Consider the following 56,538-nt stretch of genomic DNA (forward strand, 5'->3'; position numbering starts at 1 on the left):
GCCGACGACACCGACACCCAGGGCGTGAAGATCGCCGCGCTGCTGTGCAATCTCGGCACCGACATCGCCGATCCGCTGGCGCGGTTGCAGACGGTGAGCGAGTCGACGCGGCGCAACAAGGAGGTCTACCGCTCACTGACGCCCGCGCAGACCCTGGCCGTGGCCGGGCTGATGCTGAGCCCGATGGCGGCGATGCTGCTGCCGGGCTTCGCGTCGATGGGCACGCCGCCGTTCAACATCGTCATCTCTAATGTGCCCGGCGCGCGGGAGCCGCTGTACTGGAACGGCTCGCGGCTGGACGCGAGCTACCCGCTGTCGATCCCCCTGGACGGGCAGGCCGTGAACATCACCCTCACCTCCAACGGCGACAACCTCGACTTCGGCCTGGTCGGCTGCCGCCGCACCCTGCCGGACCTGCATCGACTGCTCGATCACCTGGAGGATTCGCTGACGGCGATGGAGGACGCCGCCACCTGAAATTGCCCCTTTCCAGGAAACTAGAACGTGTTACAGTTCGGTATGCGTACCGATTTCTGCGAACAACTCGGCATCGAGTTCCCCATCTTCGCCTTCACCCATTGCCGCGATGTCGTCGCAGCGGTGAGCAACGCGGGCGGACTCGGCGTGCTCGGCGCCGTCGGCTTCACCGCCGAACAGCTCGAAGTGGAGCTGGCCTGGCTCGACGAGCACGTGAACGGCATCTATGGCGTCGACCTGGTGATCCCGTCGAAGTACGAGGGCAAGGGCGTCGAAGGCCTGAGCCCCGAACAGCTGGAAAAGCAGCTGGCGCAGATGGTTCCCCAGGGCCATCGCGACTTCGCTCAGCAGATCCTCACCGATCACAACGTGCCCGCGCTGCCCGACGGCGAGCACCACAACGAGCTGCTCGGCTGGACCGCGACCACCGCGGGCCCGCAGGTCGACGTGATCCTGAACCACCCGAAGGCCAAGCTGGTCGCCAACGCGCTCGGCACCCCGCCCGAGGACGTCGTCAAGAAGATCCAGGACTCCGGCCGGGTGATCGGCGCGCTCTGCGGTTCGGTCAAGCACGCGATGAACCACAAGGCGGCCGGACTCGACTTCGTGGTGTGCCAGGGCACCGAGGGCGGCGGGCACTGCGGCGAGGTGTCCTCGCTGGTGCTGTGGCCGCAGGTCATCGAGGCGATCGGGGACACCCCGGTGCTCGCGGCAGGCGGCATCGGCAACGGCGCGCAGGTCGCCTCCGCGCTGGCCATGGGCGCCCAGGGCGCGTGGACCGGTTCGCTCTGGCTGACCGTCGAGGAGGCCAACGTGCCGCCCGCGCAGATGGACACCTACCTCGAGGCCACCAGCCACGACACCGTCCGCTCGCGGTCCTGGACCGGCAAGCCGTGCCGCATGCTGAAGAACGACTGGACCGACGCCTGGGAGTCGACCGACACCCCCGACCCGCTGCCGATGCCGCTGCAGATGATGGTCGCCCTCGACGGCGTCAAGCGTGGCCACCGCTACCCCGAGGCCGCCAAGGACGTGAACTTCAATCCGGTCGGCCAGGTGGTCGGCATGATGAACAAGATCGAGCGCAGTGCCGACGTCGTCAACCGGCTGGTCGAGGAGTACGTCACCGCCTGCGATCGGCTGAGCAAGCTCAACAGCTGACGCGATCGGGTGCCGGCCGGTAACCACCGGCCGCACCCGGCATCGGGCGCGAACCCGCCACACCTGCCCTACACTCGCGGTATCTCACCCGGATGCCGGGTGGAGCTTCATTGCCCCACGGTTGCGGACGGCGGTGACATGGCTGCGGATCGGATGAGCAGTGCCTGGGCGGCGACGAGCCGCCGGGTGGCCGCGGCCATCGCCAAGGCCCGCGCCGAGTACGCGGCCGCGCCGCCGCCGCGCCCGGTGGACCCGCCGGTACCCGCCGATCTGCTGAACCTGCTGTGCCGCATCGGCGTCGCGCTGGTCGGCGCGAGCGAAACCTCGGCGCGGGTGCAGGAGATCCTGGACCGGCTGTCCCGGCGCTACGGCACCGACAACATCCACTTCATGGTGCTGCCGACCGCGGTGTTCGTCCGCACCCGCACCGAGGACGGCCCGACCGTCGACATGCTCGACACCACCGTCGACACGCTGCCGCTGGACCAGATCGCCGGGCTCTACCGCCTCATCGACAAGATCGACAGGGACGCCCCGCCGCCGGCGCAGGCGTCGAAGGAGCTCGACGCGATCCTGTCGGCGAAACCCGGCAGCCCGCCGTGGCTGATCCTGCTCGGGCAAGTGGTGCTGACCGTCGGCCTCGGGATGATGCTGAACCCGGGAGCGCGGGCCCTGGTCGGATACGTGGTGCTCGGGCTGGTCGTCGGCACGCTCACCCAGCTCGCCGCGAAGATCCGGCTGGTCTCGCTGGCCCTGCCGGTGGTGGCCGCGGCGGTGGTCGCGGTGCTGGCCTTCGGTTTTCCCGGCACGCTCGCGGGCGGTCAGCCCAACCAGCTGCTGATTCCGGCCATCGCCACCCTGCTGCCGGGAGCGATGCTCACCAACGGCACCATCGAGCTGGCGAACGGCTCGCTGGTCGCCGGGGCCAGCCGGGTGGTCTACGGGATCAACATGCTGTTCCTGCTCGCGTTCGGCCTCTACGTGGGGATCAGCCTGCTCGGGCCGCTCAGCGACGCGCCGGTGAGCAGCGCGCAACTGGGCTGGTGGGCGCCGCTGGTCGGTGTGCTGCTGATCGGGTACGGCCATTCCTGGCGCTCCAGCGCGCCGCAGAACTCGGTGGGCTGGCTGCTGCTGGTCCTCTACGTCACCTACGCGGCGCAGTTCCTCGGCAAGACGATCTCGGGCCCGCTGACCGGCACGTTCCTCGGTGGGCTCGTCGCGGTGCCCGCCGCCTACCTGATCCAGAGCCGCACCAACGCCCCGCCGCGCCAGGTGGCGTTCCTGCCCGCGTTCTGGATGCTGGTGCCCGGCGGCATCAGCCTCACCGGGGTCTCCGAAATGGTCCTGCACACCACCGGCACCACGGCCGCGAGCGGGCTGGAAGTGGTGGTGTCGGCGCTGCTTTCGGTGATGTCGATCGCGCTGGGCGTGATGGTCGGCTCCGGGCTCTCCTCCACCCGGCCACTACCGGTGAGCACCCTCATCGGCTCGATGCTGCCGCACGGACATCACCACAAGCCCGACCCAGACAGCTGAGCGCCGCTCAGGCGGTCGCGGCCGTGGTTTCGGCGGGCTCGACGCCGACGAGTTCGTCGAAGCGGGCGATGACCTTCTCGTGGTACAGCGCGAACAGGTCCTCGAACAGAGCGAGCTGAGCCTCCGTCGGCGCCGAGCCCGCGTCCCACACCGCGAGCAGCGCGCGCCAGACGAGCACGTGCAGATCGGGGGCCACCGCGAAGTAGGCGGCCACCGCCTCCGGCACCTCGACGACCATGTCGGCCACCGAATTCAGCACGGCGCGTTGCATGCTCATCCCCAGCACGCCGAGCAGCCTGCGCACGAGGGCGATCTCGGCCTCGATGATGCGCACGTGATCGGGCACGGTCTGGCGCGCCAGCGCCTCCAGCTCGTCGACGGCGGCGGCCAGCCCGGCCGGGTCGAGCACCTTCTCCGCCTCGGTGTAGCCGAGCAGCGCCTCGAGCACGATGCCGCGCTCCACCTCGACGATGTCGGTGAACATCTCGGCCGCGACGGCAGGCGCGGTGACGGAGAACCGGAACAGATGCCGGTAGGCGTCCATGCCGCCCTCTTCCCTGACATCGCGGATCGTGAAGCCCTTGCCGCGGCGCGCCTCGACGAAACCGTAGGACTCGAGCCTGCCGAGGGTGAGTTGCGCGGTGGCCCGGTTCATCCCGAACTCGTCGGCGACCTGGCGGACCGATGGCATGAGTTCGCCGGGCCGGTATTCACCGGTGGCCACCCGGCGCGCCAACTCGTCGGCGACGTCGGCGACCACCGTCCGGGATCCCATCGAAACAACACCTCTCGGTCATCATCCGGTCACGTCCCAGACAGTTTATGCGCTGAAACGACACCCTGCACGCAGCTGACCGCGCTGTGGGATGGTTCACGTCGAGCCCCCGATCACCCCGAGGAACCAACCGACCAGCCCCTCGGCAACCACACGGCAACAACACCGCCAACCGTGAATCGACGGCAAACTTCCCACACCAACACCCAGCGTGGATCAGACACCCTTGTGCGCCACCATGATTGAATGCGAACGGCAACTGGACAGCTATACAACTCCTGGAGGTTCTGTGCAGACCATTCGGTTCGCGGCCGGTTCTGTCGCCGCGCTCGCGGTGCTCGTCGGTGTGTCCGGTTGCGGGGACGACAAGAAGGAGGACCACTCCGCGCATGCGACCAGCACCGGCAACCCTGCCGCGACGACGACCAGGGCGAACCTCACGGGGACCGCTCCCCTGCCCTCGCCGAGTCCGACCCATCCGCCCGCGCCTGAGCCGCCGCCGCTCGCTGATGTGAACTGTGGGCCGGTCACCGGTGGCAACGGTGGCACCGCCGATGTGATCGCGTTCGTCTCCGCGGCGGGTCGGCCGGGCTGCACCGAGGCGTTCACCGTGGTCGCCGACTATCTGGGCACGCCGCGCGACGGCCAGGCGGTACCCGTCGACGGCTGGACTTGCGAGGCGCAGCCCGACACCACGGTTCCGCACGTGTGTTTCAAGGACGGCCTGACCATCGGCCTGCGGGGCGACGCGGCGCCCGCCACTCCGCGACCACCGGTGACGACCCCGATCCGCACCGTCGACCCGACCAAGCCGCCGGTCACCACCACCAGCGACGTGCCGCCCGTGCCGCCGCCGTACCCGGAGGACGTCAACTGCGGACCGGTCACCGACGCGGGCGGCGGTTCACGGACCGTCATCGCGGTCGGCAACGCGGCGGGACGGCCGGGCTGCACCGAGGCGATCACGGTGGCGACCACCTACGTCACCACGATCAGCCCCTCGGACGCGATGACCGTCGACGGGTGGCAGTGCCACGCGCAGCAGTCGGCCGCGACGCCGTCGGTCTGTGAGAAGGACGGGCTGCTGATCGCGTTGCGCGCCGGCTGATCCCGGCCTCAGATCATGTTCTTCTCGCCCATCCAGCGCATCACCGGCCAGCCGAGCAGGACCGGAATCCAGCAGGTCAGCACGCGATAGAGCAGGACGGCGGGCACCGCGATCTCGGCGGGAACGCCGAAGGCGGCGAGACCACCGATCAGGGCCGCCTCGACCGCGCCGACGCCACCGGGTGTCGGCGCGGCCGAGGCCAGCGTGCCGCCGATCATGGTGACGATGGTGACGGCGACGAAATCCGTTCCGCCGCCGAACGCTTCGACGCTCACCCACAGCGTCAGCGCCTGGCCGAGGGTGATGGCGCCGCAGCCGCCGATGATCATCGAGAACCGGACCGGGTCGCGCACCAGGCCCGCCAGTTCGCCGAGCACCTCGCGCAACTGCGGCCGCACCGAATGATTCACCCACTTGCGCAGTTTCGGCACGAACATGAACGCGCCGATCAGCCCGACACCGACGCCGCCCGCCAGATAGAGCACGGTCGCGTCCGGCACGATGTGCGCGAGATTGGTGGAGGTGCCTGCCACCACGCTGAAGATCACCAGCAGCACCAGGTGGGTGATCACCTGCGAGGACTGCTGCAGCGCCACCGCCGCGGTCGCGCCGATCGTCGTCATCCCGCCCGCCTGGGTCAGGAAGCGCACGCTCAGCGCGAGTCCGCCCACCCCGGCCGGCGTGGTGGTCGCGACGAAGGTGTTGGCCAGCTGTTCCAGGAACAGATCGCGGAACCGCACCACCCAGCCCGCGCACGCCCCGAGCGCGGCGGCGGCGCCGACGTAGGTGATCGCCGAGATCACCAGTCCGAGCAATGCCCACCACCAGTTCAGCGTGCGCAGCTGACTGAAGAAGGTGGGCACCTGGCTGAAGAACGGGTAGGCCACATACACCAGCGCGAACAGCAGTACCAGCTGGATGATCTGGTTGCGGGTGAACCGGGTGAGCTGGGCGGCCTGGATGCGGTCGTGCCCGGTCTGCTCGCGGATCTCCTCGCGGGCGGTGGCCACCACCTTGGTCCACTGCGGCACGGTCTTGCGGATGCCGTTCGGCATGGCGGATTTGGTGAGGCGCCGCGCCGCGGTGACGACGGCGGTCTCGCCGAGCGCGTCGATCGCCGCCGAGACGGCCTCGTGCTTGCCGTACAGCGAGGTCGTGGTGACGAGCAACTGGGCGATGTCGGTCTGGCGTTGCGCGTCGGTGGCGCCGAACTCGGCGGCCGCGAAACCGCCGAACAGCGTGTCGCCCTGGCAGACTCGCAGGTAGCCGGGCTGCAGGTCGCCGAGGCTGATCTGGTTCTCGTGCAGCCGCAGCAGCGACCGCCACACCCCGGGCAGCACCTGCGCCGACAGCGTCTTGATCGGGGTGCCGCGGGGCAGGGTGTGCGCGTAGAGGGTCCAGCCGCGATCCAGGCTCGCCACCGCGATCTGGTGCGAGTCGGCCATGCCGAGGTCGCCGATCGCGATGCCGAGCAGCGCGCGGTGTTCGACGGCCCGGTGCATCGAGCCGTGCAGCGGCGCGGTTTCGCTGGAGCGGAAGGTGATCCAGCGCCACACCTGCTTGATCGCGCCGAAGCTGCGCTGGTTCTTGCCGTACATCTCGACGATCAATTCGGCTTCGGGCCCGTCGACCTCGGTCGCCAGCAGCAGCGGGCCACGGCCGGCGGGCCGGTCGACCCGGAAGGTCTTGACGGTGTAGCCGCGCCGGGCCAGCACCCGTACGGCCGCGTCCAGCGGCACCTCGAGCGCGGGCGTGCCGACGAGCCAGACGATCACCGCGCCGACCAGCCAGCCGACCACCAGCCCGAGCATGGCCCGCGCCGGAACCACCGAGCTCACCACCAGGTGGATCGGCGCGAACATCAACAGCAGGAACCACATCCAGCGCCGCGGCCGCACCGGCAGCCACGGGCTCGACACCGTGAGCATGGCCGCCAGCATCGCGATCCAGCGCGGATCGTCGAGGAACTGCGACAGGAAGGAGTCGAACCGGTCCGGCACCGGCATGTGCCATTTCGGTGTCGAGATGCCGGAGCCGGTGATCGAGAGTGCCAGCACCGCGAGCAGCCCGGCCGCCGCGTACCCGGCGAGCAGTTTCCACTGCCTGCGCAGCACCAGCTCGATCAGGATCGCGAACGGCAGTGCCAGGATCAGCATTCCGTAGATCAGGTACACCAGGTTCGACTGGTCCGGGCTGAGGAAGCCGATGATCTCGGACACCGACTGCTCCAGCGCCAGCCACTCCGGCCGGGTGATCAGCGAACCCGCGACCACCACCCCGACGCCGATCGCCGCCAGCACCACCCGGACGATGTCGCTGGTACGCCGGATCAGCGGCTGCAGGAGACTTCCCGTGACCGGAATCTCCCGACCGTCGACTCGCATGAGCCGCACGATACACACCGATACGCCGCCGAACCGCCGTGACATCGGACAACGGCGAGACCGTGTCGGACCTGGTGAAGCCGGTCACAGGCCGTCACATCGGCGTGGCCGCGCACGTCCAGGAAGCAGGGAAACACCCCACCTCGCCGAAAGGAACTCTCATGCAGGTTCTGCTCGCCGGCGCCACCGGCGCCATCGGTCGCCCCCTGATCCGCGCGCTGACCGCCAACGGTCACCACGTGTCGGCCCTCGTCCGCAGGCCGGAATCGCATCCCCTGGTCCGCGAACTCGGCGCCGAACCGATCACCGCCGACGTGCTCGATCGCGACGGGCTGCTGCGCGCGCTCGACGGTGTCGCGGCCGACGCGGTCGTCCACGAGGCGACCGCGCTGCGCGACGCCAAGGTGCAGCGCCGGATCCCCGCCGACGATCCGACCGGGCTGCTGCGCACCGTCGGTACGGCCAATCTGCTCGCCGCGGCCGACGCGGTCGGCGCGCGCCGCTTCATCGCCCAATCGCTGGTCCTCGGTTACGGCTACCACGACCACGGCGCGCGGCCGGTGACCGAACGCGACGAGTTCGGCGTCTGCAACGGCGGCGTGGCCGACGAGGTGGTGCGCGCCTGCGTCGCCGGGGAACAGCAGGTGTTCGAGGCGCCGGGCGTCGACGGAATCGCGTTGCGGTACGGGCTGTTCTACGGGCCCAGCGCGTTCAGCGACCTGTTCGCCGACATGATGCGCAAGCACGCCCCGGTCGGCCCGCTCGGCTCCGGCGGGGTGAACACGTGGATCCACGTGGAGGACGCGGCCGCCGCGACGGTCGCCGCGCTCGATCGCGGAGTCGCCGGGCGCGCCTACAACATCGCCGACGACAACCCGATCACCTGGCGCGAGTTCTTCGCCGAGGTGCACCGGCGCCTCGACACGCCACGTCCGATCAAGCTGCCCGCGTGGATGATCCGGCTCGCCGTGCCCTACATCGGGGCGCTCATGTCCGAGACGTCGATGCGGATCTCGAGCGAGCTGGCGCACGAGGAGCTGGGCTGGCGGCCGCGCTACGCGAGCGTGTCGGCGGGGCTCGCCGCGCACTGAGCTCGACGCGGCGGTGACGCCTGGCGTCGGTCAGTGCGGCGCACCGTGGAACGCGGCAGGTCAATACCGAGGCGGTGCCGCGGGCCGTGACCGTCGATGTGGTGCGCGGGCGATGACGGTCAGTGCGGAGCGCGGGCGACGACGGTCAGCGGGGCGCGCGGGCGGTGACGGCGGCGCGGTCGTGGCCGGGGATGAGTTCGATGTCGGCGGGCAGGGCGTGCAGGCGGTGGACCACCTCGAAGGCGGCGTCGCGGTCGGTGTCGACGAGCTGGCCCGGCAGCGGCGCCTTCTCCCGCAGCAGTTCCACCTGGAGCCTGCTCCACACCGCGTCGCCGACCAGCAGCACGCGCGTTCCGTCATCGACGGCGAGCAGCACGCCGACGCTGCCGGGCGTGTGTCCGGCCAGGTCGACCAGCACGACCGAGCCGTCGCCGAACAGGTCGTGGCTGCGGGCGAAGGTGAGCACCGGCGGACCGTCGAGTTCGTAGAGGTCGAAGACCCGGCCGCGCAGGGGGCCGCGGGCGACACCCATCGGCGCGTGCGAGCCGCCCATCGCCCACCGGTATTCGATGCCGGGCACCCGGATCGGCACCCATCCCGGCAGTTCGTACAGGCCCGACACGTGGTCCCAGTGCAGGTGGGTCGGCAGGACGAAGTCGATGTCGGCGCCGGTCAGGTCGTGCGCGGCGAGCAGCTCGCTCAGCCCGTGCACCGGCCCGTCCGGCGCGACGAACACCGGGACCGGGAACGGCAGCTCGGGCAGCACCCGATCGTGCACGCCCGTGCAGACCGCGGCGTCGACGAGGAAGGTGGCCGACGGGTGGCGCACCAGGAAGCTCGACATGGTCAGCGGCGTGCTGCGCAGCGTCCGCACGCCCTCGGCGACGAGTGCCGTCGGCGCGGACAGTTCGGCCTGCATGAGCGCGACCAGTTCGACGGTCGCGCCCGCCGTCGGCGCGGGTGCGGGCTCCAGCCCGGCCAGGAACGCGGTATCGGCCGGGCGCGGCCGCAGCAGGCGCGGGACCGCCGCGGCGGTGGCGACACAGCAGGCGAGAAGCGTCGATAACATCGGCCCGCACTCACCCATGTCTGCCACCGTAGGCGATCCGCGCCCACGGCGACCACCGTGATTCTCCGGCCCGGCCCGCGCATACCGATCGCGCAAACAATCGACAACATCCAGCGACCGGCCCGCTAACGCCACGCGCACGGCGGATGATGAGCCGATGGCAGAGCAAATCATCCAGGTGCAGTGGAAGAACACGCCGGAGGAACACGACTATCCGGCCGCCGCCGACTACCTCGATCTGCTCGGCGACGCGCAGGTCGTCGACGCGATCGTGGCCCAGCTCCGCAGCGCGCCGGTGGTCGTGAAGAAGGCGAAGGACATCCTGCGCGCCTCACAACTGGCCGCGCTCACCCCCGACAACCCGCATGTGCGCAAGGACCTGCTCAAGATCAACGAGGGCAAGAAGCTCTCCCCGATCCTGCTCGTGCGCGGTGACTGCCGCCGGAACGTGCCGATGCTGATCGCCGACGGCTACCACCGGGTGTGCGCGCTGTACTTCGCCGACGAGAACGCCGAGATCCCGGCCAAGATCGCCACGATGCCGTGACCTTCACGACCCTGGCGCTGGTGGTCGCGCTCGGGCTGCTCGGTCCGCTGCTGGCCCTGCCGAAACGGTGGCATCTGCCGGTCATCCTCGGCGAGCTGCTGGCCGGAATCGTCTTCGGCACCACGGGTTTCGGGATCCTCGATGCCGAGGACCCGATCTTCGTCTTCCTCGCCGACATGGGTTTCGCGCTGGTGATGTTCGCCGCGGGCACCCACGTGCCGGTCCGCGATCCGGCGGTGCGTGGCGCGCTCGGCGCCGGCGTGGTGCGGGCCGCGCTGGTCGGCGTTGTCGCCGCGGTCGCGGGCTGGGCGGTGGCGCAGGCGTTCGGCACCGGGCACGCGGCGATCTACGCGGTGCTGCTCGCCTCGTCCTCGGCGGCGATGGCCTTGCCGATCATCGATTCGCTTGGCCTGAGCGGACCACCCGTGCTCGCGCTGACGGCCCAGGTCGCCATCGCCGACACGGCCTGCATCGTGGCGCTGCCGCTGGTCATCGACCCGGGCAACGCGCTGCGGGCGGCGGTCGGCGCACTGGTGATCGCGGTCTGCGCCGGGGTGATGTTCCTGATCCTGCGGTATCTGCGGGAGACCGGCGCGCAGCGTCAGGTGCACGAGGTGTCGGAGGAACGGAAGTTCACCCTCGAGCTGCGGGTGAGCCTGGTGCTGGTGTTCGCGCTGTGCGGAGTGGCGAGCGCGCTGCACGTCTCGATCATGCTCGGTGGATTCGCGGCCGGGCTGGCGGTGGCCGGGGTGGGCGAACCGCGGCGGGTGGCCAAGCAGGTGTTCGCCATCAGTGACGGGCTGCTGGCGCCGCTGTTCTTCGTCTGGCTCGGCGCCCGCCTCGATCTGCGTGAACTCGGCGAGCATCCGCGGCTGATCCTGCTCGGGCTCGCACTCGGCTTCGGCGCCGTCGCGGTGCACTGCGCGGCGCGGGTGCTCGGACAGCCGGTGGCGTACGGCGCGCTGGCGGCGGCACAGATCGGGGTGCCGGTCGCGGCGGTGACGGTGGGTAGTCAGCTGGGCGTCCTGGTGCCCGGCGAGGGTTCGGCGATCATGCTGGCCACGCTGTGCACGATCGCTGTCGCGACGGCGGCGGCGAGCAGGCTCGCGGCGCGGACGACGACCTAGTCGGCGCGGCCCATCAGCCGATCCGTTTCGCGCCGTTCACGTTTGGTCGGCCTGCCCGCACCACGATCACGTTGCGGAATGGAGGCCAGGACTTCCTTCGGCGGCGGGGGCGGGCTGCGGTCGATCAGGCACTGCGCGGCGATCGGTGGTCCGACGCGCTTGTGGATGATCCGCTCGACGACGACGATGCGTTCGATGCCCGCGTGCCGGATCCTGACCTCGTCACCGAGTTTCAGCTGGTGCGCCGGTTTCACGGTGACACCGTTGACACGCACGTGCCCGCCGCGACAGGCTTCCGCCGCGGCCGAGCGCGTTTTGAACAACCGCACCGCCCAGATCCACGAATCGACGCGGGCCTGGGTGAGGGAACGTTGTTCGGCGGGGCTCACCCCTTAGACGATACGGCGAGCCGTCACGACGTCGTCGGCGCTGAGCTGGGTGTAGGACACCGGGGTGCCCGACTGCACAGCGTTGAGCAGCTGACCGTTGCCCGCGTAGATGCCGACGTGGCCGCCGCCGTTGGTGATGACGATGTCACCGGCCTGCAGGTTGTCGAACGAGACCGGCGCGCCGACGTGCGACTGCTCGAAGCTGGTGCGCGGCAGTTCGATGCCGGCCTGACGGTAGGCCCACTGCACGAGGCCGGAGCAGTCGAAGCTCGAGGGGCCTGCGGCACCCCAGCTGTAGACGGCGCCGAGCTTGGTCCGCGCGGCGTCCAGGGCGATGTTGCCCGCGGACTGCTGCTGCTGGAACGGGTTGTCGAAGTTCACGCTGGGCAGCTGCGGAGCAGCCTGGCCCTGCGGAGCGACCATGGCCTGGAGCTGCTTCTCCACCTGCTGCGCCGGCTGCTCGAGCTCGGGCGGCAGATCGAAGTTACCGAGGCCGGGAATGTTGATCGTGGCAGCCTGCGAAATCGCGGGCATCGCACCGGTCGTGGCGGCCACCGCACCCATGACGAGTGCACCCTTGACGGAATTCGGCAGTCGAGAATCCCGCTGCAAGCTGTGTTTACCCACCGAGACGAGTCTCCGATCTTGCTACTCCACCACCGGTGTCGGGATCGCTTGGCGACTACGACGATTCGGCGGTGACTCAATGGCGCCGCTCCTCTGACGAAGCGACAGACTCCACTAAGTCACGAGAAGATTACGGCCTGTGATGCATGGTGTCCAGCCAACCGCGCAAGTCTTTTTCCCGCGTCGGCGAAAGCCCTGAACACGGGCGCGCGCCCGGCGTGTCGGCGCGCGTAACGACTACATCTCCCGCGCCACCCCGTGCGTTATCAATGGCGGTTGTTGCGCGGCTGGACCGCCTGCTCCAGCTCGGCGATGCGGGTGCGCGCGTCGGCCAGATCGACCTCTAGCCTGCCGAGCGCCATGACCAGCGGTCCGAGCGCGACGGCGGCGATCGCCTCCGGGTCGTCGTAACCGGAGGCGATGAGGGCCAGCACGTCCCGGCGGATCGTGTCGGCCAGATACGCGTTCTCCGGCAGCGCCCAGCCCGCCACGATCTGGGCGAAGGAAGGGGGCGTCGCGTCGTGACCGCCGTTGCGGGATTCGTCGAACATGCCGCTCCGTTCTCGTTCCACTCGCTCGTCTGCGCTTCGCTAGCAGTATCTAGGACACAACGCAGACTTACCGAGATTCTGCCGTGCGAACGCGCTACGGTTGTCCGGCATGGACCCCGTGCGCAATCCATACGCTCCCGGCGCCGGCCAACGTCCGCCCGAACTGGCCGGGCGCGACAAGCAACTCGCCGCCTTCGACATCGTGCTGGAACGGATCGCGCGCGGCCGCCCGGAACGCAGCGTGATGCTCACCGGCCTGCGCGGCGTCGGAAAGACTGTGCTGCTCAACCAGCTTCGCTCGGCCGCCATCTCGCGCGGCTGGGGCACCGGCAAGATCGAGGCGCGGCCGGACCAGGATCTGCGCCGCCCGATGGCCTCGGCGCTGCACATGGCGGTGCGTGCGATCGCGATGGCGCACCGCAATCCCGAGCGCGTCGACGATTTCCTCGGCATCCTCAAGGCCTTCGCCCTGCGCGCCACCGCCGACAAGGGCATGCGCGAACGCTGGCAGCCCGGCATCGACGTGCCCGCGGTGACCGGCCGCGCGGATTCGGGTGACATCGAGATCGACCTGATCGAGCTGTTCAAGGAGGCCGCCGCGCTGGCCGCCGACATCGGCGTCGGCATCGGCATCTTCATCGACGAGATGCAGGACCTCGGTCCCGCCGACGTGTCCGCGATCTGCGGCGCCTGCCACGAGCTGAGCCAGGACGGCGCGCCGCTGATCGTCGTCGGCGCCGGCCTGCCGCATCTGCCCGCGGTGCTCTCCGCCTCCAAGAGCTACTCCGAGCGACTGTTCAGTTATCACCGCATCGATCGGCTGGACCGGGAGTCGGCCGATCTCGCGCTGATCGTCCCGGCGGAGCGCGAGGAGGTGAAGTTCACCGAGGACGCGCTCGACTCGCTGTACCAGAAGGCCGACGGCTACCCGTATTTCGTGCAGGCGTACGGCAAGGCGGCCTGGGATCAGGCGCCCGACAGCCCGATCAGCGCCGAGGACGTCGAGGTGGCCTCCCCCACCGCCGAGGAGGAACTCGCGGTGGGCTTCTTCGGGTCCAGGTACGAGCGCGCCACGCCCGCCGAGCGCGAGTACATGCGGGCGATGGCCGATCTGGCAGGCGACGACGGTCCGGTGGCCACCGCGGCGGTCGCCGCCGAGCTGGGCCGCAAGCCCGCCTCGGTCTCACCCGCCAGGGACGGGCTGATCAAGAAGGGGCTGATCTACTCGGCCGAACGCGGCACGATCGGGTTCACGGTCCCCCATTTCGGCCGCTATCTCCGGAGCGTATAGCTCTCTGCGACGTTCTAGCGTCTGACCTAGATAGAGACAGAAAGAGCTCACGGCCACCTTCTTCACAGCGATCTACAGAGTTCTATCCTCTTCCCTAGAGAACCGAATACTTTCCTGCATAACGGTCCAGCCGCCTCCGGATTCGGTTGCGCATCAGCTGCGTAACGCAAGGATTGACGGGCTAACGCCCCGGAAATCTGTCCCGAAACACGGGTACACGATCAGCAGGGAGGCGGGATGTCGAACCATGAGGGCCGCCGCGCCACCGTGACCGCCGACGACGGCACACCCATCGCCGTCCGGGTGCACGGCGCCGACACCGCCGCGCTGACCGTCGTCTTCGTGCACGGCCACTGCCTGCACACCGAGTCCTGGTCCATGCTGCGCGAGCATCTGCTGCCGCACTGGGGCGCCGAGGTGCGGATGGTCTTCTACGACCACCGCGGCCACGGCGAATCCGGCCACGCCGATCACGCGACCTACACGATCGACCATCTCGCCACCGACCTCGACGCGGTCCTGCGTGCCGTCGCGCCGAGCGGACCGGTCGTGCTCGTCGGGCATTCCATGGGCGCGATGGTGCTGCTCGCCTACGCCCGGCTGTTCCCGGCCGCGATCGGCGAGCGCGTCGCGGGCATCGGGCTGATCGCGGGGGCGGCGGGCGGCATCACCGAGGTGGGGCTCGGCAGGCTGCTGAACCGGCACACCGTCGGGTCACTGCAGCGCGCCGTGGTGCGCGCGCCGCGGGTGATGCAGGCGTCGAAACGCTTCTCGCGCTGGGTCTTCGGGCCGCTGCTGCGCGAGGCGAGCGCGGGCACCGGCCGGGTGAACCGGCGAGTCGCCGCGGTCGCGACCGCGATCCTCAGCGAGACCCCGCTGCTGACGATGGCCGGATTCCTCAGCTCGCTGCTCACCTTCGACGAGGCGCTCACGCTGCCACGCCTCGGCACACTGCCCACCCTGGTGCTGGCCGGTTCCGCCGATCTGATGGTGCCGTTCACGCATTCCGTCGTGCTGGCCTCGCAACTGGCGAGCGCGGAGCTGGTGCGGATCGAAGGGGCCGGGCACAGCGTCATTCTCGAGCGGGCCGAGGAGGTCGCGACCTCGATCGCCGCACTGGTCGAGCGGGCGCGGACGGGCGCGCGGACTCAGTACGCGGTCGCGGGCTGAGGCCCGATGGTTACCGGACGGCAATCGCGGAATCCTCGCCAACTTCGGGCGCAAACCGAAAAGCTCGGTTATTGTGGTGGAGATCACGTTGTGTGGTGAGTCACACGACTCGGTGCAGTGCGGCCCGGGGTTTCACGGGCGTGCCAGGTGATCCGATGAGTCGGTCCGCCCGCCGTATACACAGGAGGTAACGATGACACGCAGCGACATCGCGGAACTGCGCTACGCGGTCGGTCAACTCCGGCAATCGATCGGCGCACTGCGCACCAACTACGGCGACGCGGCCACCGTGCGCAGGTTGGAGAACGACCTCGAGCGACTGGTCATCGATGCCGAGGAGTTCGAGCAGGCGCCACCGCCGGAGCTCGCCACGCCACGGCGATCCGAACCGATCTATGTCCCCGACAGCAAGTCCGACGAGGCGGCCTGGATGGGCGCGCAGGACGAGGGTCTCGGCTTCCACTCGCGGCCGCGGACCAAATAGCAGACCTGTTCACCGGCGCGACGGTCCTGCCACCCAGGGCCGTCGCGCCGACCCCTGTCAGGCGCGGTGCCGACCGAGCCTTTTGGCACGAACCCCGTGGAAGCGCGCACCGCGCGGGGTCTCGCTCGGTTCGGCGAAATCGGCGGACTCGAACAGCGCCGCGATCCCGTGGTCGTGGCCGAGCGCGATGGCCTCCAGGCCGAAGCGGCCGCCGGTGCGGCCCAGTTCGTGCAGCATCGTCGTCATGATCCGCAGGCCGGTCGCGCCGACCGGGTGCCCGAGCGCGATGTCGGAGCCGTTCACATTGAGCCGGTCGTGCGGGTCCAGTTCCCATTCGGTGGCCAGCGCCAGCACCTCGACCGCATAACCCTCGTTGATCTCGAGCAGGTCGATCTCGTCGAGCGCGCGGCCGGTGCGGCCGAGCAGTTTGGCCACCGCGGGCGCGGCGCCGAGCGTCGGTCCATCGCTGTCGCAGCCCGCCGCGGCCCAGCCCGCGAGGAACGCCATCGGCGTCAGGCCGAGTTCGCTCAGCCGGTCCTCGGCGACCACCAGGCAGGCCGACGCGCCGAGCCGGTGCGCGCTCATGTTGCCGACGGTGACGACGCCGTCGTCGAGCAGCGGGCGCAGGGCGGCCAGCGTGTGCGTCGACAGGTCTTCGCGCACACCCTCGTCCCGGCGGATCTGATGCTCGAACGAACCGGCGGCGACCGCGACCGGCACCACCTCGGCCCCGAACGCGCCCTGCCGCCAGGCCCGCGACGCCTTGCGGTGACTGGCGGCGGCGAATTCGTCGGCGGCGGTGCGGTCGATGCCGTAATACCTGGCCAGCCACTCGGCGTTGCGCAGTCCCGCGACGCCGCCCGGCGGGTCGGCGGTGGTCGTCGCGCATTCGACGCCACCGGCGACGACCACGTCGGCCGCGCCCGTCTGCACCATCATCGCCGCGGTGATCACGGCCTGCAGGCCGCTGCCACTGTGCCGGTCGGTGAGGAATCCCGGCACCGAGAACGGCAATCCGGCGCCACGGGCGGCCAGCGCGCCGAGCGCCGGGACGCCGGCGAGCCCGCCGCCGACACAGGCCATCGCGACGTCCTCCACACGGAGCGGATCGATGCCGGACCGCTCGAGCACGGCCGACAACACGGTCGTGGCCAGCCACTGCGCGGGCATGCCGGACAGCGCCCCACCCTCGATCCCGCTCGGTGTGCGAACGGGCGCCACGATCGCCGCTCTTCTCATGCTCACAGGGCACCACACGTTTGTTGCACCGGCGTGACCGTCCGTCACGGCCGTGACGGCTGTGACCGAGATCACCGCCATGCGCCGCGGGCGGTTGCGCGGGACCCGGCTCGAGCGGCTCGAACACAGGCGTATGGTGCTCCACATCACAATCCATCGCGGTGGGGAATGATCAACCGCCGCCACCTGAGGAATCAGCGAGGCATCCACGTGAGTGCCGCACCGACAACCACCCCGTCGACCGGGACGGGCGTCTTCAGCAAGACGCGCGCCCGCATCGCCGCGCGCACGCTGCGCACCGACCGCTGGTGGCTACCTCCCCTGCTCACCGCGCTCGGGCTCGGCGCCTTCGTCGGCTACGCGACGATCAGATCGTTTGTGCGCACGGCCTATTGGGTGCCGCAGTACCACTATCTGACGCCGTTCTACTCGCCCTGCCTCAGCGATTCGTGCGCGCCGGGATCGAGTCATTTCGGCACGCCGTTCGGCGAGCTGCCGATGTGGATCCCGCTCGGGTTCGTGGTGCTGCCGTTCCTGCTCGGCTTCCGCCTGACCTGCTACTACTACCGCAAGGCCTACTACCGGTCGGTGTGGTTCTCCCCGCCCGCCTGCGCGGTCGCCGAGCCGCACGCGCGCTACACCGGGGAATCGCGGCTGCCGCTGATCATCCAGAACTCGCATCGCTACTTCTTCTATGTGGCGGTGGTGGTCTCGCTGATCAACACCTGGGACGCGATCACCGCGTTCCACGGCGAGAGCGGCGGTTTCGGCTTCGGGCTCGGCAACATCGTGCTGCTGGTCAACGTGATCCTGCTGTGGGCGTACACGCTGTCGTGCCATTCGTGCAGGCACATCGCGGGCGGCAGGCTCAAACACTTCTCCGCGCATCCGGTGCGGTACTGGTTCTGGACCCAGGTCTCCAAGCTCAACACCCGCCACATGGCGCTGGCCTGGACCACCCTCGGCACCCTCGTTCTCACCGACTTCTACGTGATGTTGGTTGCCAGCCAGACCATTTCGGACCTGCGGTTCGTCGACTGAATCGCCTCTACCCGAGGAGCTTGTTCACCCATGTCAGAGCTGGAACAGCACGACTACGACGTCGTGGTGATCGGGGCGGGCGGCGCGGGGCTGCGCGCCGTGATCGAGGCACGCGAGCAAGGACTTTCGGTCGCGGTGGTGTGTAAGTCCTTGTTCGGCAAGGCGCACACCGTGATGGCCGAGGGCGGCTGCGCGGCCTCGATGGGCAACGCCAACGAGAAGGACAACTGGCAGACCCATTTCAAGGACACCATGCGTGGTGGCAAGTTCCTCAACAACTGGCGGATGGCCGAACTGCACGCCCGCGAGGCCCCCGATCGCGTGTGGGAGCTGGAAACCTATGGCGCGCTGTTCGATCGCACGCCCGACGGGCGGATCAGCCAGCGCAACTTCGGCGGCCACACCTATCCGCGCCTCGCGCACGTCGGCGACCGGACCGGCCTCGAGCTCATCCGCACCATGCAGCAGAAGATCGTCTCGCTGCAGCAGGAGGATTTCGCCGCCACCGGTGACTACGAGGCCAGGATCAAGGTCTTCGCCGAGTGCACCATCACCGAGCTGCTCACCGAGAACGGCCGCATCGCGGGCGCTTTCGGGTACTGGCGCGAGTCGGGCGGGCTGGTGTTGTTCAAGACGCCGGCCGTCGTGCTGGCCACCGGTGGCATCGGCAAGTCCTACAAGGTGACCTCGAACTCCTGGGAGTACACCGGCGACGGCCACGCGCTGGCCCTGCGGTCGGGCGCGACCCTGATCAACATGGAGTTCCTGCAGTTCCATCCCACCGGCATGGTCTGGCCGCCCAGTGTGAAGGGCATCCTGGTCACCGAGGGCGTGCGCGGCGACGGCGGCGTGCTGAAGAACTCCGAGGGCAAGCGGTTCATGTTCGACTACATCCCGCCGGTGTTCAAGGGCCAGTACGCCGAGACCGAGGCCGAGGCCGATCAGTGGTTGCGCGACAACGATTCCGCGCGCCGCACCCCCGACCTGCTCCCCCGCGACGAGGTCGCCAGGGCCATCAACGAGGAGGTGAAGGCGGGGCGCGGCACCGAACACGGCGGCGTGTACCTCGACATCGCCTCCAGGATGCCCGCCGAGGAGATCGTGCGCAGGCTGCCGTCGATGCACCACCAGTTCAAGGAGCTGGCCGATGTCGACATCACCGCGGAGCCGATGGAGGTCGGCCCCACCTGCCACTACGTGATGGGCGGCATCGAGGTCGACCCCGATACCGGCGCGGCCGTGGTGCCCGGATTGTTCGCCGCCGGTGAGTGCTCCGGCGGCATGCACGGCTCGAACCGGCTCGGCGGCAACTCGCTGTCGGACCTGCTTGTGTTCGGCAGACGGGCCGGGCTCGGCGCGTCGGCCTATGTCCAGCAGCTTACCGAGCGCCCGGCCCCGGCGCCCGCCGACATCGAGGCGGCGACGAAAACCGCACTGGCGCCGTTCGATCCGCCCGCGTCCGGCACGGGCGAGAACCCCTACACCCTGCACAGCGAGTTGCAGCAGACCATGAACGACCTGGTCGGCATCATCCGCAAGGAACACGAGGTGCGCGAGGCCATCGAGAAGCTGGCGCAGCTGCGAGCCAGGTATGCCGACGTGACGGTGGACGGTTCGCGGCAGTTCAACCCGGGCTGGCATCTTGCCCTCGACCTGGCGAACATGCTGCTGGTGAGCGAGTGCGTGGCCGAGGCCGCGCTGCTGCGCACCGAGAGCCGCGGCGGGCACACCCGCGACGACCATCCCGGCATGAACCCGGACTGGCGCAACAAGCTGCTGGTCTGCGCGCTCGATCCGGCGACCGCGGATCGGCGGGTGCCCGGCATCACCGTCACCCCGGCCGATCAGACGCCGATGCGCGAGGACCTGCTCGCCCTGTTCGAACTGAGCGAACTCGAGAAGTACTACACCGAGCAAGAATTGGCCGCTCATCCGGCCGCGGGCTCGGTCGAAGGAGAGGCGTAGCGATGGGATACGACGCCCGGTTCCGGGTCTGGCGCGGCGACATCGACGGCGGTGGTCTCGAGGACTTCACGGTGCTGGTGAACGAGGGCGAGGTGGTGCTCGACATCATCCACCGTCTGCAGGCCACCCAGGCGCCCGATCTCGCGGTGCGCTGGAATTGCAAAGCGGGCAAATGCGGTTCGTGCTCGGCGGAGGTGAACGGCAGGCCGCGGCTGCTGTGCATGACGCGGATGTCGACCTTCACGCCCGACGAGGTGATCACGGTGACGCCGATGCGCACCTTCCCGATCATCAAGGACCTCGTCACCGATGTCTCGTTCAACTACGAGAAGGCCAGGGAGATCCCGTCTTTCACGCCGCCGGCGGGACTCGAACCGGGCGCGTACCGGATGAAGCAGGTCGATGTGGAGCGCTCCCAGGAGTTCCGCAAGTGCATCGAGTGCTTCCTGTGCCAGAACACGTGCCACGTGGTCCGCGACCACGAGGACAACAAGCAGGCCTTCGCCGGGCCGCGCTACCTGATGCGCGTCGCCGAGCTGGAGATGCATCCGCTCGACACCGCCGACCGGCGCGAAATGGCCCAGGAGGAAGCGGGTCTGAGCTACTGCAATATCACCAAATGCTGCACCGAGGTCTGCCCGGAACACATCAAGATCACCGACAACGCGCTCATTCCGTTGAAGGAACGGGTCGTTGACCGTAAATACGATCCCATTGTGTGGCTGGGCAACAAACTGTTCCGGCGGTGAGCGGAAACACTGCGGGGCACGAGGCCCCGCAGCGACCGCCACTACAACACAGCTACAGTCCCTACCGCGACTGATCCGACCAGTAATCCGATGAACAGCGCGCCGAGAAACGAGCCGGTGAGCACGTAGATACCTGCCGCGGACACCACGAAAAGCAGTATCACGATCAGGCGCTCCACACCGTCCTCAGGCGCCAGCCTCCGGTACCGGGGTGGCATTTTCTTCAACCCTCGGTCCATGTACCCGGGTTACCCGGTGGGACCTTGATCCAAACGTGATCAAGGGCGATCGAACTCGCCGTCGTGCACGCCCGCGGTGAAGGCCGACCATTCACTCGGGGTGAAGATCAGCACCGGTCCTTCGGGATTCTTGCCGTCGCGCAGGGCCACATAGCCGTCGTCGAGCATGGCCACTTCGACGCTGCTGCCCGCCCCCGCGGCGCCCGCGCGCAGCCAGGTGGCGCCGGTGGTGTCGATGGCGCGCTTGCTGTTCACCGGGCGCCCAGCGCGCAGGCGAACGCGCCGCTGTCGATACCGGCGGTGAACGCGTCCCAGCTGGGCCCGTCGAAGACCAACGCCGGTCCGGCCGGGTTCTTGCTGTCGCGCACCCCGACGCGCCCGCCGTAGAGGAACGCGACTTCGACGCAGTCCTTGTCGGCACCGCTGCGGGTGCTCTTGAACCAGTGCGCGTCGACGAGATCGAAACTCATGCCACATACTCCTTCGCGACCCGCCGCAGCAGGTCTCTGCTCGGTTGAATATCCAGCGCATGACGCTGGAGGCACTCGTGAGCCCGGTCGTACCTGCTGACATCAGCGCGTCGTTCCAGGTAGAGATCGCCGGTGAAGCCTTCGGCGTACACCACCGGCGGTTCGACCGGTTGCCCTTTGCTGTCGGCGCCGAACTCGAGAACCGTGAAAGGTCCGGTGGAGACACCGAGTGGAACACCGGCGGCAAACGGCAGGATACGCAGTGTCACATTGCTTCGGGTACTCGTGTCGGCAAGGTGTCGCAACTGCGCAGCCATCACCTTCGCATTACCGACGAGCCGATGCAATACCGATTCGTGCAGAACGACATCGATCTCGGCGGGCGATTGCTTGCGGGTGATCAGCGCCTGCCGCTGCAGGCGCAGCGCGACCCGCCGATCGATTTCGTCGTCCGAATCCCGGGGATACGCCAGCTGATTCAATGCGCGCGTGTATTCGGCGGTTTGCAGCAGACCGAGGACGAGTTCGGACTGATAGGGCCGGAGCCGTTGCGCCGATACCTCCAAACCCAGGTATATGTCGAAGTTTTCGGGAATCAGATCGCCGTACGCGTGCCACCAGCTCTTGACCGCTGCCTGCTGCGCGAGACCGGTGAGCCCTTCCGCCGTCGCTTCCGGGATGCCGTAGATCCGGCACAGTTCCTGGATGTCGATGGTGCGGATACGGTCGGCGTGCCCCTTCTCCAGGCGCTGCAGGGTGCTCGCTCCCCACTCCATGAGCTTGGCCGCCTCGGCGATGGTCATCCCGGCCTGCGTGCGCCAATCCCGGAGGTAGCGGCCCAATTGACGGCGCGGCAGGGTCGAGGAGACTCCCGCCTGCCCGCCGGTTCCGATCGATGCGTTCGCTGCCACAGCCCCACTCCTCCTGTGTCGCAACCTGCCAGCGCTCTCAGCCCCGGTCTGGCGGTCGATTTCGTCCACTCTGGGGAATCCTGCACTCCCCCGTGGATGTTGTGCTGGGAATTCGGCGCCAAAGCTCGGAATCGGCGTGTACTCCCCGATAGCCGCGGGATTGCGTGCTCTGCTTGGCGCATGCAATTGAGCGATGTGAACATGCATATTGCCGCTGCACTACTCGGTTGCGGTACCGATCCGGGGCCGATGGACGCCGAACAGGCCCATGCCGCAATGCAATTGCACCTCGACTGCACGGTGGACGAGTGCCGGGTGCGCAGGCGGGCCCGCACCACCCTCGTCGACGCCGGACACTGCGTCCTCGAGCAGCGTGCCCTGCGTTAGCGGTGGCGGTGATCGGTGATCGGGGTGCGCGGACCGAACTTCGGTTTGTGCGCCTGGCCGCTCAGCGCGAGCAGCCGCACCGCCCGATAGCGGTGTGGGCGTAGCGGTTCCAGGTACTCGACCATCGCGTCGTCGTCGATCGGATGGCCGAGCAGGCTCCAGCCCACCGTCGCGGCGAGGTGGTAGTCGCCCACCGAGAGGGCGTCGGCGTCGCCGAAGGCGCGCTGCGCGGTCTCGGCAACCGTCCAGACACCGATGCCGGGCAGGCTGCGCAGCCGGCGCGCGGCCTCCTCGGGCGCGACGGACGCGGTGCGCTCGATCGCGTCGGCCACCCGCGCCGCGCGCACGATCGTCTGCGCGCGCTGCGGCCCGACATTGGCCCTGTGGTACTTCCAGGACGGGATGCGGCGCCAGGTCTCGGCGTCCGGGGCGACCATCAGGCCTGCCGGGGCAGGCCCCGGTGCCTTCGACCCGAACTCGCGGACCAGCGCGCGGTACGCGGCGAACGAGGACTTGGTCTGCACCTTCTGCTCGAGGATGGCGGGCACCAGCGATTCGAACACCAGCCCGGTCCGCAGCATCCGCAGGCCGGGCACCACGCGATGGGCTTCGACCAGCTTGGGATGCTCGGGCGTGAAGTCGTCGAGGTCTTCCTCGAGGCACAGCATCCGGTCGAGTCCGTCGAGGAATTCCGCGGCCCCGGGACCCCACGCGTCGGCGCGGGCACCGTCGCGACCGTCCTGGACGAGCCGGTAGGTGACCACGCCACTCGGCATCCGCGAGGCGTGCCAGTGGGCGCCGTCTCGGTCGATGTGGTGGCACGGATCGCCGCCGCCGCGCCGCAGCGGGATGATCGTCAGCCCGACGTCGAACGGCCTGCTCGAACGAACCGTCCTGGACAGCCCGGCCGTGGCCGAGTGGGCATCCAGGGTCTGTTCGCGCACCCGCTCATTCTGCGCCACCGCCGGGCCCCCGATGCGCATTCGTAATATTCGCCACGTGGGCGGCGATATCGGTGATGTCGGCAAACAGCCGGCATCCGGGCTCGACGCGGGAGGTTCACCGATGATCACGAACGCAATCAACTGGCTGCTGGCGGCGTGGGGAAGCGGGTCGGCAGGCAGCTCGGGATACCAGCTCGCGCCGGGGACCTTGCCGCACGGCAGCTGAGAACCGCGCGCGATCCACTCAGCACGGGCACGTGGTTGGCACTCCAGCGACCGGGCCATCTCCCGGTCGCGTGCCGGCGGGCATTCCAACGACCGGTGCATGCGCCGGGCTGACGCAGGTGCGCTGACCTTCTATCCCTGCGCGGATCGGTGCGCGCCGAGCAGGTACGTCGCCAGGGCGATGCCCGGGGTGCCGGCCAGCTGGGCGGCCTGGGTGCGGCAGGAGAAGCCGTCGGCGAGGAAGGTCGCGCCCTGCGGTGCCGCGCGCAGGGCCGGGAGCAGGGCGTTCTCCGCTACCGCGACCGAGACCTCGTAGTGGCCGCGCTGCATGCCGAAGTTGCCCGCCAGCCCGCAGCACCCGGCCAGTTCCGCCACTGTGACGCCCATGGCGGCCAGCAGTTCACGTTCGGCCGCGAACCCGCCGACCGCGTGCTGATGACAGTGCGGCTGCACGACCACCGTCTCCCCCGTGCGGCGCGGTGGCCGCCAGCCGGGCTGGTCGAGCAGGAATTCGGCGAGCGTGCGCATCGACGCGGCCACCTTGGCGGCCCGGGGATCGTCCGGGAGCAGTTCGGGGAGGTCGGCCCGGAGCGCGGCGGTGCAGGACGGTTCAAGGCCGATGATCACCCCGCCCGCCGCGGCGTGGTCGGCCACCGCGTCCAGCGTCGCGCGCAGCCGCTTGCGCGCACCGTCCAGCTGACCGGTGGTGATCCAGGTCAGGCCGCAGCAGACGCGCCGCTCCGGAATCCGGACCCGATACCCGAACTGTTCGATCAGCAGCACCGTCGCCAGCGCGTTCGCGGGGTCGAACGTATCGGTGAACGAGTCGACCCAGAGCATCACATCACCGGCACCGGTCTCCGGCTCGCTCGCCGCCGATTCGACGGCGGCCGACCTCCCCGCCTCGGGCACACCAGCGGCCGACCTCCCCACCGCAGTCCCACCAGCGGCAGATTTCGAGGCGCCGCTGTCGGTAGCCGATGTCGCGTCGCCGCTCCCGGCAGCAGCGGTATGCGCGCAGCCGGTTTCGGTAGCAGCCGATGCCGTGTCAACTGCCTCGACAGGTGTGGTTGCGGCGGCGGTCTCGGCAGTGGCGGTGGGCTCGGATGGCTGCGGGCGGATTGTGGGCGGTGGTTTCGGTGGTGCTGCCGCGGCGGCGGATGGGAGCAGGTGATGGTGGGGGGATTCGGACAGGGCGCAGGCTGTTGGTTCGGGGCGGGCGTTGCCGCCGAGGTCGTGCCAGATGCGGCGGAACGGGGTCGGGGCGAGGGTGGGGGCTTCGCGGCGAGGGTCGATACCCGCGGCGCGCATGGCGGGTTTGCGGAGGGTGGGGCGGGCGGCGAGGGCGTTGGCCAGGCGGGGAAATCGTTGGGCGACAGCTAGCCAGCGGGGGAGTTGGCCGAGCAGGTAGTGGTCCACCGGGCGGATACGGCCTCGGTAGCGGCGGTGCAGTGCCTCGGATTTGTAGGTCGCCATGTCGACGCCCGCCGGGCAGTCCGAGGCGCAGGCCTTGCAGGACAGGCACAGGTCGAGGGACTCCGCCACCGCCGGTGCGCGCCAATCGAGTTCGCCGCGCACCACCTCCTGCAACACGCGAGCACGGCCGCGGGTGGTGTCCTTCTCGTCGGCTGTGGCCAGGTACGAGGGGCACATGAAGCCGCCCGCCGCGCGAGTGTCCGCGCGGCACTTGCCGATTCCTACACATCTGTGCACAGCTGTGGACAGATCGCCGGCGTCGTCCGCGAGCGCGAACCCACGGGCGGTGGGCAGCGGCCGCAGTCCCGCCACCCGGAGATCGGTGTCCACCGGATTCGGTGCGACCAGCACCCCGGGATTGAGGATGTCGTCGGGATCGAACAGGGATTTGAAGCCGGCGAAGGCGGCCAGGGCGGCGGGGGAGTACATCACCTCGAGCAGCTCGGATCGCGCCCTGCCGTCGCCGTGTTCACCGGACAGCGAGCCACCGTGGCGCACAACGAGTTCGGCGGCGTCGAAGAGGAACGAGCGGAAGCGGCGGGGCGCGTCGGCGATCGGGAGATCCAGGCGCACATGGATGCAGCCGTCGCCGATGTGGCCGTAGAGCAGTCCGTCGACACCGTATTCGTCGGTGAGCGCGTCGAATTCACGCAGATAGGCGCCGAGACGTTCGGGCGGAACGGCGGCATCCTCCCAGCCCGGCCACGCCGGCTGACCCTGCGGCGTCCGTCCGGCCAACCCCGCTCCGTCGGCGCGGATTCGCCAGAGTGCCGCGGTGGCAACGGGATCGGTGACGATCAAGTGGTCGTCGGCACCGGCTTCCCGGCACAGCCGCTCGGCGGTCGCCAAGGCTTCGGCAGCGCTGTCGCCCGCGGTTTCGACGAAAAGCCAACCGCGCCCACGCGGCAGCTCCGGCACCGTCCCGCGATGCGCGCGCACACGGTCGACCAGTCCGGCGTCGATGCCCTCGACGGCGATCGGCGCGCACCGCGTCACCGCGGCGACATCGTCAGCCGCCGTGGCGATATCGGGATATCCGAGCACGGTCAGCACGGTGGCCCCCGGCAACGGCGTGAGCTCGACCTCGGCGTCGAGCAGCAGTCCGCAGGTGCCTTCCGTGCCGACGAACGCCCGGGCGATCGACGAACCACGTTCCGGCAGTAGATGTTCCAATCCGTACCCGGAGGCCTGCCGATCGAATCTGCCGAGTTCGGTGCGCAAGACCGCGAGATTGGCGGTGGTGAATCCGGCCAGCCCCGGCACGGCGGCGAGATCGGTGCCGAGCAGGCGCTCGGTACCTGTCCCGTCGACGACGCGCAGCGACCGCACCGTGTCGGAGGTTCGTCCCCAGGCCAGCGCGTGCGGGCCGCAGGCGTTGTTGCCGATCATCCCGCCCAGCGTGCAGCGGTCCTGGGTGGACGGGTCAGGCCCGAAGCGCAGACCCGATGGTCGCAGCTGTCGTTGCAGGTCCGACAGCACGACACCAGGCTGGACCACCGCCGTGCGCGCCTGCGCGTCGACCGCCCGTACGGCGCGCATGTGCCTGCTGAAGTCGAGGACGATGCCGGGGCCGACCGCATTGCCTGCCACCGAGGTGCCGCCACCGCGCGCGGTCACGGCCAGGCCGTTCTCCCGCGCGAAGGTCACCGTCGCCGCGACATCGGAATCCTCGCGCGGGAACGCGACGACCGCGGGCCGGACGCGATAGTTGGAGGCGTCCGAGGAGTACTCAGCCCGGCGCCGGACCGACGCGTCGACCACGCAGGAGACCCGGGCCCGCAGGGCATCGGCCACCAGCTCCGCACTCCGGTTGTCGTCCACCGGACCAGCCTATTCGGCCCGGTCGCCGAAATTCCCGATGTGGTTTCGCTGTCCGCTTAACCGGTGGTCACCGGAAAGTATTTGCGATCAACCTTTGTTGAGGTTTTAGTGTCGGTGGCCAGGAGTTCGATGGGTGGGGAGCGAAGAGGAGTGCGGCAGTGAGTATCGAATCGGTGGCCTACAGCCAGATGTACCGGCGGGCGAACGCGCCGGAGGAGCAGCGGCCCTTCAGCCTGTCCACCGCGCGTCGGATCGTGCGCTTCGCCGAAGCCCACTGGCGCCGGATCTCGGGGTTCCTGCTGCTCAGCGTGGTGGCCGCGGTGCTCGGCGTGGCGACGCCGGTGCTCGCGGGCCGGGTCGTCAACGACATCGTGGCAGGCTCGGCGCCGCGCACGGTCGTGCTGCTCGCCCTCGCCATCGCGGGCCTGGCGATCCTCGACGCGGGCCTCGGCATCGTGATCCGCTGGCTGTCCGCCCGGATCGGCGAGGGCCTCATCCTCGACCTGCGCACCGCCGTGTTCGACCACGTGCAGAAGATGCCGGTCGCGTTCTTCACCCGCACCAGGACCGGCGCGCTGGTGAGCAGGCTGAACAGCGATGTGATCGGGGCGCAGCGGGCGTTCAGCGACACCCTGTCCGGCGTGGTGACCAACATCGTCACCCTGGTGCTCACCCTCGCGGTGATGCTCAGCATCTCCTGGCAGATCACCCTGCTCGCGCTCGTCCTGCTGCCGGTCTTCGTGATTCCGGCGCGTCGCGCGGGCAACCGCCTGGCCGCCATGCAGCGCGAGGCCGCGCAACTCAACGCCGCGATGAGCACCCAGATGACCGAGCGCTTCTCCGCGCCCGGCGCCACCCTGGTGAAGCTGTTCGGCAGGCCGAAGCAGGAGTCCGCGGAGTTCGCGGTGCGCGCCACCCGGGTTCGCGACATCGGCGTGCGCACGGCCATGCTGCAGACCACCTTCGTCACCTCGCTCACCCTGGTCTCCGCGCTGGCGCTCGCGCTGGTCTACGGCCTCGGCGGCTGGTACGCGCTGCGCGGCAGCCTCGACGCCGGTTCGGTCGTCGCCCTGTCGCTGCTGCTGACCAGGCTCTACACCCCGCTCACCGCGCTGGCCAGCGCGCGGCTGGAGATCATGTCGGCGCTGGTGAGCTTCGAGCGGGTGTTCGAGGTGCTCGACCTGAAGCCGCTGATCGAGGACGCGCCCGACGCGACGGCGGTCCCCGACGGCCCGGTGGCGGTGGAACTCGACGCGGTGAACTTCGGCTACCCCTCCGCCGACAAGGTCTCCCTCGCCTCACTGGAAGACGTCGCGACGCTGGACAGCCGCGGCGGCGTGGAGGTGCTGCACGAGGTGTCGCTGCGGGCCGAGCCCGGCCAGCTCGTAGCCCTCGTCGGTTCCTCCGGTGCGGGTAAATCGACCATCGCCCAATTGGTTTCGCGACTCTACGACGTCGACTCCGGCGCGGTCCGGCTCAACGGCGCCGATGTGCGCGAGCTGACCACCGAGTCGATCCAGCGCACCGTCGGCCTTGTCACCCAGGACGGGCACCTGTTCCACGACACGATCCGCGCGAATCTGCTGCTCGCCAGGCCGGAGGCCACCGAGGACGAACTGTGGGACGCGCTGGAACGGGCGCGCCTGCGCGAGCTGGTCGCCTCGCTCTCCGACGGCCTCGACACCGTGGTCGGCGAACGCGGCTACCGGCTCTCCGGTGGCGAGCGGCAGCGGCTGACCATCGCGCGCCTGCTGCTCAAGCAGCCGCGCGTGGTGATCCTCGACGAGGCCACCGCCTCGCTGGACTCGACCTCGGAGGCGGCGGTCCAGGAGGCGCTCACCGAGGCGCTGCACGGCCGCACCGCGCTGGTGATCGCGCACCGGCTCTCCACCATCCGCGCGGCCGATCAGATCATCGTCCTCGAACAGGGCCGCATCGTGGAGCGCGGCACGCACGCCGACCTGCTCAACGCCGACGGCCGCTACGCCGAGCTCTACCGCACCCAGTTCGCCGACGACCCGGTCCCGACCGCCGCCTGAGACGGACGACGCCGACCCGGCTATCCGGCCGGGTCGGCGTGCCGCAGCGCGGTGACGATCGCCAGGGTCGGCGCCCGGCCCGCCTCGGTGTGGCTGAGCATCGCGTATTCGGCCAGCCGCTCGTCGCCGGAGGAGATCGCCTCGATGAGGTGGCGGTGTTCGTCGCGCTGTTCCTCGGTGTCGCGCTCGGCGGTGAGGAAGAACAGCCAGGCCATGCGCGCCAGGATGGTGCGCATCAGCTGGCTGAGCAAGCTGTTGCCGGACAGTTCGACGATCGCGCCGTGCAGGCGCGCGTTCGTCTCCGCGATCCGCAGCGGGTCACGGGAGTCGGTGGCCGCCTGCGCTTCTCGCAGCGCGGCGCGCAGCGGCGCGCTGTCGTGACCCTGCCTGATCCGGGCGGCGGCCAGGCGCGCGGCCAGCGGCTCGAGACCGATCCGCACATCGAAGAGTTCCTCGACCGCGGTGCGGTCCCACGACCGCACCACCGCGCTGCGCCGGGGCAGGGCGCTGACGATCCCGTCGAATTCGAGCAGCGCGAGGGCTTCGCGCACCGGCAGCCGCGAGCTGCCGAGCATCGCGGCGACGCGAGCCTCCGGTAACTTCTCGCCTTCCCGGTACACCCCGGTGATGATGTTGCGCCGGAGTTCGTCGTAGATGCGCCGGGTCTGGGAGGTGTCGTCCACGGCGTCCGCCGGGCGACGTTGGTCTCGGGCCACGGAGCTAGTCTACGAACATCATTTCGGTCGACTGTTTATATTCTCCCCGCACATCGACCTTCCGCCGAAGGGAAACCGCACCGCCCCGGCAATGGTTATCAGATACGCCATTGACCTTGAAAGATATACCTTTTAGGTTCCTCCGGATCATTCACCGGACCGAAACGTACGGAACACAACGGGGATACACCCGGCTCCAATTCTGTATACCGATTCCATCGGCCACAGAGAGGATGCGAGTTGACCCGCTATCTGCTCCGCCGCTTCACCCAGGCGGTGATCACCGTCTTCGCCGTCATCTCGCTGGCATTTCTGCTCGGGCGGCTGACCGGCAGTCCGGCCGCGTCGATGCTGCCCGAAACCGCCAGCGAGGCCGATATCGCGGCACTCGACCACGAGCTCGGTTTCGACAGGCCGCCCCTGACGCAATACCTCGACTACCTGGCCGGCATCCTGTCCGGCGACTTCGGGGACTCGTACCAGCAGACCGGCACGTCGTCGATGTCGCTGGTCCTGCAGCGATTGCCCGCTTCCCTGCAACTGGGTGTCGCCGGCTTCGCGATCGGGCTCGCGCTCGCCTTCGCCGTCGTGCTCGCGATCCACCTCGCCGGTCGCTGGTCGCTGCGCGGGGTCGCGCTCGGGGTCGGGGCGGTCCGGCTCGCGGTGCCGGACTTCCTGTTCGGATTGCTGCTGGTCCTGGTGTTCTCGGTGACGCTGGGCTGGCTGCCGTCACTCGCCGGCGCCGATCCGCTGGCGATCGTGATGCCGGCGGTGACCATCGCGACGGCCCAGTTCGTCGTCTACACCCGCCTGCTCGACAACTCCCTGATCGCGGAGAGCGCGCAGGACTACGTGCGCACCGCGTACGCGCGGGGGGAGCGCCGGTCGTCGGTGCTGCTGCGCGATGTGCTGCCCAATGCCTTGCTGCCGGTGCTCACGATCTCCGGAATCACGCTGGGCACCTTGCTCGGTGGGCTTGTGATCGTCGAAAATGTCTTCGCCTGGCCCGGTTTGGGCCAGCTGATGCTCGACGCGGTGTTCAATCGCGACTTTCCGGTGGTCCAGGCGGGACTGGTGGTGATCGCGACGATCTTCGTGGTGGTCAATTTCGGTATCGACGTCCTCTACGGCGTCATCGACCCGAGGGCGAGGGTCCGATGACCCGTCCCCGCGATCTCGCCACCGCCGCGGGCGTCACGATGATCCTGGCTGTCGTCCTGTTCTCCCTGCTGTATCCGCTTCTTCCCGGCTACGACCCGTACGCGCAGCAGCTCGCCTCCGCGTTCGCGCGGCCGTTCACCGACGGAAGCCACCCACTCGGCACCGATTCGCTCGGGCGGGACCTGGCGAGCAGACTGGCGCTGGCCGGGCGGATCACACTCGGCCTGGTGCTGGTGATCGTGCTGGTCAACGCGTTCATCGGCATGGCCATCGGCACGGTGTCGGGGTATTTCCGCGGCGTCACCGACAACGTGCTGATGGGTGTCGCCGATGTTCAGCTCGCGGTTCCGATGACGCTGGTGATCATGGCGGTCTCGGCCATTCGCGGCCCGAGCACCGCGCTCATGGCCACGATCCTCGGTGTCACCTTCTGGGTCGGCTACGCGCGGGTGGCCCGCTCGGTGGCGCTCGGCCTGTCCGGCCGGGATTTCGTGATCGCGCCCAAGCTGCTCGGCGCGCGCGCCGCCTGGGTGATGCGCAAGCACGTGGTCGGCCATGTCACCGCGCCGGTCTTCATCCTGGCGACCGCAGATCTGGGCAACGTGCTGATCATGATCTCGTCGTTCGATTATCTCGGGCTCGGCGTGCAACCGCCGACGCCGAGCTGGGGCTTGATGATCACCGACGGCCAGAAGTATCTGCGCCAAGCACCGTATCTGACCATCGTCCCCGCCATCGCCCTGCTGCTGGTGATCGGCGGAACCCTGCTCACCAGTCGGCGATTCACCGACGAGGGCAAGGGCCTGCGCCGGGTGCGGCGGGCGCCGCGCGCCGGTCGGGGCGCTCTCGTGAAGGAGCTGGCCAGATGAGCACCCTGTTGGAGATCAGCGATCTCACCGTCGGCTACGAGACGGCGGCGGGGGAGCGGGTCGTGCTCGTCGACTCGGTGAGCCTGAGTCTGGCGGAGGGCGAAGTGCTGTGCCTCGTCGGCGAATCCGGCTCGGGTAAGTCGGTCACCGTCCTCGCGGTGCTCGGATTGCTGCCCCCACCGCTGGAGATCTTCTCGGGCAGTGTGCGTTTCCGGGGCGCCGAACTCGTCGGCGCCGACGACGAGACCCTGCGGCGACTGCGCGGCGCCGAACTCGGCATGATCTTCCAGGATCCGATGACGACGCTCAATCCGGTGCGCCGGGTCGGCGTGCAGATCGGACGCGCGCTGGCCGTCCATCAACGGCTCGACGCCAGGACTCGCGCGCAACGGGTCGTCGAACTGCTTGCCGCCGTTGGCATTCCCCAGCCCGCGGAGCGTGCCCGCGCGTATCCGCACCAGTGGTCGGGTGGTATGCGTCAGCGCGCGGTGATCGCCATGGCCATGGCCAACGATCCGGCCGTCCTCATCGCCGACGAGCCGACCACCGCCCTCGACGTGACCGTACAGGCGCAGCTCATGGAGGTGCTGGCGCAGGCACACGCCCGCAGCGGTGCAGCGATGATCCTGATCACCCACGATCTGGGACTGGTCGCGCAATACGCCGATCGGGTGGCGATCATGTACGCGGGCCGCGTCGTCGAAACCGGCACCGTGTGGCAGATATTCGACGACGCCACCCACCCGTACACCCGTGGGCTGCAACGCAGCCTGCTCGGGCAGTCCGGGTCCGCGCGCGCCTATGCCATCCCCGGCTCGCCGCCGTCGCCGAGTCTGCGCCCGGCCGGGTGCGGCTTCGCGCCCCGGTGCGAATTCGCCGGCAAGAACGCCGAATGTGACACCAGCGCACCCGCTCTCGCGTGGTCGACTACCGGGCACGCCGTCGCCTGCCCGCCCTCCGTCGAGGCCGCGCCGATCGAACAGGAACGCTCCGCATGACGACGATCGATGAACCGGTGGAGGACGTCATCCGGGTCGACGGGCTGGAGGTGAGCTTCACCAGCAGGCGGGGGCTCCTCGGCACCAGCAGGCTCCGCGCGCTCGACGGTGTGAGTTTCGCGGTCCGCCGTGGGGAGACCTTCGGCCTGGTCGGCGAGTCAGGGGGCGGCAAGTCGACGCTCGTCCGCACCCTCTTCGGGATCAACAAACCCAGCGCGGGCTCGGTCCGGATCCTCGGTCACGACCTGGCGACCCTGCGCCCACAAGCCCGGCGCGCCCTGCGCAACCGGGTCCAGCTGGTCTTCCAGGACCCGTATTCCTCGCTCGACCCGCGGATGACCGCGCACGACATCGTCGCCGAACCACTGCGCATCGCGGGCGGGTACCGGCCCGAACGTGTGGTGGAAATGCTCGAGCAGGTGGGACTGGGCCGGGACGCGTTGGCGCGCAAGCCCGCCGAGTTCTCCGGCGGACAGCGACAGCGACTCGGCATCGCCAGGGCGCTCGCGCCGGGACCGGAGGTGCTCGTGCTCGACGAGCCGGTCTCGGCGCTGGACGCCTCGGTGCAGGCCCAGGTCATCAATCTGCTGCAGGACCTGCAGGAGGAACTGGGGCTGTCGTATCTGTTCATCGCCCACGACCTGTCGGTGGTGCGCCACCTGTCGGACCGGATCGCGGTGATGCACCTGGGAAAGCTGGTCGAGATCGGCGCGACCGAAGACGTGTTCACCAGCCCTGGCCATCCGTACACCCGGGCCCTGATCGCCTCGGCCCCGATACCGGACCCCCATCGACGCCGCCGCGACACCTCGGCGCTGGTGCGAGGCGAACTCCCCGATGCCACGAACCCGCCGAGCGGCTGCACCTTCCGCACCAGATGTCCCCTCGCCACCGCCGAATGCGCCACGCGCGTACCGGAACTCGAACCACAGGGCCGCACCGACCATGTCGTGGCCTGCCTGCGTCCGCTCGCGGGCCCGCCGAAAGGAAACCGATGAAACCGATCACCCGCGGCCTGGCGACAGGGCTCGCCGCCGTCGCTGTCGCCACTCTCACCCTGAGCGCCTGTGCGCCCGCGGGTTCCGATACCGCGTCACAGTCGACCCTCGTGGTCGGCGCGGTCACCGAACCCACCGACGTGCCCGACCCGATCAGCGACGGCTCGCTGGCCGGCTACAACTACTATTTCGCGATCTTCGACCAGCTCGCCCGCTTCGACAGCGAAGGGGTGATCGGACCGAAACTGGCGACGAAGTGGGAGCACAACGCCGACTTCACCCAGTGGACGTTCACGATCCGCGACGACGTGAAGTTCCACAACGGCGACCCGCTGAAGCCCGCCGACGTCGCCTTCACCTACAACAAGATCAAGGCCACGCCGACCGGCGATCCGGCCACGTACATGGAGATGTTCGACTCCGCCGCGGTCGGGCCCGGCAACACCGTGGTGTTCAGCCTCAACGCCCCGTTCTCCGCGTGGCCGACCATCACCACCGGTGTCTCGATCGTGCCGGAATCGGTGTACACCACGCTCGGTTCGGCGGGGTTCGCCGCCGCACCCGTCGGTTCCGGGCCGTTCGTCTTCGACCACTACACGCGCGGCGTCGAATACGCGGTCAAGCGCAATCCGGACTACTGGGCCGAGGAGGCTTCGGTCGAGGCGGTCACCTTCAAGACGGTGGCCGACGCCGACGCCCGGCTCAACGGCGTCCAGTCCGGCAGCCTCGACATCGCGCTCGTCGCGCCGAATCAGGTCGCGGCCGTCGAGGGATCCAAGGGACTGCGCATCGAATCCAGGGTCTCCAACGGTGTCACCTTCCTCGGCATGAACGCCACCGCGGGACCGCTGGCCGATCAGCGGGTGCGCGAGGCGATCGCGCTCTCGATCGATCGCGAGGGCATCGTGCAGACCCTGCTGGCGGGCCGGGCGACGGTCGCCAATCAGCTGGTCGCCCAGAACGTCGGCGGGTTCGACCCGAAGTACCCCGCGCCGGTGCGTGATACCGCGAAGGCGAAGCAATTGCTGGCGGCCGCGGGCTACCGCGGGACGCCGATCCCGTTCCAGTACGCGACGAACGGGCGCATTCCGCTGAGTTCGGAGATCGCCCAGTCGATCCAGGCCAACCTGGCCGAGGTCGGCATCACCATCACCCTGCAGGGCACCGATCAGAACAGCCTCTCGCAGATGATCTACACCAAGAAGTCCGCCGCCGGCATCTACCTCAACACCTACGCGCCGTCGACCATGGACGGCGACGCGCCGATCGCCTCGATGTTCGGCGGACAGTGGAACGACTACGCCATGCTGCCGGAGACGCAGGCGCTGGTCGCCGAGACCAGGACCGTCGCCGGGCAGGCCAGGATCGACGTGTATCGCGAGCTGTTCACCCTCAACGACACCAAGGCGCTGCTGATCGGCCTCTACACCCCCGACGCGAGCTACGCCGTCGATCCGGCGCTGCGCTGGAAGCCCCGCGCGGACGGCATGATCACCGTCGACGCGGCGAGCTTCGGAAAGGACTGAATCCATGGGTGATTCGCTGCTGATCACCGCCGTGCGGCCATGGGGCGCCGATCCGGTGGACGTGCTCATCGAGGACGGGACGGTCGCCGCGGTGACCGCCACCGGCACCTCGATGACGACGGCGGCGGCGCGGGTCGACGGCGCGGGCAGGCTCATCCTGCCCGCCCTGTCCGACGTGCACCTGCACCTGGACTCCAGTCGGCTCGGGCTGCCGTTCCGGGCGCAGACGGGGGAGCCGGGCCGGTGGGGCCGGATCATGAACGACCGGGCACACTGGCGAAGCGCCGAACGCTCGGTGGCCGAGCGCGCGTCGTTCACGCTCGCCGTCGCGGTGGCCAACGGCGCCACCAGGATTCGCAGCCACGCGCAGGTGGACGCCGACACCGGCTTGGCCAAACTCGAAGGCGAACTCGCGGCACGTGAGCGCTATGCCGACGTCTGCGATGTGGAGATCGTGGCCTTCCCCCAGGTGGGCATCCTGCTCGAACCCGGTGTCGTCGACCTCATGGACGCGGCGCTCACGGCCGGGGCCGATCTGGTCGGCGGAATGGATCCGTGCGAACTCGACCGCGATCCGGTCCGGCACCTCGACGCGGTCTTCGGCCTGGCCGAGAAGCATCAGGCGGGCGTCGACATCCACCTGCACGAGGCGGGTGAGCTGGGGCTGTTCACATTGTCGCTGATCGTGGAACGGGTGCGGGCGCTCGGGATGACCGGACGGGTCACCGTCTCGCACGCGCGGTGCCTGGCCAGTGGCCTGCCCGGGGTGCCGACGGCCATCGAGCAACTCGCGGAACACGACATCGCGCTGACGCACGCGGCGGGCGCGCAGGGCTGGGCACTGCCGCTGCTCGACCTGGCGGCCGCGGGCGTCCGGGTCGGTGTCGGAATGGACGGTCAGCGGGATTATTGGTCGCCGTACGGCAACGGCGACATGCTCGACCGTGCCTGGCAACTCGCGTTCGTCAACGGATACGGCTCGGATCAGCACGTGGAACACGCTCTCGCCGTGGCCACCTGGGGCGGGGCGAGCGTGCTCGACCGGAGCCTGCGCCCGCTCGACCTGGTCGATCCGCATCCCGGCTTCGCCATCGGTGATCCGGCGGAGTTCTTCCTCGTCGACGCGGTGAGCCCGGCCGCCGCCGTGATGGACCGGCCTGCCGCGCGCACCGTCATCCACCGGGGCGCCGTGGTTTCCGTCGACACGGCGATCGAGGGTTTCGAGATCCCGGGACGTTTCGGCAGGGAAGGGAACTGACGGTGCGACGCGGTATTCGCGCACGGCACGTGCTGGCGTATGACGGTGCGGGGCATGTGCTGCTCACCGATGCCGAAGTGGTGGTGGCGGGTTCGCGCATCGTGGCCGTCGGGCCTCGGGGCGCGGAAACCGTCGACGAGGTGCTCGAACTCGGCAACGTCCTGGTGCTACCCGGGCTCATCGACCTCGACGCACTCGCCGACATCGACCACACGATCCTGGATTCGTGGCAGTCGCGCGAGTTGGGCCTCGGACTGCAGTGGTCTCGCGACTATGCCACGCATCGGCGGCGGGCGGTCTTCGACGCCGAGGAGCGGGCGTTCATCCGCGAGTACAGCTTCGCGCAGTTGCTGCTGCACGGAGTGACCACGGCGATGCCGATCGCGTCGGAAGTGCACAGCGACTGGGCCGAGACCTTCGACGACGCCGTCGCGATGGCCGAGGCGGCGCGGCGCCTCGGGCTGCGGGTGTATCTCGGGCCCGCGTATCGGTCCGGCGTGAACGTGGTCGATGCCGACGGCACGCGATCCGTCTATTGGCACGAGGAATCGGGCCGCGCCGGCTTCGACGACGCGGCGAGGTTTCTCGCCTGGGCCGCCGAGCAGGAATCCGATCTCGTGCACGGCGCGCTGCTGCCCTGCCGGATCGAGACGCTGTCCGAGGAGCTGATGCGGCGCACCGCCGAACTCGCCGCGAAGACCGGCGTGCTCGTGCGGCTGCACGCACTCCAAGGTCTGCTCGAGCGCCGGTTCATTCTGGAACGCTTCGGTGCCCCACCGCTGGAAGTACTGGCGCGCACCGGCCTGCTCGGACCCGACCTTCTGATTCCGCACGCCATCTACCTCGACGCGCACCCCCTGGTCGACGCCGATACCGACGTCGACCTCGGCACACTGGCCGCCTCGGGGGCCGCGATCGTGCACTGCCCGCTCACCTCGGCCCGGCATGCCGCCGCGTTGGACACCTTCGCCCGCTACCGCGCGGCCGGTGTGCGGATCGCGCTCGGCACCGATTCGTTCCCGCCGGATCTGGTGCGCGGCATGGACATCGGCGTCACCATCGCCAAGGTGCTCACCCACCGTCTCGACGGGGCCACCTACGCCGACTACCTGACAGCAGCCACCCTCGGCGGCGCGGACGCGCTACGCCGCCCCGACCTGGGCAGGCTCGCGGTCGGGGCGACCGCGGACCTGGTCGCCTTCCGCCTCGACGACCACCGCGACGGCGTGCTCGACGACCCGGTCCGCACCCTGTGTATGAACAGCACCGGCCGCGCGACGGACTTCGCCATGGTCGCCGGGCGAATCACCGTGCGGGACGGGGCGATTCCCGGCATCGACCTGCCCGCGATGACCCGCCGCGCGCAAGCGCTGTTCGACCGGATGCGCGCGGCCTACTCCGAACGCGACTACCTGCGCAGACCCACCGACGAGCTGTTTCCGGCGTCGTTTCCGGCGAAGTAGGCCCGCCCTTGCCGATCAGAACTCGCCGGCGACGCCGATCACCGTGCGGCCCGAGTGGGTGCCGTCCTTGATCGAGCGCAGGACCTGCTCGACCTCGGTGATCGGGGCGAACGACTCGATCGTCGAGAGATGCTGGGGGCGAAGCTCTTTGCCGAGCGAAGACCAGATCGCGCGGCGCTTCTCGATCGGCAGGAACACCGAGTCGATGCCGAGCAGGCTCACCCCGCGCAGAATGAACGGCAGGACGGTGGCGGGGAGTTCGGCGCCGCCGGTGAGGCCGCTGGCCGCGACGGCGCCGCCGTAGCCGATGGAGCTCAGCACATGGGCGAGGGAGGCGCCGCCGACGCTGTCGACGGCCGAGGCCCACAGGGCCTTGTTCAGCGGGCGGGGCTTGGCGTCCGGGTCGAGCGGGAGACGGCCGATGACCTCGTTGGCGCCGATCTCGGCGAGCAGGTCGCCCGCGTCGGTCTTGCCGGTGGAGGCGATGACCTCGAAGCCGAGGCCGGAGAGGATGTCGATCGCGATGGTGCCGACACCGCCGGTCGCGCCGGTGACGAGCACCGCGCCGTCGTCCGGGGTCAGGCCGTTGTCGAGCAGGGCGCGCACGCTCATCGCCGCGGTGAAACCGGCGGTGCCGATGGTCGCCGCGTCGCGCGTGTCGAGGCCGTCGAGGCGAACCACCCATTCGGCGGGTACCTTGGCGTATTCGGCGAAGCCGCCGTTGCGCGAGACGCCGAGTTCGTAACCGTGCGCGACGACCTGGTCACCGGGGGCGAAATCCTCGGTCTCCGAGGCGACGACCTCGCCGGTGATGTCGATGCCCGGCACGATCGGGTATTCGCGAACGACGCCGCCGCGCGGAGTGATCGCGAGCAGGTCTTTGTAATTGGCGCTCGAGTAATGCACCTTGATCGTCACTTCGCCGGTACCGAGGAAGTCGTCACCGACCTGCTCCCGAGCGAGCGAGATCCCACCATCGGACTCACGGGCCACCATCGCGGAGTAATCCATGGCCCCGAGCATACGAGCCACCCACCCCCTCCTGTGCTGGACAAGCGATCACCACGCGCTGGTGGCGGCGGGTTCTCGGGCGATGCCGCCACCACGGCGTGGTGATCAGGTGTCCAGGGGGAGGAGTTCGAGGCGGACGCCGAGGAGGCGGACGGGGCGGTCGAGGTCGAAGCGGTCGATGACGGCCAGGGCGGTGTCGACGATGGTGGGGACGTCGTCGGTCGGTTCGGGGAGTTTCCGCTGCTTGCTACGGGTATAGAAGGTCTTCGTGCGGACCGTGACCGACACCCTGACGCTGATCCGATGGTGCTCGCGCATTTCCTCGGCGACCGCGGTGGCGATACGTGCGACCTCGCGACGGATCTCCTCGGGGTCGGTCAAATCCTGCGGAAACGTCTCGGACTTGCTCCGGCCGATCGGGATTCGCGGCGAAGTCGTGAGCTCGGTATCGCCTTTGCCGTGGCCGAGGACCCGAAGATAGGGGCCCGTGTTCGGCCCGAACTCGGCGGCGAGGCGCTGCCGGTCGGCGGCCATGAGCTCGGCGACGGTGGTGATACCGAGCTCGGCCATGCGCTTGGCGATGCGGGCGCCCACACCCCAGAGCGCGTCGGTGGGGCGGTGTCCCATGAGCTCGACCCAATTGGCCGCGGTGAGTTCGAAGATCCCGGTAGCTGCGCCTGGATCGTGCTCGGGTTCGGCGGAAATCTTTCCGGTGCTCTTGGCGAAGCCGGTGGCGAGCTTCGCGGTCAGCTTGTTGTCGCCGATGCCGACCGAACAGGTGAGGCCGAGCTCGACGACGGCGCGGCGGACCTCGGTGGCGAGCCGCCACGGGTCGTCGTCGGTGGCGACGAAGGCCTCGTCCATGCCCCACACCTCCACGTCGCCCGCGACCCGGCCCAGGGTCGCCATGATCTCCTCGGAGGCCTGTTCGTAGGCCGCCATGTCGACGGGAAGGAAGACGCCGTCCGGGCATTTTCGCGCCGCCATCTTCAACGGCATCCCGGCCCGCACCCCGAACGCACGCGCCGGATAGGAGGCGCAGGTCACCACCTTGCGCGGCTGCTCCGGGTCGCCCTCGCCGCCGACGATGACCGGCTGACCGCGCAGCTCGGGGCGGCGCCGGAATTCCACCGCCGCCTGGAACTGGTCGAGATCGACATGCAGGAGCCACTGGGGCACGGTTGCAGTATTACCGCACCGCACCGACAACGCACGGATGCCACGGCGGCGGTGGTCGGCACTGGGGTGCTCGGCGTAACCCCCGGATGGCAATATCCGTAGCGCGCCAACCGATGTCACGACAGAGCTCGAAGAACGGAACACCCGATGCCGACCGAAGCCACCACCCTGGACCTCGACCTGGCCCGCCAGGTTCTCGCCGCCCAGCCGTTCGCGCGCCTCGTCGGCACCGAACTCACCGAGTTCGGCGAGGGCGGGGCGACCCTGGTCATCGAGATTCAGCCCGAACACGGCCAGCAGTTCGGTTTCGTCCACGGTGGTGTGCTCGCCTACGCGGCCGACAACGCGCTCACCTTCGCCGCGGGCACCGTCCTCGGTCCCAACGTCCTCACCGGCGGCTTCACCATCACCTATCTGCGCCCCGCCCAGGGCGAGCGGCTGCGCATCCACGCCACCGTGCTCGGCGCCACCCGCCGCCAGGCGGTGACGCACTGCGACGTCTACGCCGAGATCGAAGGCGAGGAGCCGGTCCTGTGCGCGGTCGCACAGGGCACCACGCGGCGCGTCGAGAAGGACCTCGAGCGGGCGGCCGCCGAGGCCGACGCCGACGACACCGAGTTCGACGACGAGCAGGACGACCAGGACGATTTCGTCACCGACCAGCTCGCGATCGTTACGCCCGCGCGGGAGGAAGCGCTGCCACCGACCGTCAGCAGGTGAACGAAACGGGCCGGGCGCGAAGTTCGCGCACGGCCCGTTCTCGTTCCACTCAGGCGCTGACGGCGAAGGAGCCGTCGGCCGCCGGTTCGGCGATCGGTTCGATGGCGTAGGCCAGGATGTCGGCCACGTCGGCGACCGGTCGCACGTCCAGCGCGGCCAGCACCTCGGCGGGCACCTCGTCGAGGTCCGCCTCGTTGCGGGCCGGGATGAACACCGTCTTCAGTCCGGCGCGCTGGGCGGCGAGCAGCTTCTGCTTCACGCCACCGATCGGCAGCACCCGGCCGTTCAGCGTGACCTCACCGGTCATGCCGACATCACCGCGCACCTGCCTGCCCAGCGCCAGCGACACCAGGGCGGTCACCATGGTGACGCCGGCCGAAGGCCCGTCCTTGGGCACCGCGCCCGCCGGGAAGTGGATGTGGATGTTGCGGTCGAGGACCTTCGGCTCGATGCCGATCTCCTCGAGGTGCGAGCGCACGTAGGTCAGCGCGATCTGCGCGGATTCCTTCATGACATCGCCCAGCTGACCGGTCAGGGTCAGCGCCCGCTCGCCCTCGGCGGCGTTGGCCTCGATGTAGAGCACATCGCCGCCCGCGCCGGTGACCGCCAGACCCGTGGCCACACCGGGGACCGCGGTGCGTTCCACCGAGTCCGGGGTGAAGCGGGGACGGCCGAGGTAGTCGGTCAGGTTGTCGACGTCGACGACGAGGCTCGCGAGCTGACCCGCGGGCTGCGGGCCCGACTCGATGTCGATGACGTTGTCGTAGCCCAGTTCCGGCTCGTAGCCGAGCGTGCTCGGCTCCTCGGAACCACCGGTGACGAGCCTGGTCGCCGCCTTGCGCAGGGCCTTCGCGACCAGTCGCTCCATCTGGCGCACGCCGGCCTCGCGAGTGTAGTTCGCCGCGATCTCGCGCAGGGCCGCGTCGGTGATCGACACCTCCTCGGTGGTCAGCGCGTTGCGTTCCAGCTGCCGTGGCACCAGGAAATCGCGGGCGATGGCCACCTTGTCGGCCTCGGTGTAGCCGTCGACGGTGATGAGCTCCATGCGGTCCAGCAGCGGGCCGGGGATGGTGTCCATGACGTTGGCGGTCGCGATGAACAGGACGTTCGACAGGTCGAGGTCCAGATCCAGGTAGTGGTCGCGGAAGGTGTGGTTCTGCGCGGGGTCGAGGACCTCGAGCAGCGCCGCCGCCGGATCGCCGCGGAAGTCGGAGCCGACCTTGTCGATCTCGTCCAGCAGTACAACGGGATTCATCGATCCCGCCTCCTTGACCGCGCGCACGATCCGGCCGGGCAGCGCGCCGACGTAGGTGCGCCGGTGGCCACGGATCTCGGCCTCGTCGCGCACGCCGCCGAGCGCGACGCGAACGAACTTGCGGCCCAACGCCTTCGCCACCGACTCGCCCAGCGAGGTCTTACCCACACCGGGCGGACCGACGAGCACCATCACGGCACCGGAGCCACGTCCGCCGACGACCTCGAGGCCGCGCGCGGCGCGCCGGGCGCGCACCGCCAGGTACTCGACCATGCGGTCCTTGACCTCGTCCAGGCCGTGGTGATCGGCGTCGAGGACGGCGCGGGCGGCCGAGACATCGCTGCTGTCTTCGGTTTTCACCGTCCACGGCAGGTCGAGCACGGTGTCGAGCCAGGTGCGGATCCAACCCGATTCCGGGCTCTGATCGCTGGCCCGCTCCAGCCTGCCGACCTCGCGCAGCGCCTCGGCGCGCACGTGCTCGGGCAGGTCGGCGTTCTCCACGCGGGTGCGGTAGTCGTCGGCGCCGTCGGGTTCGTCCTCGCCGAGTTCCTTGCGGATGGCGTTGAGCTGCTGACGCAGCAGGAATTCGCGCTGACTCTTCTCCATGCCCTCGCGGACGTCTTCGGAGATCTTGTCGGTGACCTCGACCTCGGCGATGTGGTCGGTGATCCACTCGATCTGCTTGGTCAGCCGGGCGGTGACATCCGGGGTCTCGAGCAGTTCGCGCTTCTGGTCGTTGGACAGGTACGGCGCGTAGCCCGCCGTGTCGGCGATCGCCTCCGGGTTGTCCAGCTGGTTGACGATGTCGATGATCTGCCAGGCCTCGCGCCGCTGCAGCACCGCGACGACCAGCTTCTTGTACTCGGCGGCCAGTTCGGTGGTGCGCTCGTCGGGGGCGGCGTCCTCGACCGGTTCGGCCTCGACCCACAGCGCGGCACCAGGCCCGGTGACTCCGTGCCCGATCCGCGCCCTGCGTTCGGCCTTCAGGACGGCGGCGGGCGCACCACCGCGCATCCGCCCGACCTGCTCGATCGTGGCCACGACGCCGTAGGAGGCGTAGCCCTCGTCGAGCCGGGGCGCGACCAGCACAGCACCGGTTTTCCCGGCCTGCGCGGCGTCGATGGCGGCCTGCGCGGACTCGTCCAGTTCGATGGGCACGACCATGCCCGGCAGCACGATCGGATCGGTCAGGAACAGCACCGGCAGGTTCTGAGCTGTAGTCATAACGACCCTTCCAAAGTTGAGCTTTGCTGACTCAACCCACGGGTCCGGTCGTTTGTTCCTGCCGGGCGTCCCCGTTCACTGACGGCGAACGATCAGCGGAATCACCGCTGCTGATCGATGATTCCCCGCGCTGCCAGATCGCGACGTAGCGGCCCGACCTCGAGTAGCTGGTGGATCCAGGTCGGCGCGGTGGTTTCGCGGTGTGCCGGTTCCAGGACCACGGCGGCGGCGACCGCTGCGGTGGCTAGGGACTGACCGCGGCCGGTGGCCGAGCGGGTCTGCCCGTCGGCTGCGCGGGCCAGCACGACCCAGCGGTCACCGCCCGGCATGTGCCGTGGCGCCAGCACCCGGAGCGCGGGCGCCCAGGTGAGCGCGGCCAAGCCGGCGGTGGCCAGGCGGGAGTCCATGCGCAGGTAGCTGCGGACGGGGACCGAGAATTCGCGGGTGAGCCGGTGCTGATCGGCGAAGTCGGCGCGCAGGGCGGGAAACAGCGGGTAAGCGGCCTCTTCGGGGATCGCGAAGCGGGCGGGTGCGGTGAAATTGCGGACCGTGGTGCCGTCGGGGTCGGCGAAACGCTGCCCGAGCAGCCGGTAGGTCCAGGCCGTGGCCGCGGCGCCGTGGTGTTCGCCGGAACCGAGCCCGATCATGATGTCGACCGGGCCGTGACCTTGCGCGAGCAGATCGGCGGCGAACAGGGTGGTCAGGCCGGGCGCCAATCCGACCCCGAGCACCACCGGCCCGTCGACACCCTCCAGCGCCTGCACGTATTCGCTGGTCGCCGAGATCTCGACGAAGACGATCCCCCGTTCGGCGCACGCCTCGGCGAGCCGGATGTCTTCGGTGCCCGCGCAATTCACCACCGTCGACACGCCGGTGAGCGCGTCGCCGACGCGGTTCGGTGCGGTGAGGTCGACCACGCGGTCCGCCCGCGCCGGGTCGCGTCCGGCAGTGATCACCGGAACTTCCTGCGCGCGTAGCAAACTCACCAGGTGGCTGCCCACCGCTCCATACCCGCCCAGGACCAGCACGCTCATCGGACTCGCCCCGAATCCACAGCGCCGGCGCCGGAATCACCCGACGGGAGCAATTGCAGGATGAGCGCGTCAGTCGCCCAGGCCGCCCAGTCGTCCGCCGGCCAGCCGCGCTCGTGGACGAGGAGCCGGTAGGTCTCGGGGGCGAGGACGGCGAGCGCGATGTCGGCGGCGCGGACGGCGTCGATGCCGCCGCGCAGTGGCGACTTGGCGGCGAGCGCCTCGGCGAGGCGGAGCTGGACCAGGTGACGCTGCGCGATGTTGGTCTCCCAGAGCTCGGCGAGTTCCGGTTCGGTCGCGGCGGCCGAGCGGATCACCTCGAGCAGCATGCCGACGCGGCCGTAAATCGTTGCCGCCGCGGCGACTTGCGCGCGGATCTGCTCTCGGGGCGGGGCCGCCAGCGCCGCCGCGAACCAGGGACGGTCCATGGTGGCGACCGGTTCGGTGTCGCCGGCGATCTCGACATCGAGGAGTTCGGACAGGATGGCGCGCTTGGTGGCGAAGGTGAAGTACAGCGTCTGCACCGCCATGCCCGCCTGCTCGGCGATGGCCTTCATCGTGGTCGACGTGTAGCCGCGGGTGATGAACAGTTCCCGCGCCGCGGCCAGCATCTTGGCCCGGTTGGCGGTGGTCTTGGCCGCCCGGACGCCGGTGTTTCTCCCTGTCATGCTCTGCATCCTACTTGACTAGACCGCGACTCTAGTGGAATCTGACTGTATCGATGCTCTAGCGAAAGGATCAGCTGATGACGAGTCGCGATACATCGGGAGGGAGGAATCGTCTGATCCTGTTGTTGATCACCGCGGTCGAGCTGGTGGTCTTCCTCGACACGACCGTGCTGAACGTGGCGCTGCCGAGCATCGGCGCCGACCTCGGGCTCGACGAAGCGGGACTGGGCTGGGTGACCAACGCGTACCTGCTCGCCTTCGGCGGATTCATGCTGTTGGGCGGGCGCGCCGCCGACCTGCTCGCGCCGCGCCGGGTGTTCGCGGCCGGGCTCGCGGTGTTCACGGTGGCCTCCGGGCTGGCCGGAATCGCCTCGACCCCGGTGGTTCTCATCGGCGCCAGGGCCTTACAGGGCCTCGGCGCGGCCGTGGTGATTCCCGCGCAGCTGGCACTGCTCACCACCACGTTCACCGAACCCGCCGCTCGCAACCGCGCCTTCGGGGTGTGGAGTGCGATGGGTGCGGCGGGCGCGGCCATCGGCACCGCGGTCGGCGGGCCGCTCACCGATCTGTTCGGCTGGCCGTCGATCTTCCTGATCAACCTGCCCGTCGGCGTCGTGGCCCTGGCGCTCATCCGAGTGCTCCCGCCGGACCCGGCACAGTCCACCCGGGCGATGCGCCGGCTCGACGTGCCGGGCGCGATCACCGGCACGGCCGCGCTGTTGCTCATCGGATACGCGATCGGCGCGCTCGTCGACGAGTCGATCCGCGCCACGGCGGTAGGCCTGTCGGCGGCCGGCCTGGCGTTGCTCGCCGCGTTCGTGTTCATCGAGGCGCGCAGTGCGCACCCGCTGATGCCGTTGCGGCTGTTCACCATTCGCCAGGTGAGCGGGTCGGCCGTGGTCAACGCGCTGGTCGGCGCCGCGCATGTGCCCACCTTCGCCCTGCTGGCGCTGTACTTGCAGAACACCCAGGGCTTCAGCCCCACCGCATCCGGCCTGGCCGTGCTGCCGGTGGCCGTGGTGAACATCGTGATCTCCCGAACGCTGATCCCCTACGCGCTGGATCGACTGGGCGCCTGGCGTGTGCTGGCCGCCGGTCTCGGGCTCCAGGCCTTGGCCATGGCCTGGTTCGCCCGCCTGCCCGAGCACGCCGACTACCTGATCGACGTGCTGCCCGGCGCGATCCTGCTCGGTGTCGGCCTGCCCGCGGCGTTCGTCGGCGTCACCGTGCCCGCGGTCACCTCGGTCGACCCCGCGGACGCCGGAATCGCGGCGGGCATCGTCAACACCGCGCAGCGCGTCGGGTCCGGGATCGGCGTGACGGCCCTACTCCTGCTCGCCGACCTCGTGGCACGACGATCCACCGCGCCCGACGCCTACCGAACCGGCCTCGGCCTCGCCTTCGCGGCCGCCGCCACCCTGGCCGCGATCGGCGCCGCGCTCACCGTGGCACTTCTGCGCACCCGCGCCACGCTCGAGACGACATCCGAAACCCCCGCCGCAGTGAATGACTGATGGAGCACCCGATGACAACCGACAAACGTGCCTACAACTGGATTCGCGCCGAGATCGAGCGCCTCGATCCGGCGGTGGACAGCGCACGCATCGTGCGCCTGACCAGCTGCCAGCTGATCCCGAAAAGCCTGCTCGTGGTGCACCTGTTCTACACCGTGGGATTCGTCCGCTTCGCCGGGCCACCCGTCTCGGCGGAATCGGTGGATCGCGACGGCACCGGGATGCTCTACGACCACGGAATCCGGCGCGCCGACGAGACCATGTTCCATCTCTTCCGCTGGGTCGATGACGGTGCGTCCGCCGCCATCAGCGCCGAAAGCCTTCGCCACGTGCGGAACTGGCACTCCGGCGTCGCCCGCGACTGGCCGATGCCCATGCACACCTTCCAGCACAGCGCCGCCGTCTTCACCCTCGCCTACGACCGGCTGCTGCGACACATCGCGGGGGCGCCCGGGCTGAGCGACAACGAGCGTCGCGCCCAGCTCATCCACTGGCGCACCGTATCCGAACACCTCGGCGTCGCCGACATCCCGGATACCTGGCCGGACATGGAGAGCCTGCTCGAATCCTACGAGCACGGAGCGGAATTCGCGTATTCGCCGAGCGGATACCGACTGGCGAACGCACTCGTCGACCAGTTCGCGACCCGCTGGTTCCCGCGGCCGCTGCACTGGTTCGGGCGCTGGCTGGTACTCGTGTTCTCCGAAGAACACGTGATCGACACCCTCCGCATCACGCAGCCCCCCAAGGCATTCCGCTTCGCGGTGCGCAGGGTGACCCGAGCCGCCGTGTTCGCCAAACGGCACCTGCTGCCGGATCCGCGCGCGGTGTTCCGGCTCAGCGACATCATCGCCGAGCACAAGCGCTCAGCGCTGACCCACCCGCGCCCGCGCGCGGAGTGAACCTCCGCGGCGGGCCGTCGTCAGGAGCAGCAGTTGGGGTCGAGGACGGTGCACAGGGCGGAGAGGGCGTCGCGGCGGGCGCGGTGGATGGTGTTCATGCCGCGGCGTTCGGAGTCGACGAGGCCTGCCTTGCGGAGCTGGCCGAGGTGGTGGGAGACGGTGGACTCGCTGAGGCCGACCGCGGTGGCGAGGTCGCCGCCGTTCTCCTCGCCGAGCGGACTGGTGAGCAGGAGCGACAGCAGTCTCACCCTGGCCGGGTCGGCGATCGCCTTGAGGCGAAGGGCCACTTCCAGCGCGGCGGCGCCGTCGACCGGGGCCGCGGCCACCGGTGCGCAGCAGACGGGGGCGGACATATCGATCACGGGTAGCGCCTTGGGCATGCGATCGACTCTACCGACAGCATTGACATATGTCGAAAAGGTCAGCAGACTCGGCGGCAGAAGTTCTTCGATATATGTCTCACAAGTGGAGGTTCCCTCATGTCCCGCCTGCAGCTCGCCCTCAATGTCGACGACCTCGACACCGCCGTCCGCTTCTACTCCACGCTCTTCGCCACCGAACCGGCCAAGCGCAAGCCGGGCTACGCCAACTTCGCCATCGCCGAGCCGCCGCTCAAGCTCGTCCTCATCGAGAACGCGGGCAAGGGCGGCAGTCTGAACCACCTCGGCGTCGAGGTGGAGACCTCCGCACAGGTCCATGCCGAGATCGCCCGGCTCTCCGGGGCGGGGCTGTTCACCGAGGAGCAGATCGCCACCACCTGTTGCTTCGCCACCCAGGACAAGGTGTGGGTCACCGGCCCCGGCGACGAGCGCTGGGAGGTCTACACCGTCGTGGCCGACAGCGAAACCTTCGGCACCGCACCGGAACTCGCCGGCACCGACGCCGAGGCGGTCGACGCCTGCTGCGGCGCGGAAGCCAAGCAGAAGGCCGTCGCCACGGGCGCGAGCTGCTGCTCCTGAGCGTCGACGGTGAAACGAGCCAGGCCTCCCCGGAACGAGTCCGGGGAGGCCTGGTCGTGCAGGGGGAGACCTACAGGTTCGAGGGGCGAATCCGCTGGGTCGGCGGGTCGATCGTGCGACCGCCGCTGCTCATCACACCGAGGACCGCGCCCGCGATCAGCAGGATCGCGGCGAGGATGCCCAGGATGATGGGCAGGGTCTTGCCGAAGAGGTCGAGCTTGTCGAGGCTCTCCTGGGTGACCGCCATCTGGGCGTCGATGGTCTCCTGATCGAAGACCAGGTGCGCCTTGAGCGCGGAGACGTCGACCTGCTCCGCGCTGCGGCCGTAGTACAGGTGCAGCTGCTCGCCACCCTTGATGACCGCACCGGTCCGCGGCTCCACCCACAGCTCACGGACGTTGGTGTAGAAGCGGTACATGGTCACTTCGCCGTCACCCTCGAGGCCCCACTTGGCCGCGGGCAGGGTCAGCTTGCTGGTCGCGGTGGGCGCGACGTCGTTGAGGTTGGTGACCGGAATGCTCTGCTTGAAGTAGTACACCGGCATCCCGTCGATCTGGGTCTCCTCGACGAAGTCGATCGGGTGGGTGGCGCGGGCGTTCAGGTCGAAGTACGGGTACGACTTCTTCTCGGTACCGATCGGGAACCGGTACTGCAGGCCCTGACGGCTCGTCGCGTCCGCCACCGAGGCGCCGGACTTGTCGACGTTGATCGCGATGGAGCCGTTGGGCGAGGTCGCCACCGGCTCACCGGTGAACCGGTCGATGGTCACCCGGTCGACCTTGGCGTCGAGCACGCCCGCGTCACCGTCGCGGTCGTCGCGGCGCAGGGTCTGGCCGGCCTGGACGGTCATCTGGTCGGCGTCGGACGGCTCCTCGACCGTGAGGAAGCGCTGCGAGGAGACGGCGACCTTGTCGACCTTGGCCGCGCCCTCGGGCGAGACCAGCGACTTCGAGTCGAGCACCATGCTCTCCTCGCCGGGCACGCTCTTGGCGACGGTGGTGATACGCAGGTCGAGAGGGGTCTTGGCGACCTTGTCCACGGTGTAGGTGGGGATCATGACAGCGGCGGCGAGCAGCAGCGCGCCGAGTCCGACGAGGATGCAGGCGATGGTCCTGCGCATGTTGCTCATCGGCTGCCGTACGTGACGTTGCCGAGCACCGAGGAACCCGGATCAGCCGTGGTCTCGGGGTCCGGGATCGAATTCTGTTGCGCGCCAGCGGTGATGCCGAGAACGGCAATCACCCCGATGATCGCGCCGGCCAGCCCACTGATCAGGCCGGGAACGGCAAACTTCATAACTCGAAACTCCAATGCGTGGCGTCGGATCAACCGACGGAGAAGAACCCGACGGTCGGGGCGAACGAGCAGGTACGGACGTCACCGTCGGCGGTCTTGGTGGTGAGCCCACCGGTGATCACCGCGGCGACCCGGCCGGTGCCGGTGTCGGCGATGGCCGAGAGGGTGGCCGGGCCGTCGGGGTTGATCGCGGCCTCGGTGGTGAGCGCCTGGGTGCCCGAGCGCCGGTTGTCCAGGTTGACCCACTGCACGGTCATCGGCGGGTTCTGCTCGACGGTCGGGGTTTTGGTGCCGAGCGCGGTGAACACGAAACCGGTCTGGCCCGCGGCCGGACCGGGCGGCGGCAGCTCGGCCGGGCCGGGTACGGCCAGCGCGGTGCCGACGGAATCGGAGGTCGGGCCGATGCAGCCCTTGCCGATGGTCGGGTAGAGGAACTGCGCGATGCGCGGACCGTCCGACGGCGGGAGCTCGGGACCGCCGCCACCGCTGCCGTCGAGGAAGGTGATGACCTTCTCCAGCGTCGCCTTGACCTGCGCGGGGATGCCGGGCGTGGCCAGCAGCACGCGCGCCTGGGCCAGGATTCCGGCCTGCGCGCCGTCGGCGATGGGGCCGGGGGCGGAGATGGCGCTTACGATCGACGGTGCCAGCGCGGCCAGCGTCTCGGAGGGAACGTTCTCCGCGATCGCCGGAACGCTCGGCTGAGCCGCTGGTCGCGGGGCAGCCATGGTCGATGCCGGTGCGGCGAGTGAGGCACTCACCGCTAGTACGAGAGCGGACAAAGCGGTCCGCGAGCCTCGGGTGCGCAGCACTGGTCAGCCGTCCTTCTTTGTGGGGATGGGGTGGAGCAGTCCGGAACGGTAAGTGTGATCCGGGGTTTCAGATACATTGGAAAGGTGACTACAGCGGACAGACGGTATGGGGGTCGTACGGTCGTCGCGCGTAAAGCCGAACGGCGCCAGCGGTTCCTGGAAGCAGCGACGCGGATCTTCGCCGAACGCGGGTACGCCACGTGCTCGCTCGCCGAGGTGTGCGCGGCGGCGGGGCTGTCCAAGCGGCAGTTCTACGAGGAGTTCGAGACCCGCGAGGACGTGCTCATCGCGGCCTACGACCGCATCCAGGACGACGCCGCCTCGGCCGTCGGGGCCGCGGTCATCGAACACTCCGACCCCGAGGACGCGTTCCGGGCCGGCCTGGCCGCCTACCTGGAATCGCTCGGCTCCGACCCGTGGCGCGCGCAGGTCGCGCTGATCGAGGTCGTCGGCGTGAGCGACCGGATGGAGGACCATCGCCGCTCGCGCAGGCACGCCTGGTCGGCGCTGATCTCGACCGCACTCGGCTCGAAGGGCGTGCGGTTGCGCGGGGACGCCGAACTCACGACGGGACTCATCACCGGCGCGGTCAACGGCGTGGCGCACGAATGGTTGCTGCGCGAATCGCGACCGCCGGTCGGCGAGCTGGTCGACCTGCTGGCCGCCGCCGCGCTCGCGCTCGTCGATCGGGACTGATCTCCGGACCATCGATGGGCGGGTGGCAACTTCACGCACTTGCCGCTTGCTCAACCCACTCCCTCTTCCGGACATTGTGAGACCGGACGGCTTCACAGTGGGGGAGAGTCTGGCATAGTAGTGACCCAGATCGCAACGGCAGAAACCGTGCGATCGCCGTCACCTGGGGTGATGGATTGGTCAGGAGTCCAAACTGCTCGCGCTCGTAGTGAACCACCCTCGGCCGCGCACGGGGGGTGGTTCGGTCTTTCGGGGGCGCGCCCCGCGCTGGGCAATTCACCGGCAATCCCGTCGTTCAGCCCTTGGTGAGGACACCGGCGATGGCCGATTCAGCTCGATTGACCGCGGGTCCGTCTCCGTAGAAGCGGGCGTGGCAACAACCCGGTTCGCATCGAATTTCGAGCATCGCGGGTACAGGTCTCGGAGTCGGGCGGGCGGCAGGGCCCTTGACGAGACGCGATGCGATGCGAGGCATCACGTTGGCCCGTTACGACATGAACAAAGGGCGCTGACCGACGAATCCCGTCGGTCAGCGCCCCTTCCTCGGCTCGGAACAGAGTCGACAGCTGAGCACTCAGCTGTCACGCTTAGTCCGAGGCATCAACTATCGGGCCACCGGTTGGCCGAGAATCCAACCGTCGTACTGACCACCCTGGCAAACGAAGTATCGTTCGCCATCGTTGTAACGCACGACCACCTGGCCGCCGCCGGCAACGCAGTATTCGTCGGCGCTTTGCGCATGCGCCGGAGATCCCAACATCACCAGCCCTGAGATCGCCAAAACTCCTGCAAGCGCGGTTTTCGCGAGAATTTTTCGCATTTTCCCCTCCAATTGAACTGTAGCCGGAAAGGGGCACCACTACATCTGCCAGTAGGCGGCCTCCCCCCGTCGCCGATCGTACGCGAATTATGTTGCGCTGCACAGCATTGAACGCATCGGTGAAACTCCGATGCCGCCGGTCTCTCATCGGCGTTCGATGAGCGCTAAAGCGCTCCCCGGACAATCTCCAGGCGGTTGGCGACGCCGAGCTTGGCGAGGATATTGCGGACGTGCGTCTCCACCGTGCGTTCGGAGAGGACGAGGCTGGCCGCGATGTCGCGGTTCGTCAGGCCCGCGGCGACCAGGTCGGCCACCTCGCGCTCCCGCCGGGTGAGTGGATCGGCGGTGCGGGCGGCCGCCGCGATCTCGCTCAGCAGGGCGTCGGCGATGGCCACGCGATGGGTCATGCCGAGGCGGCGGAAACCGGCGGCGGCCCGCTCGGCGTGCTCGCGCGCGGCGGGCAGCTCGGCGCGGGCCAGCAGGGTGCGCGCCAGACCCAGGTGGCCGAGGGCGACGAAGGGCAGCGCCCCGATCCTGGTGTCCATGACCAGGCCCTGCCGGTACAGCTCGACCGCGGCGTCGACGTGGCCTGCGACCCGGGCATTGTCGGCACGCACGCGGGCCAGCGAACTCACGCAGATGAGGGCGCCGGTGCCGTCGGCCGAGTAATACGGCTCCTGCCCGGCCTGTACGCGGTAGACACGGTCGGCGGTCTCCGCGTCGTCGAGGAGCTGGGCGATCAGGCCGACCGAGAACACGGTGCCGGACCAGCGCGGGCCGCGCTCGAGGGTGTCTGGCAGATCGCGGAAGGGCTCGAACCGGGCGCGCGCCTCGTCGAGGTCACCGGCCAGCGCGAGCATCATCGGGGTGAAGAGCTGAGCGATCGGGATTTTCGGGGCGAAGGCCAACGCGTCGACGGCCGCGGTCATCTCGCTCCGCTCGACCTCGCCGAGGATCGCCGCGTACATCCCGCGAAAGGCGTGGTGCAGCCCGGCGAGGGAGAAATCGCCGATGCCGAGGGCCAATTCATGGGCGGCGGCGTCGAATTCGAGCGCGGCCGCCAGCTCGCCGACCAGCACCGCCCTGGTGGCGCGCAGCCGCAGCAGATGCCACCGGGCGATAGGGAGGCGGCGGCGTTCGGCGAGCAGGGCGATACGGTCGAGCGCGTCGTCGAAGGCCGTGAGGTCGCCGCGTTGCAGGCTCGCGTCGGCTGTCCACACGTGTCCCCAGAGTTGGGCCAGCGGTTGCTCGGCGTCGACCGCGATCTCGATCGCCTTGGCCGCCAATGCCGTTCGTTCCTCGAGGAACTCGGTGGAGGCCAGGGACAGGTGCCTGGCGTGGATGGCGTCGAGCACGACATCCGGGTCGGTGGACCGGCCCGCGGCCCGCATGGCCCGCTCCGACAGCGTCCTCGCCTCTGCGCCCGCGCCGCGATCGGCCGCCGACAGCGCCACCCTGGCCAGGATTCGCGCGATCAGATCGTCGTGCTGTCCCGGTTCCAGCCGTCGCAGCGCGGCCGTGCAGAGCTGATCGAGGCGGGTCATCACCGTGGGTGTGGTGACGCCGTGCACCACCAGCGCGGCCCTGGCGAGCAGATCGGCTCGGCCCGACTGCCCGGCGAGCGCGGCGGCCCGCTCGCAGTGCTCGAGGCTGTCGGCGATGTGGCCCGCCGCGAACTCGTCACCGGCGAGCTCGATCAGCAGCTCGGCCCGCTCGAACTCAGGGGCGGCGGCACCCACCGACTCGATTGCCCACTGCCCGAAGCGGATCGCCTCGGGATAGGCGGCGGCGGTGCGCGCGGCACGGGCAGCTCTCCTGGCCCAGTGCGCGGCAGCGGGCGCGGGAGTGTCGGCGTGACGCCAGTGTGTCGCGATGGCACCCGCGATCGCGGAATCCGGGCCGCCGCGCTCGTCCAAGGCGCGTGCGGCCGCGCGGTGCAGGGCACGACGACGCGCGGGGTCGAGGTCGGCGTACACCGCGTCTCGTACCAGCGCATGGGTGAATGCGGTTGTCCCGTCGGGGAATCGGCGCACGATGCCAGCGGATTCGGCGGCATCGACGGCAGCGAGCACGACATCGTCGAGGGCCCGACTCCCCGCGAGTCGGCCGTTCACGCCGTTTTCGCGTACTGCACCGAGCGAGTCGGGGTCCGAGACCGCATCGGCGGGTACACGAATACGTTCGGTTACCTTGGTCAACACCGCGAGTTCGATGCGCTCGCCGAGCACGCTCGCGGCACCGAGCACCTCGACGACCGCAGGGTCGAGGCGATCGAGCTGGGCCAGTACCAATCTGCGCACGCCGGGAACGGCGAGCACCGCCTCCGCATCGCAACCGCGTTCGGCCAGGCCGGATTCCACGATCAGCCGGACCAGCAGCGGGTTGCCCTCGGTGCGGTCGCGCAGCTCGGTGGCGAGATCGATGGGCAGGTCGAGCTGTTCGAGCCAGTAGCGCACCTCGGGCGCGGTGAGCCCGGGCACCGACAGCGCTCTGGCATGGGGCAGGCGCAACCATTCGGCCCGCTGCTCGAGCAGCGGTTCCTCCGAGGGTTCCCGTGCGGTGGCGACGATGAGCAGCGGTGCGCGCGGTGTCTGCGTGGCCACGTGGGTGAGTAGGGCGAGCGAGGTGGGGTCGGCCCAGTGCAGATCCTCGAGGATCAGCAGCAGCCCCGGCTCGGCCGCCAGCACGTCGGCGACCTCGGTGAACATCCGGAACCGCTGTGCCGCGGCGCCGCCACCCGGCTCGGTGACGGTGTCGAGCGCGGCGGCCAGCTCGGGTAGCTCGCGGGCGGCGCGGTGCCACGGCCACAGCGGTGGCATCCCCGCGTCGTCGAGCGCGTTGCCGCGGGCCACCCGCAGGCCCGCCTCCGCGGCCAGCTCGACCGCGCGTTCGGCCAGCCAGGACTTGCCGATGCCGGCCGGGCCACTGATCAGCACGAAGCGGCTCGCGCCGCCCGCGGCCGACAGCACCGCCGCGCGCAGCAGCGCGATCTCCTGATGCCGTCCGACCGCCGGAGTCTGCACCTGCCAAGTATCGCGCGAAGTTCAGTACCGCGAATGCGTACTGGCACTGATCCGGTGCGGCGCCGCGGCAGCGAGGCTGGAAGCACCGAATTCCCCAGGTCAGGAGTTGAAAATCATGTACGCACACCTCGTCTGGTTCGACCGCCCGCGCACCGAGGCCGAGTTGGCCGCCGCCGACTACGCGGCGACCCACCGCATCGGTCCCGCGCTGGCCACCGTGCCGGGACTGCTCGACTTCTACGAACTGCGCCGCGACGACGGGTCCGGCGTGGTGATCGGCTTCGGCGAGACCGAGGCGGCGCTGCACGCGGTGCGCGACGCCGTCACCGCCACCGAGCTGCTGCCGGGCGAGGACCCGGAGCTGCTGCCCGGCCCCGACCGGGTCGAGATCTATCCGGTGCTGCGCCACCGCGACACCGCCGACATCTATGCCGAAGGGGCAGGGTCATGAACTGGATCATGCTGGGCGAGCGCCGTTCCGTGCGCTGGACCGCCGGGCCGCAGGACAGCACCGCGCACTTCCGGGTCGGCCACTTCGGGCACACCGTGCAGGGCTCGGTCCCGGTGCTCGACGGCAGGCTGACCCTCGGCCCGGACGGGCAACCCGCGACCGTCAGCGGCGCCGTCGACCTCGCCGCGATCGACACCGGCAACGCCAAACGCGACCGCGACCTGCGCAAACCACGCCTGCTCGACCTCGACCGGCACCCGGTGATGAGCTTCGTCGCCGACGACATCACCGGCACCGACGGCGAATGGCGCGTCGCCGGGGTCGCCACCGTGCGCGGGCGCGACGTGCCGCTGGTCTTCACCGTCACCAAGTTCTCCCTCGGCGCCGACACCGTGACGGTGAGCGCGGAGGCCGTGCTGGATCGCCGCCTGCTCGGGCTGCGCGCGCCGGAGTTCCTGATCGGGCGCTGCGTGACGATCGCGCTCCACGTGGTCCTGCGTGCGGAAACCCCTTAGAGGTCGGCCAGCGCGAGGCCGGTGAGCGGATTGCCGATCCGGACCAGTTCGGTATCGGTGCCGCGGCCGACGTCGACGAACCGGATCGAGCCGCCGAGGTCGCTCACGTAGAAGGCACTGCCCAGACCGGCCAGCCCGATCGCCTCGCGATAACCGGTCGAGAGCACCTTCGGCGTGCCGACC

The 56,538-nt window shown here is 69.5% G+C and carries 53 protein-coding genes and 1 pseudogene (2 of these 54 cut by a window edge); 28 read left to right on the forward strand and 26 right to left on the reverse strand.

The window, feature by feature from the left end:
- The 3 genes from AB0H56_RS15280 to AB0H56_RS15290 all read left to right on the forward strand — a co-directional run.
- Positions 1–477 carry the 3' portion of a wax ester/triacylglycerol synthase family O-acyltransferase gene (locus AB0H56_RS15280; protein WP_357162637.1) on the forward strand. It extends 870 nt beyond the left edge of the window, so the window shows 477 of its 1,347 coding nt (coding positions 871–1,347); its start codon lies beyond the left edge, outside the window; its stop codon occupies positions 475–477.
- A 42-nt stretch (positions 478–519) separates the two neighbouring features.
- Positions 520–1,638: a nitronate monooxygenase family protein gene (locus AB0H56_RS15285; protein WP_357162640.1), complete on the forward strand. Its 1,119-nt coding sequence runs from the start codon at positions 520–522 to the stop codon at positions 1,636–1,638.
- A gap of 138 nt (positions 1,639–1,776) precedes the next feature.
- A complete protein-coding gene (locus AB0H56_RS15290) occupies positions 1,777–3,174 on the forward strand; it encodes a threonine/serine exporter family protein (RefSeq protein WP_357162643.1) in 1,398 nt (465 codons plus the stop codon).
- A gap of 7 nt (positions 3,175–3,181) precedes the next feature.
- Here the strand turns inward: AB0H56_RS15290 and AB0H56_RS15295 are convergent, their stop codons facing one another.
- Positions 3,182–3,949, reverse strand: coding sequence for a GntR family transcriptional regulator (locus AB0H56_RS15295; protein WP_357162646.1), 768 nt, complete (start codon positions 3,947–3,949; stop codon positions 3,182–3,184).
- A 289-nt stretch (positions 3,950–4,238) separates the two neighbouring features.
- On the opposite strand from AB0H56_RS15295, the gene AB0H56_RS15300 reads away from it, so the two are divergent.
- Positions 4,239–5,057, forward strand: a complete 819-nt coding sequence (locus AB0H56_RS15300; protein ID WP_357162649.1) for a hypothetical protein — start codon at positions 4,239–4,241, stop codon at positions 5,055–5,057.
- An 8-nt stretch (positions 5,058–5,065) separates the two neighbouring features.
- Here the strand turns inward: AB0H56_RS15300 and AB0H56_RS15305 are convergent, their stop codons facing one another.
- Entirely contained in the window at positions 5,066–7,441 is a 2,376-nt protein-coding gene (locus tag AB0H56_RS15305; protein WP_357162651.1) for a lysylphosphatidylglycerol synthase transmembrane domain-containing protein, read from the reverse strand.
- 161 nt (positions 7,442–7,602) lie between these two features.
- Between AB0H56_RS15305 and AB0H56_RS15310 the strand changes: the two genes are divergently transcribed.
- Positions 7,603–8,532 carry an NAD(P)-dependent oxidoreductase gene (locus tag AB0H56_RS15310; RefSeq protein ID WP_357162654.1) on the forward strand — a complete coding sequence of 310 codons (930 nt, stop codon included), beginning with the start codon at positions 7,603–7,605 and terminating at the stop codon, positions 8,530–8,532.
- Positions 8,533–8,677: 145 nt separating this feature from the next.
- On the opposite strand, the gene AB0H56_RS15315 is transcribed toward AB0H56_RS15310, so the two are convergent.
- A complete protein-coding gene (locus tag AB0H56_RS15315; protein WP_357162657.1) occupies positions 8,678–9,601 on the reverse strand; it encodes an MBL fold metallo-hydrolase in 924 nt (307 codons plus the stop codon).
- Between the two features lie 157 nt (positions 9,602–9,758).
- On the opposite strand from AB0H56_RS15315, the gene AB0H56_RS15320 reads away from it, so the two are divergent.
- Positions 9,759–10,148 carry a hypothetical protein gene (locus AB0H56_RS15320; protein WP_357162660.1) on the forward strand — a complete coding sequence of 130 codons (390 nt, stop codon included), beginning with the start codon at positions 9,759–9,761 and terminating at the stop codon, positions 10,146–10,148.
- Positions 10,145–11,275 (forward strand): cation:proton antiporter, encoded by a 1,131-nt coding sequence (locus AB0H56_RS15325; protein WP_357162663.1) that lies wholly within the window; start codon positions 10,145–10,147, stop codon positions 11,273–11,275. The genes AB0H56_RS15320 and AB0H56_RS15325 overlap by 4 nt, the downstream gene beginning before the upstream one ends.
- On the opposite strand, the gene AB0H56_RS15330 is transcribed toward AB0H56_RS15325, so the two are convergent.
- The 3 genes from AB0H56_RS15330 to AB0H56_RS15340 all read right to left on the reverse strand — a co-directional run bounded on the left by AB0H56_RS15330 (position 11,272) and on the right by AB0H56_RS15340 (position 12,842).
- Entirely contained in the window at positions 11,272–11,664 is a 393-nt protein-coding gene (locus AB0H56_RS15330; protein ID WP_357162666.1) for an RNA-binding S4 domain-containing protein, read from the reverse strand. The genes AB0H56_RS15325 and AB0H56_RS15330 overlap by 4 nt on opposite strands.
- A gap of 3 nt (positions 11,665–11,667) precedes the next feature.
- Positions 11,668–12,228 (reverse strand): C40 family peptidase, encoded by a 561-nt coding sequence (locus AB0H56_RS15335; protein WP_110037859.1) that lies wholly within the window; start codon positions 12,226–12,228, stop codon positions 11,668–11,670.
- A 329-nt stretch (positions 12,229–12,557) separates the two neighbouring features.
- Positions 12,558–12,842, reverse strand: coding sequence for a hypothetical protein (locus AB0H56_RS15340; RefSeq protein WP_232995852.1), 285 nt, complete (start codon positions 12,840–12,842; stop codon positions 12,558–12,560).
- Between the two features lie 109 nt (positions 12,843–12,951).
- Here AB0H56_RS15340 and AB0H56_RS15345 point away from each other — a divergent pair, with 109 nt between their 5' ends.
- From AB0H56_RS15345 to AB0H56_RS15355, 3 genes are all read left to right on the forward strand, one after another.
- Positions 12,952–14,133, forward strand: a complete 1,182-nt coding sequence (locus AB0H56_RS15345; RefSeq protein WP_357162670.1) for an AAA family ATPase — start codon at positions 12,952–12,954, stop codon at positions 14,131–14,133.
- A gap of 237 nt (positions 14,134–14,370) precedes the next feature.
- Positions 14,371–15,303 (forward strand): alpha/beta hydrolase, encoded by a 933-nt coding sequence (locus tag AB0H56_RS15350; RefSeq protein ID WP_357162673.1) that lies wholly within the window; start codon positions 14,371–14,373, stop codon positions 15,301–15,303.
- Positions 15,304–15,496: 193 nt separating this feature from the next.
- The gene (locus AB0H56_RS15355) at positions 15,497–15,787 is read left to right on the forward strand and encodes a hypothetical protein (protein WP_110037863.1); all 291 of its coding nucleotides are present in this window, start codon (positions 15,497–15,499) and stop codon (positions 15,785–15,787) included.
- A 57-nt stretch (positions 15,788–15,844) separates the two neighbouring features.
- On the opposite strand, the gene AB0H56_RS15360 is transcribed toward AB0H56_RS15355, so the two are convergent.
- Complete coding sequence (locus AB0H56_RS15360; protein ID WP_357162676.1) at positions 15,845–17,026, reverse strand: acetyl-CoA acetyltransferase; 1,182 nt, start codon at positions 17,024–17,026, stop codon at positions 15,845–15,847.
- Between the two features lie 210 nt (positions 17,027–17,236).
- Here AB0H56_RS15360 and AB0H56_RS15365 point away from each other — a divergent pair, with 210 nt between their 5' ends.
- From AB0H56_RS15365 to AB0H56_RS15375, 3 genes are read left to right on the forward strand one after another with little or no spacing between them, the layout of a single operon-like run.
- Positions 17,237–18,067, forward strand: coding sequence for a hypothetical protein (locus AB0H56_RS15365; protein WP_357162679.1), 831 nt, complete (start codon positions 17,237–17,239; stop codon positions 18,065–18,067).
- Positions 18,068–18,097: 30 nt separating this feature from the next.
- Positions 18,098–20,032 carry a fumarate reductase/succinate dehydrogenase flavoprotein subunit gene (locus AB0H56_RS15370; RefSeq protein ID WP_357162682.1) on the forward strand — a complete coding sequence of 645 codons (1,935 nt, stop codon included), beginning with the start codon at positions 18,098–18,100 and terminating at the stop codon, positions 20,030–20,032.
- 2 nt (positions 20,033–20,034) lie between these two features.
- Positions 20,035–20,781: a succinate dehydrogenase/fumarate reductase iron-sulfur subunit gene (locus tag AB0H56_RS15375; RefSeq protein ID WP_357162685.1), complete on the forward strand. Its 747-nt coding sequence runs from the start codon at positions 20,035–20,037 to the stop codon at positions 20,779–20,781.
- Positions 20,782–20,822: 41 nt separating this feature from the next.
- Here AB0H56_RS15375 and AB0H56_RS15380 read toward each other — a convergent pair whose 3' ends face one another.
- The 6 genes from AB0H56_RS15380 to AB0H56_RS15405 form a co-directional block, all read right to left on the reverse strand.
- Positions 20,823–20,960: a hypothetical protein gene (locus AB0H56_RS15380; protein ID WP_357162688.1), complete on the reverse strand. Its 138-nt coding sequence runs from the start codon at positions 20,958–20,960 to the stop codon at positions 20,823–20,825.
- A 99-nt stretch (positions 20,961–21,059) separates the two neighbouring features.
- Positions 21,060–21,275: a DUF397 domain-containing protein gene (locus tag AB0H56_RS15385; protein ID WP_357162691.1), complete on the reverse strand. Its 216-nt coding sequence runs from the start codon at positions 21,273–21,275 to the stop codon at positions 21,060–21,062.
- The gene (locus AB0H56_RS15390; protein WP_232995861.1) at positions 21,272–21,490 is read right to left on the reverse strand and encodes a DUF397 domain-containing protein; all 219 of its coding nucleotides are present in this window, start codon (positions 21,488–21,490) and stop codon (positions 21,272–21,274) included. Before AB0H56_RS15390 ends, AB0H56_RS15385 begins: the two co-directional genes overlap by 4 nt.
- Complete coding sequence (locus AB0H56_RS15395; RefSeq protein ID WP_357162694.1) at positions 21,487–22,401, reverse strand: helix-turn-helix transcriptional regulator; 915 nt, start codon at positions 22,399–22,401, stop codon at positions 21,487–21,489. The genes AB0H56_RS15390 and AB0H56_RS15395 overlap by 4 nt, the downstream gene beginning before the upstream one ends.
- Positions 22,402–22,784: 383 nt before the next feature.
- Positions 22,785–23,732, reverse strand: coding sequence for a DNA-3-methyladenine glycosylase 2 family protein (locus AB0H56_RS15400; protein WP_357162697.1), 948 nt, complete (start codon positions 23,730–23,732; stop codon positions 22,785–22,787).
- A 357-nt stretch (positions 23,733–24,089) separates the two neighbouring features.
- Positions 24,090–27,254 carry an FAD-binding and (Fe-S)-binding domain-containing protein gene (locus tag AB0H56_RS15405; protein ID WP_357162700.1) on the reverse strand — a complete coding sequence of 1,055 codons (3,165 nt, stop codon included), beginning with the start codon at positions 27,252–27,254 and terminating at the stop codon, positions 24,090–24,092.
- Positions 27,255–27,412: 158 nt separating this feature from the next.
- On the opposite strand from AB0H56_RS15405, the gene AB0H56_RS15410 reads away from it, so the two are divergent.
- The gene (locus AB0H56_RS15410) at positions 27,413–29,293 is read left to right on the forward strand and encodes an ABC transporter ATP-binding protein (RefSeq protein ID WP_357162703.1); all 1,881 of its coding nucleotides are present in this window, start codon (positions 27,413–27,415) and stop codon (positions 29,291–29,293) included.
- A gap of 20 nt (positions 29,294–29,313) precedes the next feature.
- Here the strand turns inward: AB0H56_RS15410 and AB0H56_RS15415 are convergent, their stop codons facing one another.
- Positions 29,314–30,009 carry a GntR family transcriptional regulator gene (locus AB0H56_RS15415; protein ID WP_357162706.1) on the reverse strand — a complete coding sequence of 232 codons (696 nt, stop codon included), beginning with the start codon at positions 30,007–30,009 and terminating at the stop codon, positions 29,314–29,316.
- 240 nt (positions 30,010–30,249) lie between these two features.
- Between AB0H56_RS15415 and AB0H56_RS15420 the strand changes: the two genes are divergently transcribed.
- Genes AB0H56_RS15420 through AB0H56_RS15450 form a run of 7 tightly spaced genes read left to right on the forward strand, consistent with a single transcriptional unit; the run spans position 30,250 to position 38,282 of the window.
- Positions 30,250–31,170: an ABC transporter permease gene (locus AB0H56_RS15420; protein WP_357162709.1), complete on the forward strand. Its 921-nt coding sequence runs from the start codon at positions 30,250–30,252 to the stop codon at positions 31,168–31,170.
- Positions 31,167–32,039, forward strand: coding sequence for an ABC transporter permease (locus tag AB0H56_RS15425; RefSeq protein ID WP_357162712.1), 873 nt, complete (start codon positions 31,167–31,169; stop codon positions 32,037–32,039). The genes AB0H56_RS15420 and AB0H56_RS15425 overlap by 4 nt, the downstream gene beginning before the upstream one ends.
- Complete coding sequence (locus AB0H56_RS15430; protein ID WP_357162715.1) at positions 32,036–33,037, forward strand: ABC transporter ATP-binding protein; 1,002 nt, start codon at positions 32,036–32,038, stop codon at positions 33,035–33,037. Before AB0H56_RS15425 ends, AB0H56_RS15430 begins: the two co-directional genes overlap by 4 nt.
- Entirely contained in the window at positions 33,034–34,035 is a 1,002-nt protein-coding gene (locus AB0H56_RS15435) for an oligopeptide/dipeptide ABC transporter ATP-binding protein (protein ID WP_357162718.1), read from the forward strand. Before AB0H56_RS15430 ends, AB0H56_RS15435 begins: the two co-directional genes overlap by 4 nt.
- Positions 34,032–35,561: an ABC transporter substrate-binding protein gene (locus AB0H56_RS15440; RefSeq protein ID WP_357162721.1), complete on the forward strand. Its 1,530-nt coding sequence runs from the start codon at positions 34,032–34,034 to the stop codon at positions 35,559–35,561. The genes AB0H56_RS15435 and AB0H56_RS15440 overlap by 4 nt, the downstream gene beginning before the upstream one ends.
- 4 nt (positions 35,562–35,565) lie before the next feature.
- Entirely contained in the window at positions 35,566–36,819 is a 1,254-nt protein-coding gene (locus tag AB0H56_RS15445) for an amidohydrolase family protein (RefSeq protein WP_357162724.1), read from the forward strand.
- 2 nt (positions 36,820–36,821) lie between these two features.
- Positions 36,822–38,282 (forward strand): chlorohydrolase family protein, encoded by a 1,461-nt coding sequence (locus AB0H56_RS15450; RefSeq protein WP_357162727.1) that lies wholly within the window; start codon positions 36,822–36,824, stop codon positions 38,280–38,282.
- Positions 38,283–38,297: 15 nt separating this feature from the next.
- Here the strand turns inward: AB0H56_RS15450 and AB0H56_RS15455 are convergent, their stop codons facing one another.
- Together AB0H56_RS15455 and AB0H56_RS15460 are read right to left on the reverse strand one after the other, a co-directional pair.
- A complete protein-coding gene (locus tag AB0H56_RS15455; RefSeq protein ID WP_357162730.1) occupies positions 38,298–39,293 on the reverse strand; it encodes an acryloyl-CoA reductase in 996 nt (331 codons plus the stop codon).
- 105 nt (positions 39,294–39,398) lie between these two features.
- Complete coding sequence (locus AB0H56_RS15460) at positions 39,399–40,472, reverse strand: DNA polymerase IV (protein WP_357162733.1); 1,074 nt, start codon at positions 40,470–40,472, stop codon at positions 39,399–39,401.
- A gap of 147 nt (positions 40,473–40,619) precedes the next feature.
- Here AB0H56_RS15460 and AB0H56_RS15465 point away from each other — a divergent pair.
- Positions 40,620–41,027: pseudogene (locus AB0H56_RS15465) on the forward strand (PaaI family thioesterase); the annotation flags it as partial.
- Between the two features lie 214 nt (positions 41,028–41,241).
- On the opposite strand, the gene lon reads toward AB0H56_RS15465, so the two are convergent.
- From lon to AB0H56_RS15480, 3 genes are all read right to left on the reverse strand, one after another.
- Positions 41,242–43,671: an endopeptidase La gene (gene lon, locus AB0H56_RS15470; protein ID WP_357162736.1), complete on the reverse strand. Its 2,430-nt coding sequence runs from the start codon at positions 43,669–43,671 to the stop codon at positions 41,242–41,244.
- A gap of 101 nt (positions 43,672–43,772) precedes the next feature.
- On the reverse strand, positions 43,773–44,705 hold the full coding sequence (locus AB0H56_RS15475; RefSeq protein ID WP_357162739.1) for an NAD-dependent epimerase/dehydratase family protein: 933 nt from the start codon (positions 44,703–44,705) through the stop codon (positions 43,773–43,775).
- Positions 44,702–45,370 carry a helix-turn-helix domain-containing protein gene (locus AB0H56_RS15480; RefSeq protein ID WP_357162742.1) on the reverse strand — a complete coding sequence of 223 codons (669 nt, stop codon included), beginning with the start codon at positions 45,368–45,370 and terminating at the stop codon, positions 44,702–44,704. Before AB0H56_RS15480 ends, AB0H56_RS15475 begins: the two co-directional genes overlap by 4 nt.
- 77 nt (positions 45,371–45,447) lie before the next feature.
- Here AB0H56_RS15480 and AB0H56_RS15485 point away from each other — a divergent pair, with 77 nt between their 5' ends.
- Complete coding sequence (locus tag AB0H56_RS15485; RefSeq protein ID WP_357162745.1) at positions 45,448–46,884, forward strand: MFS transporter; 1,437 nt, start codon at positions 45,448–45,450, stop codon at positions 46,882–46,884.
- An 11-nt stretch (positions 46,885–46,895) separates the two neighbouring features.
- On the forward strand, positions 46,896–47,786 hold the full coding sequence (locus AB0H56_RS15490) for a hypothetical protein (protein ID WP_357162748.1): 891 nt from the start codon (positions 46,896–46,898) through the stop codon (positions 47,784–47,786).
- Between the two features lie 20 nt (positions 47,787–47,806).
- Here the strand turns inward: AB0H56_RS15490 and AB0H56_RS15495 are convergent, their stop codons facing one another.
- Positions 47,807–48,166 carry an Rv2640c family ArsR-like transcriptional regulator gene (locus tag AB0H56_RS15495; RefSeq protein WP_357162751.1) on the reverse strand — a complete coding sequence of 120 codons (360 nt, stop codon included), beginning with the start codon at positions 48,164–48,166 and terminating at the stop codon, positions 47,807–47,809.
- Between the two features lie 99 nt (positions 48,167–48,265).
- On the opposite strand from AB0H56_RS15495, the gene AB0H56_RS15500 reads away from it, so the two are divergent.
- Positions 48,266–48,745 (forward strand): ArsI/CadI family heavy metal resistance metalloenzyme, encoded by a 480-nt coding sequence (locus AB0H56_RS15500; protein WP_357162754.1) that lies wholly within the window; start codon positions 48,266–48,268, stop codon positions 48,743–48,745.
- Between the two features lie 70 nt (positions 48,746–48,815).
- Here the strand turns inward: AB0H56_RS15500 and AB0H56_RS15505 are convergent, their stop codons facing one another.
- From AB0H56_RS15505 to AB0H56_RS15515, 3 genes are read right to left on the reverse strand one after another with little or no spacing between them, the layout of a single operon-like run.
- Positions 48,816–49,865 carry a DUF3068 domain-containing protein gene (locus AB0H56_RS15505; RefSeq protein WP_357162757.1) on the reverse strand — a complete coding sequence of 350 codons (1,050 nt, stop codon included), beginning with the start codon at positions 49,863–49,865 and terminating at the stop codon, positions 48,816–48,818.
- Positions 49,866–49,870: 5 nt separating this feature from the next.
- On the reverse strand, positions 49,871–50,041 hold the full coding sequence (locus AB0H56_RS15510; RefSeq protein WP_110037884.1) for a DUF2613 family protein: 171 nt from the start codon (positions 50,039–50,041) through the stop codon (positions 49,871–49,873).
- Positions 50,042–50,070: 29 nt separating this feature from the next.
- On the reverse strand, positions 50,071–50,850 hold the full coding sequence (locus AB0H56_RS15515; RefSeq protein ID WP_357162760.1) for a hypothetical protein: 780 nt from the start codon (positions 50,848–50,850) through the stop codon (positions 50,071–50,073).
- A gap of 84 nt (positions 50,851–50,934) precedes the next feature.
- Between AB0H56_RS15515 and AB0H56_RS15520 the strand changes: the two genes are divergently transcribed.
- A complete protein-coding gene (locus tag AB0H56_RS15520) occupies positions 50,935–51,546 on the forward strand; it encodes a TetR/AcrR family transcriptional regulator (RefSeq protein WP_280342896.1) in 612 nt (203 codons plus the stop codon).
- 604 nt (positions 51,547–52,150) lie between these two features.
- On the opposite strand, the gene AB0H56_RS15525 is transcribed toward AB0H56_RS15520, so the two are convergent.
- Positions 52,151–52,366: a hypothetical protein gene (locus AB0H56_RS15525; RefSeq protein WP_280342696.1), complete on the reverse strand. Its 216-nt coding sequence runs from the start codon at positions 52,364–52,366 to the stop codon at positions 52,151–52,153.
- 164 nt (positions 52,367–52,530) lie between these two features.
- A complete protein-coding gene (locus AB0H56_RS15530; protein WP_357162768.1) occupies positions 52,531–55,389 on the reverse strand; it encodes an AAA family ATPase in 2,859 nt (952 codons plus the stop codon).
- A 115-nt stretch (positions 55,390–55,504) separates the two neighbouring features.
- Here AB0H56_RS15530 and AB0H56_RS15535 point away from each other — a divergent pair, with 115 nt between their 5' ends.
- Positions 55,505–55,840 carry a hypothetical protein gene (locus AB0H56_RS15535; protein WP_357162771.1) on the forward strand — a complete coding sequence of 112 codons (336 nt, stop codon included), beginning with the start codon at positions 55,505–55,507 and terminating at the stop codon, positions 55,838–55,840.
- Positions 55,837–56,355: a YceI family protein gene (locus AB0H56_RS15540; protein WP_357162774.1), complete on the forward strand. Its 519-nt coding sequence runs from the start codon at positions 55,837–55,839 to the stop codon at positions 56,353–56,355. Before AB0H56_RS15535 ends, AB0H56_RS15540 begins: the two co-directional genes overlap by 4 nt.
- Here AB0H56_RS15540 and AB0H56_RS15545 read toward each other — a convergent pair.
- Positions 56,352–56,538 carry the 3' end of a hypothetical protein gene (locus AB0H56_RS15545; protein ID WP_357162777.1) on the reverse strand. The gene runs 710 nt beyond the window's last position, so the window shows 187 of its 897 coding nt (coding positions 711–897); its start codon lies beyond the right edge, outside the window; it ends in the stop codon at positions 56,352–56,354. The two genes, AB0H56_RS15540 and AB0H56_RS15545, sit on opposite strands and share 4 nt — an antisense overlap.

This window comes from Nocardia sp. NPDC050717 (genome assembly GCF_040654275.1).
Taxonomy (GTDB): domain Bacteria; phylum Actinomycetota; class Actinomycetes; order Mycobacteriales; family Mycobacteriaceae; genus Nocardia.

Coding starts and splice junctions, on each gene's coding strand:
- AB0H56_RS15285 (WP_357162640.1), top strand. CDS start 520: ATGCGTACCGATTTCTGCGAACAACTCGGCATCGAGTTCCCCATCTTC.
- AB0H56_RS15290 (WP_357162643.1), top strand. CDS start 1,777: ATGGCTGCGGATCGGATGAGCAGTGCCTGGGCGGCGACGAGCCGCCGG.
- AB0H56_RS15295 (WP_357162646.1), bottom strand. CDS start 3,949: ATGGGATCCCGGACGGTGGTCGCCGACGTCGCCGACGAGTTGGCGCGC.
- AB0H56_RS15305 (WP_357162651.1), bottom strand. CDS start 7,441: ATGCGAGTCGACGGTCGGGAGATTCCGGTCACGGGAAGTCTCCTGCAG.
- AB0H56_RS15310 (WP_357162654.1), top strand. CDS start 7,603: ATGCAGGTTCTGCTCGCCGGCGCCACCGGCGCCATCGGTCGCCCCCTG.
- AB0H56_RS15315 (WP_357162657.1), bottom strand. CDS start 9,601: ATGTTATCGACGCTTCTCGCCTGCTGTGTCGCCACCGCCGCGGCGGTC.
- AB0H56_RS15320 (WP_357162660.1), top strand. CDS start 9,759: ATGGCAGAGCAAATCATCCAGGTGCAGTGGAAGAACACGCCGGAGGAA.
- AB0H56_RS15335 (WP_110037859.1), bottom strand. CDS start 12,228: ATGGGTGCGGTGGCCGCCACGACCGGTGCGATGCCCGCGATTTCGCAG.
- AB0H56_RS15340 (WP_232995852.1), bottom strand. CDS start 12,842: ATGTTCGACGAATCCCGCAACGGCGGTCACGACGCGACGCCCCCTTCC.
- AB0H56_RS15345 (WP_357162670.1), top strand. CDS start 12,952: ATGGACCCCGTGCGCAATCCATACGCTCCCGGCGCCGGCCAACGTCCG.
- AB0H56_RS15350 (WP_357162673.1), top strand. CDS start 14,371: ATGTCGAACCATGAGGGCCGCCGCGCCACCGTGACCGCCGACGACGGC.
- AB0H56_RS15355 (WP_110037863.1), top strand. CDS start 15,497: ATGACACGCAGCGACATCGCGGAACTGCGCTACGCGGTCGGTCAACTC.
- AB0H56_RS15360 (WP_357162676.1), bottom strand. CDS start 17,026: ATGAGAAGAGCGGCGATCGTGGCGCCCGTTCGCACACCGAGCGGGATC.
- AB0H56_RS15370 (WP_357162682.1), top strand. CDS start 18,098: ATGTCAGAGCTGGAACAGCACGACTACGACGTCGTGGTGATCGGGGCG.
- AB0H56_RS15375 (WP_357162685.1), top strand. CDS start 20,035: ATGGGATACGACGCCCGGTTCCGGGTCTGGCGCGGCGACATCGACGGC.
- AB0H56_RS15390 (WP_232995861.1), bottom strand. CDS start 21,490: ATGAGTTTCGATCTCGTCGACGCGCACTGGTTCAAGAGCACCCGCAGC.
- AB0H56_RS15425 (WP_357162712.1), top strand. CDS start 31,167: ATGACCCGTCCCCGCGATCTCGCCACCGCCGCGGGCGTCACGATGATC.
- AB0H56_RS15430 (WP_357162715.1), top strand. CDS start 32,036: ATGAGCACCCTGTTGGAGATCAGCGATCTCACCGTCGGCTACGAGACG.
- AB0H56_RS15435 (WP_357162718.1), top strand. CDS start 33,034: ATGACGACGATCGATGAACCGGTGGAGGACGTCATCCGGGTCGACGGG.
- AB0H56_RS15440 (WP_357162721.1), top strand. CDS start 34,032: ATGAAACCGATCACCCGCGGCCTGGCGACAGGGCTCGCCGCCGTCGCT.
- AB0H56_RS15445 (WP_357162724.1), top strand. CDS start 35,566: ATGGGTGATTCGCTGCTGATCACCGCCGTGCGGCCATGGGGCGCCGAT.
- AB0H56_RS15455 (WP_357162730.1), bottom strand. CDS start 39,293: ATGGATTACTCCGCGATGGTGGCCCGTGAGTCCGATGGTGGGATCTCG.
- lon (WP_357162736.1), bottom strand. CDS start 43,671: ATGACTACAGCTCAGAACCTGCCGGTGCTGTTCCTGACCGATCCGATC.
- AB0H56_RS15475 (WP_357162739.1), bottom strand. CDS start 44,705: ATGAGCGTGCTGGTCCTGGGCGGGTATGGAGCGGTGGGCAGCCACCTG.
- AB0H56_RS15480 (WP_357162742.1), bottom strand. CDS start 45,370: ATGACAGGGAGAAACACCGGCGTCCGGGCGGCCAAGACCACCGCCAAC.
- AB0H56_RS15485 (WP_357162745.1), top strand. CDS start 45,448: ATGACGAGTCGCGATACATCGGGAGGGAGGAATCGTCTGATCCTGTTG.
- AB0H56_RS15490 (WP_357162748.1), top strand. CDS start 46,896: ATGACAACCGACAAACGTGCCTACAACTGGATTCGCGCCGAGATCGAG.
- AB0H56_RS15495 (WP_357162751.1), bottom strand. CDS start 48,166: ATGCCCAAGGCGCTACCCGTGATCGATATGTCCGCCCCCGTCTGCTGC.
- AB0H56_RS15500 (WP_357162754.1), top strand. CDS start 48,266: ATGTCCCGCCTGCAGCTCGCCCTCAATGTCGACGACCTCGACACCGCC.
- AB0H56_RS15505 (WP_357162757.1), bottom strand. CDS start 49,865: ATGCGCAGGACCATCGCCTGCATCCTCGTCGGACTCGGCGCGCTGCTG.
- AB0H56_RS15510 (WP_110037884.1), bottom strand. CDS start 50,041: ATGAAGTTTGCCGTTCCCGGCCTGATCAGTGGGCTGGCCGGCGCGATC.
- AB0H56_RS15525 (WP_280342696.1), bottom strand. CDS start 52,366: ATGCGAAAAATTCTCGCGAAAACCGCGCTTGCAGGAGTTTTGGCGATC.
- AB0H56_RS15535 (WP_357162771.1), top strand. CDS start 55,505: ATGTACGCACACCTCGTCTGGTTCGACCGCCCGCGCACCGAGGCCGAG.
- AB0H56_RS15540 (WP_357162774.1), top strand. CDS start 55,837: ATGAACTGGATCATGCTGGGCGAGCGCCGTTCCGTGCGCTGGACCGCC.